Below are 57,671 nucleotides of genomic sequence, written 5' to 3' on the forward strand. Positions count from 1 at the left end.
CATTCGAAGCTACTGTGCGGCAGAGACGTGAGACAGGCCTGTTCTTCTGCTAGCATAGTACCAACCAGTGCTGGACGGCTTTGGATTTTGTGAGTCAAGTAATCCTTGCTGTATTGATCCAAACAACTTTGCAGTTCTTCCCATGAATCTACGTGGGGAATTGGAACGAGGACATTACGCCGGGAGAATCCTACCAGATTCTCCACCAGACCTTTTTCATTACCCTGTCCTGGATTGCAGAACGTGCTGGCAAAGGCATAATGAGCTTTGAGATATTGAAAGGGCAATTGCTCCTGGGTAACGTGTCTGCCCCAGCCTTCCTTTACTGCAGTCTTTACGTTGTCATAGATTAGACGTCGGGGCACGCCGCCGAAAAATTCGAATGCCTTNCGATGGCCCATGAGAAAAGACTCATAACGTTGAGTTGGGAAGGCTGCTACAAAAATGGCCGCACTATGACAGAGGCGCATGCAAAAGAGTTGGACTACGGTACGTTGGCCTTTTATATACGCGATAGCCGTTCCCCAATCTACCTGGGCTGCTTCGCCTGGATCAAATTCAAGGGGGATATGTACCTTTGTTGTCTGCTTTAGCTGANGGACGAATTGACGAATGGTGGAGTATCCACCGGTAAAACCATGTTCTTTGCATAAACGATCATAAATTCGTTTGGCGGTGTGTCGCTGCTTGGGCAGATTATTTTGCCGGTCTTCTTCAAGATAGCCATTAATGATATCTTTGACCGGCCCGATTACTGGAAAACCACGCTGAGGGGTTTTGACGGTCAATGGCATGACCTCTCCTTCAACGTACTTTTTTACAGTATTTCTAGAAATACCAAGCCTTCTGGCAATTTCTCTTTGCGAAAGCCCTTCAACTGCGTAGGCATGTCTGATAAACTGGTATTGATCCACCTCGATCACCTCTAAAACCTCCTGTCGCTTTTGTCTCAGCAACTCTAGCATACAGGATTTTAATGGGGTCGGGGTGGCTCATTTTGACATTGTCATTTTGAGCCACTTTGGCTCACTTCTAGAATATCATTCACATATGCATTAGGCTATACCGGCAAGGGCCTTAAGCTGGGAGTTTGTGACCAGTATGTGCAATTTTATCATCCGGAATTTAGCAGCAAAACGGGATCCGGGTATATTGGTGTGCTACCAAGTGATTATGATTGGGCAAAAAATAATCATGCAACTCATGTAGCCGGTATTATGGCTGCTGCCAAAGACAATACCGGGATGCATGGCGTGGCGTTTGACGCGAATCTGCTTTCCGGCAATGTATTTGTTGATAATAATATTGGTGATGTATATAGCGGATTTAATCAAGATAATAGTGTGAAAATTATCAACAACAGCTGGGGGCGAGATGTTTACATTGATACCACGTCGTTAGGAAAAGAGGATATCCGGTATTTGATGAATAGCGATAATGATGAGTATTCAGTCCTGCGGAAAAGCATTTTGGATTATGACAAAGTATTAGTGTTTGCTGCCGGCAATGCCGGCCATGCATCACCGGATGTAGACGCGCTCTTTCCTTACCTATACCCGGAAGCGGCTGGCAATTTTATTAATGTAATAGCTCTGAACAGTGATGCTTTTAAGGGCACGATGACAGATACTAATGCTGTCGCGTTGTTTAGCGATCTGTCCAAATATGTGGAGGAAAATAGTATTTCAGCCCCGGGGTTGTTTATTAATTCAGCTAATTCAGTTACAGGCGGCTATGTATCCAAGTCCGGCACATCGATGGCTACACCTTATGTTTCGGCATCAGCCGGGCTGGTTCAGGAAGCTTTTCCCTATATGACAGGCAGCCAGATTGTGGATACAGTGCTATCGACAGCTAACAATACATTTACTTTGCCCAAGTATACTTTGACTGTGCAAGAAGATGGCGATGAACAAAAGATTAATATCTACTATTTTGGCAATATATCGTCTATAGATGAAGTCAAAGCTGATTTACGGAATTATTACAATAATAACAGCTTTATTTTGCAACAGTATGGCTATGCAACCGCTGATGAGTTTGCTAATCAAGCTGGGGTTGCTTACCAGAATACCCCGCAGGAACTTGTTTTTGGCCAGGGTCTGCTGGATGTGGGGAAAGCGGTAAAAGGGCCGGGATTGCTCAATGCCCGGCGAATGGATTTTAGCAATTATAGTCCGGCCAATGAATTTGGGAAGGCTCAGGCGCTATATTCTATTGATACGCAAGGCTATAATAGTGTGTGGAGCAACGACATTGCTGAAAAAAGGGCCGGCTTGCTGTCTTCCACCAGTAATTATGCCGATTTACAGGCAATTTACAATTATTATTTGGGAACTGATTTGGGTTTGGGTCTTTCAGGTGGCCGGGAATATATTGATACCTATAATGCCAAGGCTATTGCCAATGGACTGCTTGATTTGCCTGTTGGACTGTACAAGAAAGGTAATGGCATTTTGGCGCTTACCGGCCAAAATACTTATAGCGGCAGCAGTATTGCTGCCGGCGGCGTATTGCAGATTGACGGTTCAGTGGCCGAAGATGCCTATAGCATTCTTGACGGCACACTTGCCGGTTCCGGTTCTATCGCCGGCAATTTGTCCAATCGTGCCGGCCTGCAGGCCGGCAGTTATGGAACGCCGGGTACTCTTAGTGTCGGCGGCAATTTAATTAGCAGCGGCGAGCTTGTTGTCGTAGTACAAAATAATGTCGCCGGCAAAATTGCCGTAGCCGGAGAGGCAGATATTAACGGCACTAGTTTGACTACTGCAGCGGGCAATACTTACCGGCCGGATACCAGTTATACTGTGTTGACTGCGTCCAATATCACCGGTAATTTCGCTTCCGGCACAGCTGCTGTTTCCGGTTTACTGAGTGCTCACGGTTCGCAAAATGGCACCAGCGCTTTTTTAGAAGTGAACCGTCAAAATAATATTGCTTCTCCCAACTTGCGGCAGCAGACAGCGTATTTGCACATGAACGCAATGTATGATGCGCTGGCCGGGGATGCCCAACGTCAAATGGACACACTGTATAATTTGAATACTTCGTCTGCTGCGCTGGCTTTAAATGAAATTTACGGCGGCGCTCAAGTCAATCAGTCATTGCTGATTCAACACAGCGGTCTGGTAAGCAATGCTTTAACGGCTCGCTTCAGTCATCTTAACCATAACTATCAGGAGGAAAGCAGCGTATCTGCCAGTAATCTGTCAGGAAACGATTTGGCGGCTAAGGGTGTGATTCCGCTGCATTTGGATACAGACAATGGCTGGTGGATGAAGTTCACTCGTAGCGGAGGTTCGAGAGATGCTTATGCCGGTGAACCCGAAATGAAATCCAAGGGGCTGGGCATTGTTGTAGGCCGGGATTGGCAAAGCACGCCTAACTGGCGGGCAGGTTGGATTTTTGGTTATGAAAACAGCGATAATGCCTCGGCAAGTGCTCACAGCGATGCTAATGATTACCGGCTGGGTTTTTATGGCGGCTATAGCCAGGGCGCTTTCGATAGTCAAGTCTATCTTGCCTGCGGCCGTCAAACCAATGCGTCCACACGCTATTTACGAGAATTAGGTTTAACGGCGGACAGCCATTATGGCAGCCATACTATCAGCCTGGGCTTGAAAGAAAAGTACAATTTGTATGAAGGGCGAAAAACTTCCGTTACACTTAGTCCCTACGTGGGTGTGGATATTACCCGGTATACGCAAGACAGTTTCCGCGAACAGGGAGCCGGCATTTACAATCAGGTGGCTGATCATGCACACAATACTTACAGTACCGGCGAAATAGGACTGGAATGGGAGCACTCCCTGAAACAAGGCCATTATGGATTTAATGTGGGTTATAAAAAGGTTTTGGGTGGTTATGATCCGCAAATGACGGTCGCCTACGGTGGCAATTTGGATGATAAGTTCACAATTGACGGTGGCCGGCAGGATCGGGACTATTTGGTCTGGGAACTAAACGCTGAGGGAATGGTGAATCCTACCTGGAGCATCAGCGGCCGGGTAGGCGGAGAAAAAGGCAGCAACAGCCATTATTGGAATGCGTCACTTATGCTCAAGCATGATTGGTAGTTGAGCGACAAAAACGGCGGAGAATGTTTTGAAACTCCTGGTAGATCCTATATTGGATTTACCAGGAGTTTCTGTCTGAGAGTTTTCTGATGATGTTTGAAAGCCGGTAAAGTCCATTTTTAATGTCAGGTAGTGCAGCAAAAGAATACGATAGGCGAAGATGGTTGTTCGAGAGGGCGTCATATATGTTCCCGGGATTAATTAAGAGGCCTGTATCCAATGCAGCCTTAAATAATTTCTGGAGAGAAACTGGATGAATCAGTTTAAGCCAAATATAAAAGCCCCCTTTTGGAATATTCCAGGTGGCAATATCCGAAAAGTTCATCTCCAAAGCTTCGATAGCAATGTCACGGCGAATTTTCAATTGTTTTCTTACTTCTTGAAGATGATTTTGGTGTAATCCACTAGCAAGCCATTCCGCAGCAGCCCATTGTGACAGAGAGCTGGAACCGTAATCATTTTGCATTTTCATGTCTGCTAATCGTTCAATAACCGGCTCGGGACCAACAATCCAGCCGATTCTCATCCCAGGGCTCAGTGATTTGGATAAGCTGCCTATATATATTACGCGCCCGTCTTTATCGAGAGCCTTTAGCGGAGCAGGCGGTGGTGCATCGATCCAGAGTTCACGATAAACATCATCCTCAATAATTGGCAATAGTTCTTTTTGACACAGAGCGAGCAAATCTTTGCGACGCTGTTCGGTCATTAGGGTTCCGGTAGGATTGTGAAAGCAAGGGATGGTGTATAACAAGGATGTATTCTGGTGTTTCTTTTGATAGTCGATGGAAGTAACCTGAATTCCCTCGTCATCCATGGGTATACCAGAGAATTGCATACTCATGGATTGAAATAATTTGAGCGACAGAAGGTAAGAAGGCTTTTCAAGTAAAATAGTAGCATCTTTAGGTAGCAGCCCAAAACATATAAGTTGGAGAGCTTGCAAAGCACCGGATACGATCAGAATGGATGCTGGGGATGCATCAATACCAAAGTCTTTTAGATAATGACTTAGCTGCTGACGTAAATAGAGTAAACCTCTTGACTCCTCATAGCCGAACGATTGTATTTTGTCAGGTAATTTACTTAAAATAGATTTTATCATAACGGAAGGAATCAGTTCGGGGGAAAGTTCACCTGTACCTAGTCTAACATTTTTTGGATTGAATTCTGATCGATTAATTTCCTGAATGGTAGGGAAATTAGGTAGGTAGATGCCTGATTCAACATAGGAATTCCAATTCACTTGTTGTGGGGAAGTTAATATCGACCAAGTATTATTTGCTACCCATATACCGCTCCCAATTTTACTTTCCAGCAGCCCATCAGCAATTAATTCATCGATCGCAGTTGCGACTGTACTCCTGTTTACTTGAAAAATGCGTGCAAGTTCGCGTTGTGGAGGCAGTTTGTAATTTACGGGCCAGTCTCCAATACGAATTTTATTCTTTATATATTCAATAATTTGTACGTATAAAGGCATACGGTCTTTATTATTGGGTGTCCAATCTATTGGTAACATTAGGTAATTCTCCAAAGCATTTTTTTCTATTATAACAAATTGGTTGGGATGACATCAATCCAATTGGCTGGAGACATTTGAAGAAAATCTTTCTATAATGTAAAAAAACATTATAGGGAGATAATAGGATGCAATCGTTATTACATGGAGTATTTCTAGCCATAGGATTGATATTACCTTTGGGGGTGCAAAATTTATTTATTTTTAATCAAGGGGCAACTCAGCCAAGCTTCCTGAGAGCTTTACCTGCCGTTATTGCAGCCTCAGTTTGTGACACTCTTTTGATCCTGCTGGCTGTAAATGGAGTTTCTTTGTTTTTAGTAAAGTTTGAGGTGCTTAAAGAAGTCTTAGTGGGGATGGGGGTAATATTTTTACTATATATGGGTTGGCTTACCTGGAATAATATAATAGCACATAACGATGTGGAGGCTACAAAGAGCTTTTCAATTAAGCAGCAGATAGTCTTTGCGGCTACGGTCTCATTATTTAACCCTCATGCTATACTAGATACCATTGGTGTAATTGGCACTAGCTCGGCTAACTATGAAGGAATGGAAAAATTATTATTTACGATAGCCTGTATTCTTGTATCGTGGCTATGGTTTTTTTCTTTAGCTGCTACAGCGCGGTTTGTAAGCGGAAGGGCGCAATTCACAAATGGAATTAGGTGGATAAATAAGCTCTCAGCAGTTTTTATTTGGGGATCAGCTTGTTATATGGTATATAGTGCAATATAGCGACGGGTAGTTTTAGTCAGACACAGTTGCAGCAAAGGGACGTTTTTTTTTGCTTCTTATTCCGAAACTAAGTTTAAATAAACAGACAAAGGAACTCCGTACAAATCCAATTGGGTTTGGCGGAGTTCCTTATTATTTATCACCGAAATAGGCTGAAATGGATTAGAAACAATGATTCTGATCCATATTTTATTGAACATTGATGTACTTGTAATAGTTTGCTATAATAAAATGTTATTTTGCATTATACTAAATAAAGAATGCAGGAGTGGACTGATTAAATGCGGTTAATACATAAAGTTACATTGCTGTTTAGTATTTTGGTTGTTGTAAATAGTTTAATTCAATTTATGGTCTTTGATAAAATTTTTCTTTCTGATACTGATGCCTTATTATTAGAGACTAATGAGCAAGCAGCAAATAATGTTAGTATACAATTGCTGGAAAATTTCAAAAAAATTGAAATGTCACTAAAAGTAATTGCAGTAAATGAAAAAATTAGAGAGAATCAGGATACTTTTGATAAAATTAATATGATTTTGCCTGAAGTAGATGTATTAACAATTCTTAATCAACAGGGAGATATTTTACTTGTTTCTGGCAATCAATTTGAGCTTGTGGTTTCAAATTTATCGCAAAGAGAGTATTTTCGGCAAGCGATTCAGGGAAAAACTTATATTAGCGATGTTTTTACGAGTGCTAGGGGCTTTAAAGTTGTGACCATTGCAGTCCCAATCATCAAAGATAATAAAATTGATGGCGTGCTTGTTGGAGCCGTTAAGCTGCATGGTAATTCATTAGCATCCATGTTCGACAATAAACTATTTGGAAGAAACGGTTATATTTCTATTCTAGATCGGCAAGGTGATATTGTTTACCATCCTAATAAAGAACGAATTGGTCAGAAAGCGATAATTTTTGATCAATTACATGGTCAAACAGGATCGAAAATTATGACAGATTTTTCAGAAAAAGAACATTTTGTTGGTTATTCTAGAGTTTCAGAATTAGACTGGATTGTTACGATTAATACGCCTACTGCTGATGTAATAAAAAATAGGAATATTATGATTTTCGAAATTTTGTTATTGTCAATTATCAGTATTCTTGTAATTATTCTAGTTGGTACATATACAGTAAGGCGTTATACTAAACCACTTGCTCAGTTAATTTTGGCATTTAATACTTTGAAAGATGGTAACTATAAAAAGATTGACTCCGGTAATTATGAAAAAGAGTTTCAGGAAATAGTTCATGTTTATAATAATATGATTGAGAAATTGGAGGAAGTTCATAATGACCTTGAGGAATGCGCTGAAATTGACTCTCTAACGAGCGCTTATAATCGCAGAGCTTTTGACAATTACATGCGTATTTTGAAGCAAGAAATAAGTAATGGTACTCTAGATAAGTTAGGAGTTTTTCTATTAGATATCGATAATTTCAAAAGCTTAAACGATACTTCGGGGCATTTAACTGGCGATCATATTCTGAAAAAAATTACCGAAATAATGAGGTCGGTTGCAGGAGCGCAATCTGTTTTTCGATTTGGTGGAGATGAATTTGCGGTTGTGCTTCGAGATATTTCAGACGAAACATTATTATCTATTGCAGAAGCAATTCGATTAGAAAGTGAAAAGTCTTTGGATGATTGTACTGTAAGTATAGGTGTGGCTAATTATCCCCAGGATACTAACTCTATAGATAAATTAATCGAATTTGCTGATAAGGCTCTTTATATTAGTAAAAATAGTAAAAATAAAGTTACTTCTTATACAAAACTGTGAAAGTAAGGGAGCGAGCAGATACCTACTTAACTCTTTTTTTCAATGCACTCGGGACGAAAGTGTTGATACCTGTCATTTTTTTAGAGGATGTCAAAGACGGGGTTAATGAAATCAACACAATAGATTGATGTCAACAACCCCGTCCCCTGATATCAGGGGACATTTTGGACGCTTACTTTTTATCGACGAGTTATTTTCTTTGCAGATATTCATCAAGGCTGTATTTTCCCGGTCCGACAAAAAGTGCTGCCAGAAAACTAAATCCATCCTCCAAGGATTGAGATGCCTTCATTAAACCTTTTCCGTCAACCATCTGACTGGTAAAGGCGACACCTAAATTGACAACAAGTAAGAGGGCAGCCAGGCGATAAAACAAGCCTAATACAATGAGTAACCCGCCAAAAAATTCAGTAAAACCACTCATAAATCCCCAAAATGCTGGTGCAAAATCTATTCCGAAAGTCCCCATTGTTTTTCCCAGTGCAGTCCATTTCTCTATCCCGCCAAAAATCTTGGGAAATCCATGCCACATAAACATGCCGCCAATTCCCAGACGAAAAAGCAATAGTCCGATATCCTGATAAGGTTTTATCAGCTGATTAAAAACAACATACAAACTTTTCATATACTTCAACCCCTTTGATAAATATGGTAAAACTATCCTTTGAGATAAATATATACCAATTGATAATTAAAGTCAATAAAAAACAATATTCTAATAATAAAAAATAGAATAATAGGTAGCAAGTAAAATAAAGATACAATCAGGGTTGAACATCTTTTATTACAGACATTAGACTCTTTACGTCAGAAGCAAAGGGATATATAGTAATTATCTCTGGGTTATTGCTTAGCCGTTGAATGTATCAATTGCCAGTGTCCTTGTGTTACAGGCATAACTGAAAGCGTGACTGGCGCACAAGCTATTTCTAAAAAGTGGTAGAAAGGGACAGGGGGATAGGTGTACTGTCCCAGAAGCTAGTGAAATAACATCTCGTGGTGAGGATAGTAGCAACATTGACGTAAAAATACAAACATGATATTCTGTTAACATACCCTATAGGGTATCAAGGAGGTAATGAAATGCGCCAATGTATGGATGCCGATAATTTACATAGACGAATTAATAAAATTATAGGACAATTAAGAGCCATTGACAAAAATGTGGATGAGGATATTCCTTGTGAAGACCTGCTTATTCAAATTAATGCAGCGAAAAAAGCACTTCATAAGGTTGGGCAGGTTGTTTTAGAAGGACATCTTCATCACTGCGTTCGTGAAGGCATAGAACATGGCGATGCTGAAACGACGATTTCTAACTTTGCAAAAGCTGTGGAGCATTTTTCGCGCTTGTAACATAAATATGGCTGTATTGATTAAAGGCAACCGTAAATGGTTGCTTTTTTTATTGACAGCATATACCTAGGGGGGTATAATGAATTTCATAATACATATACCCCTATGGGTATAAAGGAGTGGTATTGTGATATCTTATCTGAAAGATGATGATAAGCGTACTTTGCTCTTCCTGGGAATTTCTTTTGTTTCTCTTATTATCAGTTTTTTTAATATTGGAAGATTACCTATTGACGCAGCATGGGTGGTGATCATATTGTGTGGTGTTCCCATTGTCAAAGACGCCACGATTGCACTTATCAAAGAGTTTGATATCAAGGCCGATGTTCTTGTCTCAATCGCTTTGGTGGCATCGGTTATCATTGGTGAAATTTTTGCTGCCGGTGAAGTGGCGTTTATTATGACGATTGGTGCGTATTTGGAAGAGAGGACGGTAGCAAAAGCCCGCGCCGGAATCGAAAAATTGGTCCGCCTAACGCCCACTACAGCTCGCGTCGTGCACGATGGCGAGGAGATGATTATCCCGTCTGAACGAGTAAAAACCGGTGATATTTTAAGAGTACTTGCCGGAGAAACCATTGCTGTTGACGGTATTATTACAAAAGGGCAAACCTCTATTGATCAGTCCGTGATGACAGGCGAATCCCTGCCTGTGGATAAAGGCGAGGGTGATGAAGTACAGAGTGGGACAGTGAATCAGTTCGGAACTTTTGACATGATGGCGCAAAAGGTCGGCGAGGACAGTTCTTTACAGCGGATGATTCGTCTTGTGGAATCGGCTGATGCAAGTAAGGCAAAAATTGTTGGGATAGCTGATCAATGGGCTACATGGATTGTTATCGTTGCTCTTGTTTCTGCCGCTATCACCTGGTTTGTAACCGGTGAGATTATTCGTGCTGTTACAGTGCTTGTTGTGTTTTGCCCTTGTGCTCTGGTATTGGCGACACCTACTGCTATTATGGCCGGGATCGGCAATGCGACTAAATATGGTATTTTAGTGAGTCAGGGCGATGCGTTGGAACGACTGGCAAAAGTCAAACGTATTGCTTTTGATAAAACAGGAACGCTGACATATGGCAAGCCGTCTGTTGTGAAAATAGTAAGTTGCAGTTCCGATATCAGTGATGCAGAATTCTGTGAGATTATAGCTAGTGCAGAGATGCGTTCGGCGCATCCGCTTGGAAAGGCCATTGTCGCACATTACAAACAAACGTATTGCCAATTGCCTGTTGAGCCAGAAAGTTTTCTGCTTATACCCGGGCGAGGTGTTTCTGCGAATGTAAAAGGAAGGCGCATATTTGCGGGAAACGGGGCGTTGCTGGTTGATCACTCAGTAAATTTACCGACACAATTTATTAAAGAGGTTGAACTGTCTAAGTCAGAGGGATGTACCATCATATATGTTATCGGTGAGGGACAAGTGATCGGTTTTGTTGCGTTAGCCGACACTATTAGGTCTGATGCCGCTAATATGGTCAAGGCTATTCAAAGTACGGGAGCAAATACATTGTTGTTAACAGGCGACATTACGCAGGCGGCAAAACACATTGCTGATATTGCAGGTATTCAGGATGTAAAGGCCAACTGCCTTCCCGAAGATAAACTAAGTACAATTCAGCAGTATCAGGAACAAGGCGAGTCGGTTTGTATGGTAGGCGATGGAATCAATGATGCACCAGCTCTTAAAGCTGCGCAAGTCGGCATTGCTATGGGCGGTGTGGGCAGTGATATTGCCGTTGAGGCTGCCGATATTGTTCTAGTTGGTGATGATATTAAGGAAATTCCTCACTTACTTCTTCTCTCAAAGAGAGTGATGCGGACGATCAATATAAACCTAGCGGCCTCTATGATTTTAAATTTTGCTGCTATCGGCTTGGCAATTACAGGAATCCTTAATCCTGTATTAGGCGCTTTGGTACATAATGTAGGTTCTGTAGCAGTTATTATAAATTCATCAATTCTATTGAAATGGAGGCAAAAATGATGAAAGAATGGATAATATTTTCTGTATTTTCTATTGTGGGCTTAGGAATGCTTATAACAGGGATTTCAAATATGATCAAAGAAAAACATGACGCAGAGTCGGTGAAAATTTATCGGGGATTTTCGATTGTTGGTGGCATTGTCTTGATTAGCTCTATTTTATATAAAGTTTTTGGGTAGATTTTTAACCTGCGGCAAAGGGCATGCATCTTGATCTTCTACATATGTCTTCATAATCTGCTTTGCTTCGTTGTGGTCCTGTATGAGCTTGTAGTTGGGAACTTCGCCAATGAGCTCAGACAGGATCTCTTTATTTCTTCCTTAATAGTACTTAATTGGTGCGGCACATGCCTAAGCAAGGCAAATATCTACAATTATATTTTACCATAACAGAGGGCTTTGCTGTTTATTTGTTGACTTTTTCAGTGGTTTCGGACGTTTCTTTTGAATTGAATTTACAGTGTGCTCAAATAGATTTCCAGTGGAGCGTGAATTTTGCGCTCCACAAACACACACTCGCTATGTGGATGGATAAGACAGTTAATTCTCTAGATGAGGATAATCAATATAGCAGGAAAGATGTCGAAAATAGAGAATATCATCAAAGGTTTACAATTTTTCCAAAAGAAAGGGGATGCCGCCTGGAGTTGGCGGAGTACCAGACGGAGGAGGCTCACATATCGGATATATGTGAGCCGATGGCAACGGAGCCTTACGAGAAAAGGCTCGTGGAGTATTAAGGGAGGAAAATATCTTGGAGAGGATAAATCACTTTTATCAAGGCATACAACAGGATCTTAAGCTCTTTCTGTTTTTCTGGATTATTTTTACCGTATTTAGGCTTAGTTTTATTATGATCATGTTTTCGACGGACAATATCTTGAACAATCTGAGTGGCATATGGGTTTCACTTTATTATGGTGCCAGACTCAGTTTAAAAAGTAGCGGAGTCATAGCGCTTACTACCTTTATCTTTTGCACAATGACCAGTCTGGTAATCATGTCCGATACATATCTGCCCAGAATACGCGCTGCAATTGGCTATATTTATGTTTTTATTATTACGCTATTATTTCTTGTGAGAATACCCTACTATCGTGAGTTTACTTCAGGCTTTAATCAATTTATCTTTAATACTTTTAGGGATGACACCAGGGCTTTATTTTATTCTTCGCTTCATTATTTGCTGCTTGGTGTAATTTTAATAATACCTATTTGTTTTTTGCTTTACAAAGTCCTCAAAAGATGGTTGGACACTAAAGTTTTCGACTTTCCTACATTTTCAAAGCCATATTATATGGTAGGATTTCTAATATTTATACTGCTATTTTCGTATACTTTTTGGCGATTTGTTCGTTTTGGCGGTGCATTAACTGAGAATTCAGTCAGATGGACAAATGCAGCGAAAACAAATCAGCTATTGTTAAATGAAGCTATATTAGATGATTTTCAAGCATTATATAGAGCTTATGATACCCACGAGGTTTTGGCGAACGCCAAAAACTTGGACCTTAGTCCCGGCAAAGTGGCCGAATTTGGCAGAATGCTTTCAGGCAGCGTAACAAAATCCAATCATTTAGATGATTATCTTAGAAAGAGCGCGCAGGGGGCGAAATTGCCTAAGCCCAAGCACATCTTTCTCATTGTGGCGGAAAGTTATTCGCAATGGCCGCTTATGCCTACCTACGAAAATTTAGATATAGCCTCAGGCTTGAAATCCATCGCGAACAAAGACGATGCTGAATATTTAACGTCATTTTTATCGAACGGAAATTTCACCATTGGGGCAGTAAGCGGAATTGTTACAGGCTTGTCAGAGGTCAAAGTATATCCGAACTACCAGGAGAAATCGCTTACGGAGTCATATTCCACAGCGCTGGCGCCTCAAATGCAAAAATTAGGATACCGAACAAATTTTTTGTATGGCGGGTACGGTTCATGGCAGAATGTTGAAAAATTTTCATTAGCACAGGGGTTTGAAAAATTCGTCTCTTGCGGAGACCTTATATCCCCGGATGGAAATACGTGGGGAATTGATGATGGCGTATTTCTAAGGTATGTACTATCTAAAATGAGTGACGATCAGCCTACCTTTAATATGATTTTGACAGTTTCCAATCATCCACCGTATACAGTCGATCTGGACAAGGCCGGTTTTTTCAATACCACGACGTATCATAATTTTCCTGATGCCATTAAGCAAAATGCAGAAATGGTAAAAATGTTGGGGCACTTTTGGTATTGTGATAAGGTGATAACTGAATTTGTTGAAACGGTTAAAGCAAAGTATCCCGATAGTCTATTTATTATTACAGGAGACCATGTTGGCGGTAATTTGCGATATTTGTCAAATCCCACGTTGTTTGAAAGATATGCCATCCCTTTGATTATTTACGGCAAAGGCGTGAATAAAGGAATACTTCCGGCCAATGCATCAGGCGCTCAGATCAATATTGGACCTACGTTGATTGAGTTGATTGCTCCTAAGGGATTTATTTATTATTCACTGGGAGAAAGTTTAACGAAAGGGAAGGCATTGGGCGTGAATCTAGATACCTGGATGTATGGTAGCTATTTAGGTATGTACAATGATAGTCATTATGAAAGAGCGCCGTTAGCAGCAGATGATGACGTAAAGCCTGATTTAGAGGAAATAAAGAATACGACGAATGCAATCCGTGGTATATCCTGGTGGAGTGTCATGAAGGGAAATAAGCTTGATTAGACAGTTTGGTTAAACTGGATAGATAATAACAGCGATATCTCTTGATTACGCAGGAGATATCGCTGTTATTTATTTTCCTCAATTGGCATGAAAAACTTAATTACGTCAGCATCTAACCCATCTGCAATAGTAAATAAAACATCTAAAGAGAAAGCTTTTGTTGAAGTTGGAGCCTCAATCTTACTTAAATAACTCTTGCTGACCACAAATGGCTTTTCATGTGGAACCTTTCTCTTTACATTTGTTTGACCCAGTAACGCCTCGAAAAAAGCCCACTGCCAGCAATAGAATTGGAAGAAAAAATCCAACGGTTAGAACATAAGAAATCCAAGTCGTATTATCCCAGTTTCTTTCATATACAATATTGGGATAAATAACAAATGAAAGGGTGATACAAATCATACTTAAAGGCAGTACAATGGGGTGATAATCTTTCAGCTCAAAAATTTGGGCGAGCGCCAAACTACTTGCAAAGTAATAAAAACATACTTTGAAGAAAAGGGTAATTACCCAGGTTATAGCCAACACCGCTTCGATCCGTTCTATATAATTCCCCAGCTTTATTTGTTTTGCCAACGTATAGCTGGAAAATGTATGTAATGCTGTAAAATCAGATCCCATTACCATAATGCAAACAGTTACCAAAATAAAAATAATCAAGGATCCAATCAACGTTCCGGTTAACCAGGCTTTTTTTGCTTCCTGGGGTTTCTAACATGACTGAGATAGACTTTGCTCGGAGTTTCCATGGTTAGTTTTCGAAAAGCTTCAAAAACGGTTGCTCCCTCGCTATCGTATGTTGCTACGGTTGCGCGGGTGGTTCTGGTTTGTGATTAAATAATAGTCGATAATGAGGAAACTCCTGCTAATTGATTTGCAGGAGTTTTTTGTTAAATGAGGAATTTTTTAGAAATATTATTAATTCTTAAAGAAGCCTGATTTGGAGGAGCCAAAAGTGAAAGCAATTTTTAGTGAAATATCAGGTTCAGATAAATGGAGAACAATTGAGCCCATTAACAAGGGGTGGTCTGATGATAAAAAATATCATATTGTAACTAATAGAGGAATGCAATTGCAATTGCGTATTTCCGATATCTCCAAATATGAAGCTAGAAAAAAAGATTATGAGACGTTGAAACGTCTTGACAAAATGGATGTGTTAATATCAAGACCAATTGATTTTGGTATTTGCAATCAAGGAAAGCATGTCTACTTTTTGTTATCTTGGCTTAGTGGGGAAGACTTAAAAGATGTTCTTTGTACTTTAAATATTGACGAACAGTATAAACTTGGAGTAAAGGCAGGAGAAGCATTGAGAAAGCTGCATTCAATTCCTGCACCGGAAAATTACATTTTATGGACAGATCACTTTAATCGTAAAATTGATCGTAATATCAATACATATTATGCCTGTGGTATTGAAATCCATGGTGCTGACAATATTATAGATTATATTGAAAAAAATAGATATCTTCTGGATAATCGTCCGCAAACATTTCAGCATGGTGATTTTCATATTGGGAATATGATAATTACTCATAATGGCGAAATAGGTATTATAGATTTTGATAGGCTGGACTATGGTGATCCATGGGAAGAGTTTAACCGTATTGTTTGGTGTGCAAATGTAAGTAGTGTATTTGCAGCAGGACGGATTAATGGATATTTTGAGAATGATGTACCGGAAGTATTTTTTCGATTAATGGCACTTTATATTGCATCGAATCTTTTATCATCTGTACCGTGGGCTATTCCATATGGACAAGAGCAGGTTGATATCATGCGTAACCAGGCATGTTATGTATTGAAATGGTATGATCAATTTCAAACGGTTGTTCCTAAATGGTATTTGCCATATAGGAATTGTATTTGCCAATAATTCTGGTTATGAAAAGACTAAGGAAGAGGCAAGGGGACGCAAAATCTGCTTTGCAACAACACTTGATTTTATGCTTCTGGAGGGGGACCGGGGGCTGGCACAACAAAAGCAAAGTGTACGTCCCGGTGCTTTTTCTATTTTGGGGGTATACTAATATTGTAAAAATGGGCTTTGCCAACAGTAGTTCTAAGGAGAATAGATATGACCGAATTCTGGGAGTCAAGTTTTATTGAAAAACAAACAATGTGGGGATTTGAACCTTCAGAATCCGCAATTCTGACAAAGGACTTTTTCCTTAAAAAGAAAATTAAAGACATATTGATACCGGGGTTTGGATATGGTAGAAATGCAAAGGTTTTTATTGACCACGGAATTAATGTAACAGGAATAGAAATTTCAGAAACAGCAATTAATTTGGCAAGACGAAATGGGAGTAATACCAAAATCTATCATGGTTCAGTAACCGATATGCCTTTTGATAACAAACTTTATGGTGGTATATTTTGCTATGCACTAATTCACTTATTGAATGATTTTGAGAGAGCGAAATTTATTAAAGATTGCTATAGCCAGTTAAACCCAAACGGATATATGATCTTTACAAGTGTTTCAAAAGAAGCTCCCATGTTTGGACAGGGCAAGCAACTAGGTAAAGACTATTTCGAGATAATGAAAGGCGTAAAAATGTTCTTTTATGATTCTGATTCAGTAAAACAAGAATTTGGGAATTATGGTTTAGTAGAAATATCAGAAATTAATGAGGTAAATGCTAATAAACCTTCAATAAAATTTATAATTATAACATGTAAAAAAGAACTATAAATATAACGTTAACTCCATTCGGAGGATTTCAACAGGATGCTCTATCCTACTTAGGGCTGCAGGATACCTCCCAAAGGCTCTGGCATGTAATGGAGTAATTTTAGTGGCATGTACTGGAAGTGATGATAAAGCCTTGAAAGTGTTGGATTTGAAGGAGTTTTCTTTTTTTTGACTTGTAAACAGTTTTTTTAATGACAGTGGTGCCATGTTAATCAAAGTAATATTATAGATGGCAAATTGAAGGTACACATAAATGGGTAGGAAGGTTTGACATTTCAAAATTGAAGAAGTATAATCTTGAATAAAACATTTTAATATAGTTTCTTTAAAAGCTGTGAACAGGAAGAGTATTACGGGAATAGAGCCTGTACAGAGAGCGGGGAGTGCTGAGAACCTGCAGGGAGTTGCCGGAAGAAAATCACCTGAGAGCTGATGACTGAATGTTTAGTAGGTTAATCCGTATTCCTGCGTTAAAGGATAAGGTATACAGTACCTGAGAATATTAAGGTGGTATAACGAAGAAATGCTTCGTCCTGACTAATGGACGAAGTTTTTTTGTTCTTATAGTATTTTCTGGTGTACAAGACTTTGAAGCGTTCATGAAAAGGAAGGGGCAGCACATGTATAAGAAGGTAAGTCCAAAGAATAATTTTGTGGAAATGGAAAAATCAATACTGGCCTTGTGGGAAGAGAAAGAGGTCATTGCCAAAAGTTTTAATATGAACGAGGGCAAGGAGTATTTTACGTTTTATGATGGACCGCCGACTGCGAACGGCACTCCGCACATCGGTCACGTTGTTACCCGGGTTATAAAAGATCTCATTCCACGGTATAAAGTCATGAAGGGATATAGAGTTTTGAGAAAAGCAGGCTGGGATACACATGGCCTGCCGGTTGAGCTTGAAGTTGAGAAAAAGTTGGGTATTTCCGGCAAGCCGGAAATTGAAAAATATGGCGTTGAAGATTTTGTGAAGAAATGTAAAGAAAGCGTGTTTACCTATGCTACGCAGTGGAAGGAAATGTCGGAGCGGGTGGCATTTTGGATTGACATGGAAAATCCGTATGTTACCTACCATAATGAATATATTGAATCGGTTTGGTGGTCGTTAAAGCAGCTTTGGAATAAAGAGTTATTATATAAAGGACACAAAATTGTTCCGTATTGCCCGCGTTGCGGTACCGCTCTGTCTTCTCATGAAGTGGCCCAGGGATATAAGGATGTTAAAGATAATTCGGCCTATGTCAAATTTAGACTCAAAGGGGAAAATACCGCTATTCTCGTTTGGACGACTACCCCGTGGACGCTGCCCAGCAATGTGGCATTGGCTGTTAACCGGACCTATGATTATGTTGAGGTCACTAATAAAGAGGAGCATTTAATCCTGGCGAAAGAGCTGTTAAATTGTCTGGAGGGCGAATACGAGCTGGTACGCGAGTTCAAAGGGGAAGCACTGTTGGGTAAGGAATATGAGCCTATGTTCTGTTTTGCTCAACCGGAGAAAAAAGCCTATTATGTTGTACATGGTGATTTTGTTACCCTGAGTGATGGTACCGGAATTGTGCATATTGCTCCGGCTTATGGGGAAGATGATAACCGGGTTGGACAAAAACATGGTTTGCCACTCGTAAATCTGGTGGATGCGCAAGGTAATTTTGTGGAAGAAGTGACTCCCTGGCAGGGGATGTTTGTCAAGAAAGCTGATGAAAAAATATTGGCATTCTTAAAAGAAAACGGTATTCTGTTTAAAGCGGAAAAATATCTGCACTCCTATCCATTCTGTTGGCGCTGCGATACCCCGCTTTTATATTATCCCCGCGTATCCTGGTTTGTCAGGATGTCATCGCTGCGGGATAAGCTCTTAGAAAATAACGACAAGATTAACTGGTATCCGGATAACATCAAAAAAGGACGCTTCGGCAATTTCCTGGAAAACGTAATAGACTGGGGGCTCAGTCGTGAGCGATACTGGGGCACACCTTTGCCGATTTGGGAATGCGAATGCGGACACAGGGAATGCATCGGCAGTATAGCAGAGCTTAAGGAAAAAGGTCTGAATGTACCTGATGATATCGACCTGCATAAGCCGTATATTGACAAACTGCAGATGAATTGCTCGCATTGCGGTAAAAAGATGCAGAGAGTCAGCGAAGTTATTGACTGTTGGTACGATTCCGGGTCAATGCCATTTGCCCAACATCACTATCCGTTTGAGAACCAAAAACTGTTTGAACAAAACTTCCCGGCACAGTTTATCTCCGAGGCTGTTGACCAAACGCGCGGCTGGTTCTATACCCTGCTGGCTATTTCCACTGCAGTTTTTGGTAAGAGTTCATTTGAAAATTGTGTTGTACTGGGGCATGTTCTCGATAAACACGGCCTAAAAATGTCTAAACATAAAGGTAATGTCCTGAGTCCATTTACCGTGCTGGACAATCAAGGTGCCGATGCCCTGCGCTGGTACTTCTATACAGCCAGTGCTCCGTGGCTGCCTTCACGTTTTTATGAAGAGGCCGTAATTGAGGCGCAGCGTAAATTTATCAATACGTTGTGGAATGTTTATTCCTTCTATGTGCTATATGCGGAAATCGACCAGTTTGATCCGGCGAAATATCAGGGCAGACAGAGCAGTCACGTTATGGACAGATGGATTATCTCCAAGCTTAACACCCTGATTAACAAAGTCGATGAGTATTTAAATGCTTATAAAATTACCGGTGCTGCGCAGCTGATTGAAGAATTCACTGATGAACTTTCCAACTGGTATGTGCGGCGTAATAGAGTGAGATATTGGTCCATGGAAATGACTGAGGACAAAATTGATGCGTATTTCACTTTGCACACAGTACTGAAAAAGCTGGTGATTGTAGCGGCTCCGTTTGTGCCGTTCATCACTGAGGAAATTTATCAAAATCTAGTATTCGGTATCAACCCACAGGCTCCGGAAAGCGTACATTTATGCCTGTGGCCGGAATGTGATGAAACGCTGGTTGATGCCAAACTGGAAAAAGAAATGGAGCTGGCTTACAGGATTTGTGGACTGGGCCGCAGTGTGAGAAACCTCGCCAATATCAAAAACAGACAGCCGCTCCCTAAGATGCTTGTCAGCACAAATGAATTGCCGGACTACTATATTGACATTATTAAAGAAGAACTCAATATCAAAGAAGTAGTGCTAAATGCCAATATGTCCGATTATGTAAGTTATACGGTCAAACCCAATTTGCCGGTGCTGGGGAAGACTTACGGCAAATTGCTGGCAGGTATCAAAAAAGCAATTGCCGAAGCCAATCAGATGGAACTGGCGCTTAAGGTATCTTCCGGACAAAGCATTACAATTAATGTTGATGGAACATCGATTGAACTTAACAGTGATAATCTCTTGGTAATTATGAACGGCCTGGAAGGATTTGCTGTTGCCAGCGAGGGGGAAGTGGGTGTAGTATTGGACACCCATATTTCGGAAGAATTAAAAAGCGAAGGCTACGCGAGAGAAATTATTAGTAAGTTGCAAAACATGAGAAAAGACAGTTCATTTGAAGTTGTTGATAAAATTACAATTTATATGGCTGGTAACGATTTACTCGAAACAATTGTACAGCAATATAAAGAGTATATTATGAGTGAAACACTTGCTGTGGATATTGTATTTAATGCAAAATGTGACTATACTGAGGTAAATATTAACGGCGAAAAATTGCAGTTGGCAGTAGAACGGATGTTATAGAAGCAGATTCGGCCTTGAAATCGTTGGATTTTAAGGCCGAATCTGCTTGAAAGAAGCAAGGGGACGCAAAATTTGCTTCGCAACAACACTTGATTTTATGCTTTTGGAGGGGGATCGGGGTCTGGCACAACAGAAGCAAGGTGTACGTCCCGGTGCTTCTTCCTATCGGTTAATCTCGTCGGTGGTCTCAATATATTCATAAGTAATTTTAAAAATAATATAAATCATATAGGATGTATATTTTAGGAGGAGAATGATCATGGTGAAACGCTATCTTACCAGCAACCAGGGGGCTCCTGTTACCGATGATCAAAATTCGTTAACTGTAGGCGAAAGGGGTCCAATATTACTTGAGGATATAGTTTTCCTAGAAAAGATTTCACATTTCGACAGGGAGAGAATTCCTGAAAGAGTAGTACATGCTAAAGGAGCCGGAGCTTTTGGTTTTTTTATACCCTATCAATCAATGGCTTCATTAACCAAGGCAAAATTCCTGCAAGATCCTGAAAAGAGAACACCTGTTTTTGTTAGGTTTTCGGTAGCAGGCAGCTCTGTTGGTAGCGCAGACACAGTGCGGGATATCAGAGGATTTGCTGTTAAATTTTATACAGAAGAAGGTAATTACGATCTTGTTGGCAATCATATTCCTGTATTTCCTATTAGAGATCCTATTCAGTTTTCGGATCTTTTTCATGCTTTAAAACCGGACCCGGTTACTAATGTTAGGGGAGGCCCGGTAGCAGCCAGTCGTTTCTGGGATTTCATGTCGTTAAGGCCGGAGTCTATGAATTTTCTTACCTATCTGTTTGCGGATAATGGGACTGTCAAAAGCTATAGAACAATCCCAGGGTATGGAGTTAACACATATTCGTGGGTTAATTTGTGCGGGGAAGAGGTATATGTTAAGTATCACTGGGAACCCTGTGCAGGGGTTGAATATATAGACAGCAAGACAGCAGTTCAACTCGCAGGCACAGACCCTGACATAGCGAGCAGGGATTTGTTCGATACCATTGCTGCAAGGCATACTGTTGAATTTGAAATGCGTGTACAAATAATGAACGTTGAAGCTGAATGCGAGCAGCCATTTGATCCCTTGGACCCCACTAAAATTTGGCCGGAGAACTTATTTCCATTAATGCCGGTAGGCAAAATGGTGCTAAATAAAAATCCTGAGAATTTTTTTGTTGAAGTCGAGCAGTCAGCCTTTTCTCCGGCGGCTATTGTACCGGGAATAGATTTTACGAATGATAGAATTCTACAAGGCCGTATCTTTCCTTATGGAGATACCCAAAGATACCGTATAGGTGCCAATTATTTACAGCTTCCAACAAATATGCCTAGAAGTTCGGTTGAAAATATGATGCAGGACGGAGCCATGCAAACCCTGTATAACCAAGGCGTTGTCAATTATTTACCCAATACATTAGGTGGTGGGATGCCTATGGAAGCACCCGAGAGAGGGAAATCCGCTCAGAATTTTGTTTCAGGTAGTGTAGCTCGGCAGGAAATAACAGGCGACAATTATTGTCAAGCCAGGTGTAGATATCGAACTATGTCTGTACAGGAAAGGAAACATTTAGTTTCTAATATCGTAGAAAGTCTAAGTCAAGCTTATGAGCCTATTCAAAGGAGAATGATTGAGCATTTTTTGCGGACAGATAGTGAATTTGGCAGCAGAATAGCACAAGGAATAAATTTGATCATATAAATATGGTGGCGTGGTTTAGGTAATTATAAGATGATGGTTAAAATAGACATTGGTCACATTGCTGACTAATGTCTATTTTAAATTCGACTATCTATCGTGCATGTTAGAAATGGACGGGAGGGACAGGTTTATTGTCCCAAGAATAAAAAGATGCTATATTAAGAAAAAAGCAAAATACGACTTTAGCAATGCATATAGGCGGTGAGGGTATTAGTGTAATTCAGATTTTTTTGTACAGTTAATTCCTATTAACCATACCTCAGTAGGTGCTTCTAGGGACTCAGGATGGTTATAGACATCTTAAATTATGTGTATTGATTTAAAAGTTTGACAAAAATAAGTACTCACGGTGAATAAGTGCTGGAGGTGGAAAATGACTATGTCGACAGAGCTGATTCTAATTGGAGTAATTGTTGTGGCACTTATCTTTACGTTAACCAATGGCCTTCATGATGCTAGTTCAGTTGTCGCAACTTTCATTTCTTGTGGAGCTGCAAATCCAATTCAAGCTACCTGTTTGGCGGCTATATTTGGATTTATTGGTGCAGTGATAGGTGGTAGTGCTGTAGCAAATACTGTTTCTGCAATAGTTACGATGACGACAGATGCTGCATTGCTTAATGTCTTGTTGGCTGGGATGATTGGGGCTGTAATATGGAATGTTGTGACTTGGAAATTGGGGCTTCCTTCAAGTTCAACTCATGCTTTGGTTGGCGGAGTCGTAGGAGCAGTTTTGGTTTCACGTGGTGCGAATTATATTTTATGGGGCTGGAGTGATCTCTGGGGCGCTAATCATCTATTAGTTGGAATAACGAAAATTGTTGCTGCATTAATATTGTCTCCACTTATGGGATTTGTTGTTGCTTTTTTACTGCAAACAGTATCCAATATCCTTTTGCGAAACGCAAATTTTACGATAAATAGATGGATAAAAAACATACAATGGTTAATTGCTGCCTTATTGGCTTATAGTCATGGTGCGAACGATACTCAAAAAATTGTCGGGATACTTTCCCTAGCTTTAGCTGCTGCCAATTATCCTTTCGGTCAGATTGCTCCAGTTTGGATTAGCGCATTAGGTGGTGGGGTCATGTTTGTAGGTACAATGCTTGGTGGCTGGTCGATTATGAAAACCATCGGGAGAGGAATTTACGCAATTCGCCCCATCCATAGTTTGAATTCACAACTGGCTTCAGGAGGTTCCATTATTTTGGCGACAATACTAGGTGCGCCTGTTTCCACTACCCATGTTGTTGTCGGCAGTATAGCAGGAGTTGGTTCAGCAGAGGAATTTCGTATGGTCAATTGGAATATTGGAAAAGAGATTATTATAGCCTGGTGTATTACAATACCAGCAGCTGCCATTGTCGCCGCAATGGTATATTACATATTAGGGTATATATGGTAGGGTATAAAGGAGGGGGTCATTTCATGGCTATTCATAACTTTTGGGAAGGGCTGTTTCCTGTAAAACGCGATTTTTATAAGATGATAAACGATCAAGCGATGGCCACTACCAAAGGAGTGGAAAAACTACACAATTGGCTTAACAGCAGATCAGAAGAAGATTATCAACTGTTATTTAGTCAGGCAGATGAGGCGGACAAGATTCGATTTAATATGGAAAATAATCTAATTGAGGCTTTTTCGACTCCTTTTGATAGGCAGGATATATATTCTCTTTCTGTAGAAATGGCTAGGATATTTGAATATGCAAAATCTACGCTAAAAGAAATGGAAGCATTTGCAGTGAGTACGGATCCAACTATTTTGAACATGGTGCAGCAACTAAACGTAGGGACAGATCAATTTGCTGAGGCAATGGGACTCTTGAAAGAAGATCCCCTTGAATCTCAAATTAAAATGGTAAATATCCGCAAGGCTCAATTGACAATAGAAAAGGAATATCAGGCAGGTATGGTAGAATTATTTAGGAGTACAGATCTAATATATGCCATGAAATATCGGGAAGTTTACCACCATATCAAAGATGCGGCTGTTCACTTGGGATATACTACAGATGTTTTACACAGAATTGTAATACGGATGATTTAGGGGCGTGGATACTGGAAGCCTGGGTCTGCCACAACAGAAGCAAAGTGTACGTCCCTGCGCTTTTTCAGCCAGCGCGGAAGAGTGTCCAATCTCGACGGTCCAAGTGTTCAACTTCGACGGTTTAGGTGTTTTTTCTCAGCGGCATACCCAACAGCGTAATAGTATAACTATATTGGATGAGGACGAATTCCTGTAGAATATATGAATTTTGCAGGAGTTTTGTACTTTTATGGGAATTTAAATTTAAGTAGTATATAAAATTGTGGCTTATTTGTAAGGAGAGGATATTTTGTTTACAGAAATGAGACGAAAGGAAAAGCTCATGTCTGAAGCAGCGACTATTGAAGTCCTGAAGAAAGCAGAATTTGGAACATTAGCTTGTATTTGCGAAACTGGATATCCGTATGCAGTACCGCTAAATTTTGCATATGAAAATGGCGCGATATATTTTCATTCTGCTCATACGGGGCATAAGGTGGATAATATCAAAAATAACGCTAAAGTCAGTTTTTCTGCAGTGAGTTATGTTAATTTATTACCTAACAAGTTTGATACGGAATATGATAGTACTGTAATATTTGGGACAGCGGTCGAAGTTACAAATGAAATGGAAAAACGACAGGCATTAGTGTTTTTAATAAAAAAGTATTCAAATGAGTATTTTGAAAAAGGCATGGCTTATATAAATAAAAGTATGAATACCGCTGCCGTTTACAAAATAGAGATTGAACACGTGACAGGAAAACAGGGACGATAAAAATGAATGGCTATGACAGGGAGGAAAAGTCATAGCCATTCATTTTTGTGGTTGTCTTCTTAATTTAAGGTGATAAAGAATATCCCCTTATCTTTCTTGTTGCTTATGCCTACGGTTCTGTAAAAGGAGGATACAATGAAAGATTTTTTTACTATTGGAGAAATGTCAAAGCTATTTCTTGTCAAAGTAGAAACGCTTAGGTATTATGATGAGATTGGACTATTGAAACCCCAATATATTAATAAGCTGACTAATTACCGTTACTATACAACCCAACAGTTTGAACGGTTAAATTCAATTAAATATTTGCGTGCGTTAGGGGTGCCGATCAGCAAACTTCTTGATTTTTTTAACTATCGTGATACAGATACTCTTGTGACAATGCTAAACGTACAAAAGTCGGAAATTGCCCTTAAAAAAAAGGAACTAGAGAAAATTGAACGAAAAATTTCCCGCCGTCTAGGGCAAATTGAGGATGCGATTAATACTCCGCTGGATGCAATTGCCGAAGTAAAGCTCCCAAAGTGGCGTGTAGCATATTTACGCCGTGAATATGTCCTTGGTGATGATATTGAATATCCGATTGCAGAATTGGTTAAAAATTATGGCATAAATGGAGATGTTTTTTTGGGGAAAATCGGTATTTCTATCTCGGTTTCTGATCTAAAGGCCAATAGATATGACCGGTATTCCAGCATATTCATGATTCTGGAAGACGAAGATCGAATTACTACTTCGGATATTACGTTCCCGGCTAGGGAATACTTACGAATTCGTTTTAAAGGTTCTCATATGAACGCATCACAATATTATAATAAATTATTTGCATATATGAAAAGGCATCACTATGAACTAGTGGATGATTCGATAGAAATCGCACTGATTGATTACGGTATAACTAATGATATAGATAAATATGTGACAGAGATACTATTGCCCTATGTCCGCCTATAATTTTTTTGAGCGGACATTTTTTCTTGACCCTATAGTTACTAGAGCGTTTATGCTATTGTTAAATTGGTTTAACAGAGGTGCAATATGAAAATTTTAATTATAGGAAATGAAGATCGGTACAGAAAGTATATGCCCGATTTAGAGATTATAAGGCAGATTACGATGGTTTTCTGTCCCCGAGGTGCAAGTGATGAAGAATTATTGGAAGCGGCCTGGGATGCAGATGCGATTTCCATTGATCCTGTGGCCAGACTTTCCGGTAATGTTATCCGGCAAATGCCCAAGCTTAAAATTATTCAGTCAGAAGGTGTCGGATTCAATGGCATTGATTGTCAGACTGCAAAAGAAAAAGGAATTTATGTATGCAATTGTAAAGGGGCAAATGCAGGCGCTGTTGCAGAACAGGCAATACTTCTTATGTTGGCTCTCCTGCGAAGCATCATAACCGGTGACAGACTTGAGCGGGAAGGTCGGCAAATGGAGATGAAGGAGCGGCTGATGTATGAAGGTATCGCCGAACTGGGAGACTGCAAAATCGGTCTTATTGGGCTTGGGGATATTGCAAAGGCCGCTGCTAAACGTCTGCTGCCGTTTGAGTGTGAGATTTTTTATTACGATAAGAGTAGAGCGCCGCAAGAACTGGAAGAAGAATATCATGTATCTTATATGGAACTGGATAAAATGATTTCCACTTGTGATATTATTAGTCTCCATTGTCCTGTTACACCGGAAACTGTGGGAATGGTTAATGCCGAATTTCTATCAAAAATGAAAACAACTGCTTATTTGATCAATACCGCAAGAGGAGATATCGTTGACAATCAGGCGTTATATGATGCCGTTGTCATGGGGGAAATTCGTGGAGTTGGCCTGGATACGGTATACCCAGAACCGACAACAAGAGATAATGTACTCCTGAATCTACCGGAGGAATGCAAAGAACGTATTATTTTTTCTCCTCATATAGGCGGAATCACAACCAGCTTTTTTCGCCGGGCACATGTATTGAACTGGGGCAATGTGGAAACTGCGTTGAATGGAAAACGGCCTCAACATATTGTAAATGGACTATAAAATTATGACAAATGATATGTGAGGAGATGATATTTTAAGGATAATGTATAATGGCCTAATCTAATTATTTTTTGTAAAGGGGAGTTTATGAAGCCTTTTTATCTTGTACTTACACAATTGGAAATTTTTACTGTTATCATTCTCATAGGTATTATCGGGATAAAAGCAAAAGCTTTAAACGAGAAGACTTTAAGTGATTTATCCAAGCTGATCATGCGTTTAATTCTTCCTATTATGATTTTTCATAAATCAATAAATGGTGCGACTCGTACCGATATGCTGTTTTGTTTTACAGAGGTTGTCTTATCTACAATTTTCATGTTTGGAGTACTTTTTTTTACTGGTTTCGTTCTTAAACGAATGTTTTCTTTAAGCGGAAATTACGGACATGTTTTTCATGCTTCAACAATGTTTGGGAATGTGGGCTTTATCGGAATTCCCTTGATTCTAGGTATTCTGCCGGAGCGTGGAATGCTTTATATGGCTCTTTTTACCATCATTGATCAGATATTGCTTTGGAGCATAGGTTTTCATCTGACTTTACCGAAGGAGAAAATGGAGCATAGTTCTTTAATGGCAAATCTCAGGAACATATTAAATCCTGCAATGCTTGGGATTTTTTTAGCAATTCTTTTCATTTTATTGGAATGGAAATTGCCTGTTACGTTAAATAAGGCTCTGGGAAGTGTCGGCGATATGACAACGCCGCTATCGCTAATTTACATTGGTGGGACATTTTGTTTTTGCAATGTAAGAAGATTTGTAACTAAAGTAGAATACTACGCGATTGTTGTTATAAAAATGATAGCTATTCCGCTGTTCGTATTTTCAATATTACGGTTTTTCCAGGTCCAGCCGGAAATTATTACATTCATTACTATGCTTGCTGGAATGCCAAGTATGACAGCAATTGCAATGTTTGCGCGAACAAATGAGTCTGATGAAGACTGTGCGGTCGGTGCTATCATGATTACGACAATTTTTTGCTTATTTACATTGCCTCTAATTGCTTATCTTACAAGCTGTTGATTCACTGGATTCGTAAATAGAAGAAGCGAGGGAACGCAAAATCTGTTTCGCAACAACACTTGATTTTATACTTCTGGAGGGGGACCAGGGGCTGGCAGAACAGAAGCAAAGTGTACGTCCCGGTGCTTCTGTTGACAAAACGGGAACGACAGACGTCTGACGTCCCCTGGTGGCCCAAAAAATAAAAGATGCTATACTAGTTTTGAGGTGATACAATGCCAAGACAAGCTAGGAAAAAAGTGAGACAGGAATATATCATCTAATGTTTAGGGGCATTAATAAGCAAAAAAAAGTATTGACCTTTATGGATAATAGGTGTATATTTTAATTACTAAATAATAACAAACATTAATTAGTAAAATAAAAATAATAATATATTTGGGGATTGAGAGTTATGAAAACTTTATATAAAGAATTTAGTAATTGCTACAAAGTTTGTTGTGAATTCTATGATTGCTGCGAATGTGAAGAAGAGTGTTGTGAGTGTTACAAATAGCTACCTTTGTAGGTAGCGGAAGGGGTGGGTCCAGTGGATAAAGAAGATAATAAAAGCAAAGCTGATGAAGTTCTGGTTTGTGAAGAATCACGTTGCGACAGTGAAGACACCAGTTGCCAAGAACACTGTGAATTAGTCGAGAAGACTGAGAAGATTGCTCCTTGAAAATAGAATTTAACTGTAAGCTACCTTTGAAATAGAGGGTAGCTTTTTTGCTTTCAATTAGGGCTAATATTGGCCTGTTGGTTTATCTGATGTTTATACCTCTGCATTGAGCTATTCTATGAATGGCGCTTGATCTGTTATCCTAAATATAAATAGATAAAAATTTTATTAAAAACAATAAAAATCAAGCAGGAACAATTATTAATTTATTGAATTGTTATTATTTAGGTAATCAAATATTTTTAAAATACAAAAGGGGGATTAATATATGGTTAAGAAAATCGGAATTCTCATAGGAAGTCTTCGCAACGAATCATTTAGCAAGAAGATCGCTAATGCATTGAAGACATTGGCTCCTGCTTCTTTTGAGATGGAAGAAGTCGAGATCGGCAATCTTTCAATTTACAACCAAGATTTCGATGATGAAGGCAACCCGCCTTCATCATGGACAGAGTTTCGTGAGCGAGTGGAGAAATTTGACGCAATTCTTTTCATAACGCCAGAGTACAATCGCTCAGTTCCTGCGGTGCTTAAGAATGCCCTTGATGTAGGCTCACGACCATATGGAAAAAATGTATGGGATGGCAAACCTGGTGCAGTGGTGAGTGTGTCACCAGGTGGATTAAGTGGTTTTGGCGCAAATCATCACTTAAGGCAATCCCTGGTCTTCTTAAATGTTCCAACTATGCAGCAACCCGAGGCCTATATCGGAAATGCTGCGACACTTTTTGATGTCAATGGCGCTCTTATTAATGAAAGTAGTCGCGAGTTTTTGCAAAAGTTTATGGATGCGTTTGCAGTTTGGGTTGAGACTAATGTACCTAAGAAGTTCTGAGTAAAGATGGATAAAATAATTAAAGAATGGTGATTACTTATCCATTATTCAGATAAGCTACTCAAAAGGGACTTTTCGAAAATAAATAGCTATCGTCCTTAATGGATGATAGCTATTTATGTGGTTTATTGGCATTAATCCTGATGAAGAACTGCCCGATGCAAGTCTGCTCGCCAAATTCAGAACCCAACGTCTTAAGATACATTAGATTTAATTCGAATTTTTCGGAATGGACAGAACTTAATAAGTTGTGAAAGAAGGGGTACGTTGCAGTTGATTTTTATTGGTATTTTGGCATCGCTATTTTTTGCTTCTACTTTTATTCTAAATCGTGCAATGGATTTATCTGGTGGAAGCTGGATTTGGAGTGCAGCGTTACGATATTTATTTACTGTGCCATTCTTATTATTAATTGTTATGGCTAGACGTAATATGCAAGGACTCTTATATGAAATGAAAACTAAACCACGAGAATGGTTATTCTGGAGTAGTGTTGGGTTTGGTTTATTTTATGCACCATTATGTTTTGCTGCTGCTTATGGCCCTGCCTGGCTAGTTGCAGGTTCATGGCAAATTACAATTGTTGCAGGTTCATTATTAGTTCCATTCTTATCCCAAGAGGTAAAAAAATTTAATGACATACAAGGGAAAAGACAGAAACTTCCTGTGCGGGAATTAATTATCTCTGCATTCATTCTGCTCGGAGTAACTTTGATACAAGCTCGAGAAACAGAAAATATAGATTCCTCAAAACTCTTAATTGGAATCTTGCCAGTAATTATTGCAGCATTTGCATATCCACTTGGGAATCGCAAAATGATGTTAATTTGCGAGGAAAGATTAGATGTGTACCAGCGTGTGTTGGGAATGACCCTCGCAAGCATACCATTTTGGTTAGTTTTATCTTTTTATGGAATAGCGACAATTGGGTTGCCAAGCTCAGGGCAAGCTATTCAGTCATTTATAGTTGCAATTTTGTCTGGAATCATTGCAACTATGTTATTTTTTTATGCTACTGATAAAGCAAAAGGTAATCCTAAGCAGCTTGCAGTTGTTGAAGCTACTCAAGCAGGAGAGGTAGCATTTACTGTTATAGGTGAAGTGTTATTTTTAGGAGGAACCTTACCAATTGGTTGGCCGTTAATGGGAATAATAATTATCATCCTTGGAATGATTTTACATAGTATAAATATGGATGAAAAAGCAATCTAATTAGTGATTTTAGTGATAACAAAGTGTGGTCAATTTTTAACTAATATCTAACGATGAAGCAAGGGGACGCAAAATCTGTTTCGCAACAACACTTGATTTTATGCTTTTGGAGGGGGACCGGGGTCTGGCACAACAGAAGCAAAGTGTACGTCCCGGTGCTTCTTCCATGAATTAACAGGCTTGGTAACGCTTATACTGGTTTTGTACCGATATCCTGAGAAAAGCGAAGCATATAGCCATCGATATCCAGAACTATGAACTGAAGACATCCAAGCATGACTTCGTTTGCTTGATACCACTCTTCTTTGAGGGGTAGATAAATTCTGGCGTTTGCTTTTTTTACGGACTCATAAAGATCTACTATAGAGGTCGTATTGATTTGCAAATTAATCCCACGACCATAGGGATATTCGAGCGGCCCTGACACCCAATTATCGGATCTATTTTGATCTAGCATAATTTGGACGCCTTCTCTTTCAAGCATGGCGAACCCTTCTTCTCGATCATATCTAATCTCAAACCCTAAGATTTCTGTGTAAAAATTGAGACTTTTGTTGAAATCAGCGCACAACAATTCAGGTATTAACAAGTTAGATACAAAATTTTCAGCCATATCATTTCTCCTAACACGCGACTTCCTAAATAGTCCATCGAGTGCTAAATTTTTTTTGTGTTATGCCATTGTGGTCCCTGTAACTATAATACCACCATTAAGCACAGAAACAAAGGCAGAAACAAAGGGACGGTTCGAAACGAAGGGACGGTTCTAGTGTTTCCTAACTTTTATGATATGATAAGAGGAAAAGCGTTAAAGTAGGTGAGTAAAATGCCGCGAACTGCCCGGAAGAAAAGTAATAGCGGAATATATCATATAATGCTGAGGATAAACAGACAAATTATATTTGAGGATGATGAAGATAGCGTTAAGTTTATTGATACTTTAAAGCAGAAGACGAATTCCAATTCAATAAGGATGCAGGCATGTATGTATGCAAGGCTGGTCACATGGCAATACGGAAAGCGTGGCAAGGAAGGACAGGCGTTGGGAAAAACCAAACTGATACATACTATTTCGATATTGAGCTTTGCAAGCGATGCCCCTTCAAAGGAGGGTGCTACAAAGAGGGAGCGAAAAGCAAAACCTATTCGGTAAGTATTAAATCTAGCGAACACACTGAACAAATGGTGTTCCAGGAAAGCGAGTACTTCAAAGAAAAGGCAAAAGAGCGCTACAAGATTGAAGCAAAGAATAGTGAACTTAAACACAGACACGGGTATGACGTAGCGTCGTCTTCGGGTCTTGTTGGCACGGAGTTACAGGGGGCGATGGCGATCTTTACTGTGAATATAAAGAGAAATTGAAACTGATAAAGTAAAGGACAAGTGATACAGGTTTCCTAAATGGTAAAAAACGACCCTTGTTCCCAATTCTGGAATAAGGGTCGTCTTTTGTTTCGTACTTTTTGAGCTTTGCTCCGTAAAAACCACAAGTTCTTCAGTGGCCTCCTAGTGCGTTAGGGGAATCTTTTTTTTTCTGGACCTACTACCAAAAGTATGTAAGGTTTGGGTTTAGTTAATGCATAATCATGTTTTTTTATGGTAAAATCAAATAAAGACCATTATGGAAGAATTGAACAGGACAGCTCTAAAAGGAGGTTTGTGCATGTCGGTGAAAGGCACAATGCGGTTAAAAAAGGGAATTGTAATTTGTTTGATTGCTCTTTTGTTTGTAATGTCTTTGATGGCGCAGTACAAAGTGGCAGAAGCGGCAAGTTTAGGGCAGCGGCTATTATATGCAGGTATTGCGGTTACATTTGTTAATACATATTTTAATCATTTAAATGATCGTGGACAAAAAGATATACTTGCCAATACAAAGAAGCAAACCGGAGTGTATAATGATGAGCAGGCTAATACGCGAATTTACACTATCACCAAACGTCTAAAAAGTTCCGGGTTGATTAAGGAGAATTATGCCATTTATGCCAATCCTAAAAAGGAGTTTAATGCATTTTGCACATTGGGACATGTGATTAGTGTAAATAAAGGTGCTTTGGACAGTTTGGACGACGATGAGCTGGCTGTCGTAATTGCTCATGAAATGCGGCATGGAGAAGCAAAACATCCGGTGCAGGGGGTTACCAAAGCGGTAGGCATAGGCTTAGCAGTTGATATCTATTTGTCAAGCAATAAGAATAATGCCAGCTATATTTTATCCGGGATTGCTGGAAATTACATTAATAATGAAATGTTTACGATGGATCAGGAATGGGAAGCCGATAATTATGGCTTTGAGTATGTTACTGCCGCAGGATATAATCCAGGAGGTCCTGCTGCCTCTATGGTGAAGATGCGGTTTTTGTTAGGTGACTTATGGCGTGAGGGGCTGGCACGAACAGTGAATCCTAACAATCATCCTAAGACCACTGCTCGAATCAATAACTTCGCTAAAAAAATGACGAATTACAGTGAAGGACATATTACAGTCAAAAACGATAAAACGGTGCAGATTGATGGCCAGGAGATTATGACTCCTGTAAAAACAGATAATTATTTTGGTGAAGAGAGAGCGTATTTGATGGCAGGATGTCTTGCCCAGGTCTATCATAATCACGAGTTGGCTGCTGCCTATATCGGCGATAACGGGGCGGTTTACATCGGCGAACGGCAGATTATCACCACTGCGGATAATGATATAAGCGCTGCGGAAATCGTTAATAAAATAAACAGCATAATAAAATTAAACTAGAAGTTTTACTGACTTCTGAATTAACTGCTCAGATCAGACCTGAAAACTTTAGATCGAGAAATGTAGCTGAGAAACTTGGTATGTCCGTCATTAAGCAGGTTGACCGTTTGTATAGAGGTAAACAGATGCCCCATTTTTCTACGGATGCTCAAAATAGTGTAGAAATTAAATTAATGAACTTACGCAAAATTTTATTCGATACTCGTAGAGAGGTGGCTTATATATGGCGGATAAACAATATAATGGTAAACAACTTACGATTTCCGAAGGCGATGGAGAATCGGCATTATATATTATGAAACGACTAGTAGAATATAATATGCAGAAAGTTCCATTAGATGGGAAGTTAACGTTAGAACCATTAAATATTATTCTGAAAGATACAGATGGAAATATTGTTGGTGGAATAAATGCCAATACTATTAGCTACTGGGAAAGATGTCGCGTTGATATATTTTGGATTGACGAGCAATATCGTGGGACGGATATGGAAGCAGACTTCTATAAAGCGGGTTTTTCTGATTTTTTGAGAATTTAATCAAAATTTATTTTTACTATGGACAAGCTACCCGCAAAGGCTCCTACTGCTAATATCCAGAAAGTAAGATGATACGCTATAGATGGTGCTACAATATCCAGTACACGTCCAATTAATAAGGACTGAAACATGGAAGCAATCAGCCACAAAAAGATCAGCATAGCCATTGCCGTACCAAAGACTTTTGTATCGACTAGATCGGCTACCATTAAATTAACCGGCCCCATGTAAGCAAACGTAGCAATGCCTAGCACAATCATATATCCCCATAATATTGTTTGTGATTGTATCCATGGCAAAATAATCAGTAGAATTGCCAATAAGGCTAGATTTGCCGCAAGAAATGTATATCTTTTTTGACGGTTTCCTCTGGTAATAATTCCTACGACTGGCATACTGAAGCTTCCGCAGATACCAAATACCATCATCATAATACTGGCTTTATCAATTGATAAGTTTACCTCATGAATTAGATAGGTTGTCAGCCAAGTATTAAGCCCCCAGGAAGTATAAAGACTTCCTGCATAAACAGTGATACCCAGCCGGAATTTTTTGCTTTTTAATAAGGATATAATATCTGAAAAATTAACCATCTTCTTATTCGGGGCAGTATTGGCGAGTGTTAGTTTTGTATCATCAACGGGGGTGGATTTGATAAATAAGCTTGTTGCTACTGCAATGCCTATACATAAAAGACCGATAATATAAAATACGCTGCGCCACTCTAAATGATGAATCGCATAAGGAATCAGAATATTTGTTGCGATGACTGCCACAGTTACACCGGTGTTTAATAAACCAACAACAAAATCATGTTCTTGCATTGGAAACCAATCAATGATTATTTTTATACATAAAGGCCAAATTAATACACCGGTTGCGCCTATAAGAAACTGACTTATAATAATAGTTTGATATGTGCCGCCTATACAAGCAATTAGAGAACTTATACCTAGTGCGAAAAGACTGATGCATAATAGTGGCCTTGTCTCAAAGCGGTCAGCTAGCATACCGCCGGGAATTTGAAACAGCACTCTTCCGAGCGCTGCAGTAGCAACAATGCTGCTGCTTTGATTCATAGAAAAATTGAAAATTGTTGTGCTGAGTGGTATAAAGGGGTTCCAGGAAAGATAAGTGATGTACTGGCTGCAAAAAGCCAGATAGGTAAAAATAAATATTATCCAACGGTAAGAGCTATTGGTGGTAATAATTCCAACATTCATATAGACAAAATACACTCCCAACTCATGCTTTGATTTCTATTACAACTGAAACAATTCATATATTATAAAAAAACATATGCAATGTACATTACATATGTTGCTGCTTATATTATAATTATTGCTAAATATTATATGGGTTTATGGAGTATATCATGAATATTCTTAATAAGACTTTCAGTCTAAATAATGGCCAATTTATTTTTCAGCATAATTTTACACCCAGACCGGTGAAGAGCGAATTTAACTTGCATATTCACAAATGTTACGAGTTATATTATTTTATTTCCGGTAATGTTCCTTTTTATATTGAGGGACAACAGTATGCTGTTCAAAGCGGTGATTTTTTAATTATAAACAGTAAGGAATTGCACCGGGCGTGTATTGCAGAGGAGCAACCATATGAAAGAATTGTCATGTTTTGCAAACCAGAGTATGTTAATTTTTTGAATACTGCAAGTTATAATTTGTTTGATTGCTTTGAACGGCGTAAATTAGGGTATTTCAATATAACTGAAAGATCGAAAGTGTTGAAGTATCAAATTGATAAGCAAATCATCGCGATAGAGGAACAATTTAAAACTGGCGCAATTGACAGTGAAATTATGATTTTTAGCATTTTTGTACAACTATTGGTCAAATTGAATCAAATTTATTTACATGAGAATGCTCTACAGGTTTATTCACAAGGCAGAGATACTTCAAAAACTCAAGCAATATTAAACTATATTAACGATAACTTATCTACTAAAATTACCTTGGATTTATTGCAACAGGAATTCTACATCAGTAAATATTACTTATGTCGTATTTTTAAGCAATCCACAGGTTTTGGTGTTTATGAGTACATTACTTACAAACGTTTACTTCGAGCTAAAGAATTATTATGTGAAGGAATTTCCGCTTCAGAAGTTGCGCATCACGTAGGGTTTGAAAATTATTCGAATTTTTACCGATTGTTTAAGAAAGTTTATGGATTTTCACCGAAAAAAATTAAAGACGAACAACATGAAGACTGGAGAATATAGAAAATGGTTATATGAAAAAAGGATGGAAGCGAAGGGACGGTTCTAGTGTTTCCTAGCTTTTGATGGAAGCGAAGGGACGGTTCTAGTGTTTCCTAGCTTTTTATGATATGATAAGAGGAAAAGCGTTAAAGTAGGTGAGTAAAATGCCGCGAATTGCCCGGAAGAAAAGTAATAGCGGAATATATCATATAATGCTACGAGGAATAAACAGACAAATTATATTTGAGGATGATGAAGATAGAGTTAAGTTTATTGATACTTTAAAACATTATAAGCAGAAATGTGGATTTAACATTTTTGCCTATTGCCTTATGGATAATCATGTTCACCTTATTATAAAAGTGAATAACGAGTCGTTGGAAAGCATAATGAAACGAATAGGAGTAAGCTATGTTTATTGGTATAATTGGAAATACAAACGGTCTGGTCATTTATTTCAAGATAGATACAAAAGTGAAGTAATTGAAGATGATAGTTATTTATTGTCAGTAGTACGATACATACACCAAAACCCTATCAGAGCAAATATCATGCCTATTATAGGCGAGTATCCATGGAGTAGTTATGGCGAATATATAGGGCATCCTCGCATAGTGGATGCAACTTTTGTTCTTGAGATATTTTCGCAAGACATTGAAAAGGCAAAAGAAATATTTGTGGATTTCATGGATGAGCAAGGAGCAAATTTTTTTGAAATAAAGAACAAACCCAGATTAACGGATGAAGAGGCAAAACAAATTGTGAAGCAAGTGTTGGGCAATATAGAGACTAGAGACTTGCAAACTATGGAAAAAACAAAAAGAGATGGATATTTAAGACAGCTTAAAGCAAGTGAAGGAGTATCAATCAGACAAATAGCGCGAATAAGTGGACTTACATTTAACATTGTGGTTAAAGCTTAGGAAACAGTAGAACCGTCCCCTTGTATCTTAGAAGAGCAGACCACGCACTGTATCAAGGGAAAAGAACGGGGAGAAATAGGGTGGTTTCCGCTTAAATTTCTATAGTCAAATTATATGTTATTGTGTAACCGGCTCATATTTTTTCGTGAGAAGCAGGGGGACGCAAAATCTGCTGCGCAACAACACTTGATTTTATGCTTTCTGGAGGGGGATCGAGGTCTGGCACAACGTAACCGCCCTGCTGAGTGATGGTAATCTTTTTTGCGCGATATGCCTTGTCAAATTAACGAGACGATACCACCGTCCCCTGTCTATTATGCTTTACACAGAATTATAGTACGGGTGATTTAGGGGTATGGCAACATAGCCGTCAAGCTAAACCATAGATACTTGCGCATCATGAGGTGCGCTTCTAATCGACTGCGCTTCCGCGAGAAGCGAAATGAGCGTCCCCCACGCTTCTAGATGACAGTGTCTTTTATCGTGGTCGTAGTAAAAGTTTATTGAATAGGATTCCTATTTCAATCAAACTGCCTAAATTTGAAAACATCCTAAAGCCGCAATTGTCAAGTACGAAAGTTGAGTATAAGGAGATACAATATAATGTATAAGAATCGTCTAAAAGAAAAGATGCAAAGGTGCGAGCCTGTATCAGGATGTATGATCCAAGGATTTTTCCCAGCATTTGTTGAGATATGCGGTCTTGCCGGATTTGATTTTATCTTTATTGATGCGGAGCATGGATCGCTCTCAGCAAGCCAGTGCGAGGAACTTGTTAGGGCAGCAGAGGTTCGTAAAACAGTTCCATTAGTTAGGGTGCCTAATTCTGAGCCAGATACCATTCTGCGCTTTATGGATATTGGGGCTATGGGTATCATACTACCGGGGATTTCTACTAAGGTAGAAGCTGAGCAGGCGGTTCGCGCAGTAAAATATTATCCACAGGGAATCCGGGGACTTAATGCGGTAAGGGCATCTGATTATGGAATGACAAAACCGCTATCAGAGTATGTGGTTGATGCAAATCAAGAAACAGTTGTTCTTGCGATTGTTGAAAATATTGCCGCCGTAGAGAATATGGCTTCTATCCTTTCTGTTGAGGGCATTGATGGAGCTATTCTTGGTACTTCGGATCTTTCTCAATCACTTGGGGTCCCTGGTCAAGGGCAGCATCCGAAAGTACAAGAGGCATATCATAAGTTTATAAAAGAAGGTTTAAAAACAGGCAAATCTATAGGTACTGTGGTAAGAGCAGGAGATACGGTGCACGGATATCTTGAGGCTGGTTTGTCAATATTGATAACGAGTGCATATTCTCTTTTTGGAAATGAAGCCAAACGTTTTGTAGGTCAATTTAAATAGGGCAGAGGACACAATGGGACGGTTATCGCTATTTTCATCATCCTCAAATATAATTTATCTGTTTATTCCTCGTAGCATTATATGACCATGGAGTAGTTATTGCGAATATATAGGGCATCCTCGCATAGTGGATACTACTTTTGTTCTTGAGATATTTTCACAAGACATTGAAAATGCAAAAGAAATATTTGTGGATTTTATGGAGTGAACTTACATTTAACATTGTGGTTAAAGCCTAGGAAGCAGCAGAACCGTCCCCTTGTATCCCCCAGTTAAGCTTTATGACATTGGTCTGACGTCCCCTGGTGGTCACCAACAAGTCATTCACCGGCAAGAATATCCGTCAGCTATTGATACTTATTTTTTACCAATGATTGAAACGCCAATTGCAATGAAAATATGGCTATTGATAGTGAGGATTATTGTTTGATGCTATTACCAGAGGAATATTAAGGATAACCTTTGTCAATGGTTTGACATGAGAGGTTATTTTAAAGAAAGCGACAAAAAATTATTAATTGAATGAATGAGTATGCAAGCTCCTAATGAATTGGATTTTTTTAAAACGTAGCCTACTATTAATCCGAAGAAGAAAATGCCGACAATATCGAGATTTAAAAAAGTAAACTTTCCGTGATGAATCCACCCTGGGAAATGTATGAACAAGAATAGCAAAGCAGTAATAAAGTTTGCTTTCCAGAATGATAATAATGTGCCTAATTTTTGTAGAATAAAGCCTCTAAATAATATTTCTTCGGTAAAGCCAACCAGTATGATTCCATTAACCCAATTATTTATATTTAAAATTGGATGAAAGCCCAGGGGCTTTATAAGAAGATATTGTTGAACTAATCCCATAAGTAAATAGAAACAGCTTACGATTAGTACGTATTTTAAAGCAATTTTTATATTGCCTGTTAATCTTAAAAAAATTAGAGGATTAATATTATCGTGATGTTTTAAATATAGTAAAACGGGCAACGTCCAAATTGTTAATTTTGCTGGGCCTAAACTTAAAATTTTAAATAACAATGGATAATGTTGTCCCAAGAAATCTTGACCAACAAGGACATATAAAGACCAAACTGTGAAAAATGCAATAATATAAATTGCGATGTTGAAAGTTTCTTTTTTGGGTTTAAATCCTGCAAGCTGTAATGAAGTTTGCATGTCTCAATCCTCCTTTTGTATAACAATCTTATAATACCATAAAAAGTAAAATAAGAAACTTTGTCAGTAATTTGACGGAAGTTATTTTTTTTGTATGAATATGCAAATCAGCCGTTTACGCAGTGTGAGCAAGAGGATACGATTAAGAAAGAAGCAAGGGGACGCAAAATCTGCTTCGCACAACACTCGATTTTATACTTCTGGAGGGGGATCAGGGTCTGGCACAACAGAAGCAAAGTGTACGTCCCTGCGCTTCTTCTGGAAAAAACAAAAAGAGATGAATATTTAAGACAGCTTAAGCAAGTAAAGGAGTATCAATCAGACAAATAGCGCGAATAAGTGGACGTACATTTAACATTGTGGTTAAGGCCTAAGAAACAGTAGAACCGTCCCCTTGTATCTTTAAATTATTTCGCACTTATGGTGGGATAAACCTGCTGATTTCGACTTTTCAGTGGTTTCTGTACGTCCCGGTGCTTCTTTTAATATTAAGAATCGAAAGTTAAGCTTCTGAGATCAGAGGCTTGACTCTTTTTTTATTTTTCAGGACTGAATTCTATCGGACATTAACGAACGAGAGCTATCTTGCCAGCGCCACAGCTTATTTTAAAATGTCTATTAACGGTATAGTCTTCTGAAGAGGCGAGGTGATCATGGATATAGACATAGGGGAAGTATCGGTATATGTTTTTGTTTACAGCGGTTGACCTTCTAGCCGAAATACCACCGTTAAACAATGTAACACCTGACATAGCATTATCATATTATGTTAATAGGTTACCTGAATTTTATATGGAGGTGATTGGCTAATGTATTATGACGATGATGACGATGATGACGATTCAATGCTTAGTTGCTTCTCGATGAGTAGTTGTCAGTCTTGTTATTCGATGAGTAGTTGTCAGTCTTGTTATTCGATGAATAGTTGTCAGTCTTGTTATTCGATGAGTAGTTGTCAGTCTTGTTATTCGATGAAGAGTTGCCAGGCTTGTTACTCGATGAAGAGCTGTCAGTCCTGCGATTCCTGCAAGTCCTGTCAGTCCTGCAAGTCCTGTCAGTCCTGCAAGTCCTGTCAGTCCTGCAAGTCCTGTCATTCTTGTCAGTCCTGCGATTCCTGCAAGTCCTGCAAGTCCTGTCAGTCCTGCAAGTCCTGTCATTCTTGTCAGTCCTGCGATTCCTGCAAGTCCTGTCAGTCCTGCAAGTCCTGCCATTCTTGTCAGTCCTGCGATTCCTGTCATTCTTGTCAGTCCTGCAAATCCTGCGGTTCCTGCAAGTCCTGCCACTCTTGTCAGTCCTGCAAGTCCTGCCATTCTTGCCACTGCTGCCGTTCTATGAATTGGGGGAAGTGATGTCAATCCGATAAAATGTTGCGCCGACAAGGTGTAATGTCGGTCCTCTAAAGGAAAAGCACAAGCCAAAGCATACAGCTTTGGCTTGTGTATTTACATCAGCTTCTTGAGATCGGTTTGATCTATTCCGCTGGCAGCGTACCGCTCCTTGAGGATTTTATAGACCCGCTCCATTGGCGGATAGAGACACTGACTGGAAAATTGGCAGTTCTCGCAATTCCAGCAGTTTAATTGTCCTTGGTAATTAATGATTTTCGCTGGCGAGTTGAATTCAGCCACAACCCCCTGGATTACCTCCATCGGATAGAACACGCCTAGTGTGCTCAAGGCGTCCTTTTCCGCAAGCCCTTTAATCTTGGTCGCCAGAAAATCCCGTACGCACTTATAATAAGTTATTACTTGGCGTTGCGGATTAGCGTGTTGGGTATAACCCCAAAATTTTGTGAAGCTCTCATAGGCTTTATTGGTATCGCCTTTCCAGTAGTTAAGGGCAGTGACAAATAAGTCGGCATTGCTGTAATACCACGGAAACGCTTTACCGCGTACCGGCAGATTGATTAAATCCATGACCGAAGCTTCAGGCGAATAGTTCATGTTTTGCAAAAAGCCGATGATCGTGGCGGCACCGGCGTCGTCGAGGCAGTCGATGTTCCTGACAAGTCTTTTGAAGGTATTGAAAGCAGCATAATTGGTAATAGGCTTTAGGTCATCAAATTCCTCGATTTCACTCAAGCCGGGAACGATTATATGAAAACTCGGAAAGCCCAGGAACGAAACATCACGTACATATATCTCGCAACCTAGTTGAGCCATCAGGGTGACCATATAAGCCAGCATTTCTTTGTTTGTGGCTATCGCGGTTTCTTCGAATTCCTTGAACTGATAACTGAAGTTATGACTGAAAAATTCCGTAGGATAAAGCCCCGAGCCGGTCACCAGTATACCCATGTAGTTTTCTGGATCGTCCGTCGGGCTGCAGAAGCAAAACTCCTTAACCCCCATCATCCATTTTATATCCTGTCCCTGAAGAAGTTCGGTCAATGTCCGCTCTGCGGCAATTTCAAATTTAGGATGAGCGCCAAATTTCACAAAATAACTCTGATCATTCTTATTTACCAGGATAACCCCGACAACCGGCAATTTTTGTCCCAGCGAGCAGTCTTTGAGGATAACTTCAAAGTTGCCGCTTTTTTCAAGCTCGGCAATCATCGCCTCAATCTCGGGAAATTTCATGATATAACTCCGCGGGATAGTAGGCGGTACTATTCTCTCCCTAAGGATTTTCTTGTTGGCGTAGCGCTCCATGATTTCAGATATTCCCTGCACCAAAGCCTCTTCAGGCGAATTGCCGGCGCACATGCCGTTCGACATATACATCATCGAGGCCATTTTTATCGGGATATGGGAAATACGCTGACTGTTAAGATTGCAATAAGGTAGAGCAATAAAATCGGCGGATACTTTCTCATAAGACATTGTCTGCCAATTTGCCAAAAGTTCCCGTTTATCCAGTGAAGGGTTGACTCTGGATAATTGGGTTTTGATCCAATCTTCTTCACTGGCGAGGAACTCATCGATACTCATCGGTTTCTCGTCAGGGGCGTAATAAAAGCCTAGGTAGTCCATGCTCTGGGGCTTTAAATCCAAACTTAATCTGTAGTAGCAGAGATTTTGCAGGCGTTCCATCATCTCGCCGTAGGCGCTGGCCAGGGCGAATTCGACCGAAGTACCTTTTCCATTGGTCAGCAGATCGGTATTGTCGATCATCACGCTCACCGAGTAAAAACCATTTACCGAATTTTTCCATGAGGTTTCTACCGTTAGAAGGCCCATCTCACCAAGAATATCTCTTATTCTGTTAATAGTTTTGATGGGCATTTCATCTTTGTATTTCATATCAGTTGAGTCCATGCATTACACCTCGCACCCATAACATTTTACGCTGAAGGAAAATTAACATGTTGAATTTCCAGTTCTTTTTTAATATATGACCATGAATCATGGTTTGTGATTGTGAGGAACCATGGCTTTAGCACCAACAAAAAGATGTTACTGTCATGCTCGAACACATGAATACTAAAATTGGATTGTCAGCACTTAGTCGGACTGTTTTTATAAAGGCTGTTGCCGAATTTGAACGGGTGTTAAGTAATTGAGCGAACCATGAGAATCCGGATATTATTAAACCAGTCAATATACCGGGCTAGTTCATGGCGCAAATGCGTTAAGCTATCAAGATTTTTTCCAGAAGCAAGGGGACGCAAAATCTGCTTCGCAACAATACTTGATTTTATGCTTCTGGAGGGGGCCCGGGGTCTGGCACAACAGAAGCAAAGTGTACGTCCCGGTGCTTCTTTTAAAGAAACATTATAGATGGCTTGATATTGTATTGAATTATAGCTGATTTATCTGATGTATTTTTCTGAACTTATATTGACTGATTATTACAATGAGATATAATATAATTGTCAGGACAACTATGGTGGTGATATAAATAAATTTTAAATTAGATGATTCATTAGGGTTTATTCTAAGTAAAGTTAATACAAAATTAAAAAATGAATTGTTTCAACGATTTAAAGAAAATAATGTGACTCCAGAGCAATGGGCGGTATTAAACTGTTTATGGGAACAAGAAGGTATTACCCCTAAAGAGTTGTCAGATTTGACTTTTAAAGATAAACCGAACACGAATCGCATTCTGGAAAAGTTAATAATAAAAGGTTTAGTTGTTCGAAAATCTCATCCAGAGGATAAGAGAGCTTTTCAAATATTTTTGACTGACAGCGGGTGGGCATTGCGGGAACAATTAATTCCCAAAGCTAAAGAATTATTAGATAAAGCAACAACAGGGATAGAAGAACATAAAGTGACAGAATTAAAAAATATGTTAAATCAAATTTACGATAATATTAAATAGGTGTTTTTTTTTGCAATTGCAGTTGTCATGACAACTACAATTGCAAACTATTATGATGATTATTATGTATGGATTTAATACGTTGTTTTGTTTTATTTAAAAATGTAGCTAATTAAAAGGGGGGATGTTCATAGGATTGTACTGCACAAAATAGTTCAAATAACGTGATATATTTGGAGTCATGTTAAATTAGAAAACAAAGTGGGGGAAAAATATGGAAAGCCGTTTAGTTGAAGAATTGAGCTTGCGTTATGAACCGGTAGCTGTTTTGCTTAGCAATGAAAAACCGGAAGGGGCACTTCAGGGTAAAGAAGGGCAGTGGAGTTGTACAATTCCGCTATTTATTGCGGCGGCAAAAGGGAAAACATCAGTTTTTGAACGTAAAACTACAGGATGTCCAGGGGGTAAAGTAGGACTAGGATTTGGTCAATATCCAAATTATCCAGATGGGATTGAATATTTTTTGTCAGTTGGTAAAAACGGTCTATTTGAAGGAGAAGGATATAAAAAAGATCCTGAGCTAGGAACAGAGTTTGTTGAGTGCTTGCCAATAACTGATATTTCCTACCAGTACGTCATTTTTAAACCTTTGTCACAGATTGATCCTACTAAGGAACTACCTGAGTTAATTGTGTTTTATGTTAATAATGATCAGTTATCAGCACTTACAGTACTCGCAAACTATTATAGACCTGGAAATGAAAATGTAATGATACCTTTTAGCTCAGGGTGTCAGTCTGTTTTTCTTGTTCCATATGCCGAAGCACAAAAGGAAAATCCAAGAGCGGTCGTGGGTTTGACTGATATTACAGTGCGCCCCATGGTCGAAGCTGATATGCTATCATTTTCTGTTCCATACAAAATGTTTCTGGATCTGGAAGAAAGTGTAGATAGAAGTTTCTTAAAGAAACACTTATGGCACAGAGTAGCGGCGAGAATTGAAAAAAGCAAATAATTTGCTATTTACCCCGTACGGAGAAGCGTATTGGTGGGCAGCGAAATGTATAGATATTAACATCAAGTCCATATATCATATTAACTATACCATTTTTATTGAGTGCAGGGGCTCTGGGTGATTCTGACTTACGCTTTAAAATAGACCTTGGTCAAATTATTGACTAATGTTATTTTAATACTCTTTAAATATCGTGGCATGTTATGGAGTAAAATTGCGAGGCTACAAAGCCAGGAATCATATGGATTCTCGGCAATCTAAAATGGCATGTTATGGAACAATCTAATGGCATGTACTAGAACATGAAAATGCCTATGCCGCCAGTAAATTCAAGGTGTTCCATTTTTCATATGACAGTGGTGCCATGTTCATTAAAGTAATAAGTTTCTATAAATTATATTTAATGAAGATAGAAAGAACCAAAGCTCCAAGCTTTGGTTCTTTTGTATATACCACTACTGAGGAATAAATGGAGACAATGTCGCTCATTTTGTTTTTTTATTTAGAAAGGCGTATAATTAGATATATGAAGGTAGTGTCAAGAAAGTTTCGCAAAAAGGTTTGCAGTCCTAGGTAGTAAAATCAGTCATCACTAAAATCCGACTCAGGGTCGGTATTTTCTAGATGTTTCATATTCATATACTTTTTACTGCCCCACTGGGTTCCAGCAACGTGGCGAAGGCGGGCGCAGACCAGCATCAGAGCGGACTGCCCATCCGGGAAAGCACCCACGACCCTGGTTCGCCGCCTGATCTCCCGGTTGAGTCTCTCAATCACATTGTTAGTCCGGATTCTTGTCCAGTGCTCGCCGGGAAAGTCGGCATAAGCAAGCGTTTCCTCGATGCTTTCCTCGATTTTGGCCGCCGCTTCTTTGAGTTTCATGTCGCGCAAGCTTTTTGCTACCTGTGCCGCCTTTTCCCGGGCAGCGGACTTGCTTTCCTGCGCATGAATCGCTTTGAGCATTTTCGCAACCGTTTTGACCTTGGAGCGGGGAACAACTGAAAAGACATTGCGGTAAAAGTGAACAGTGCAGCGCTGGTATTTGGCCTGGGGGAAGACCTCATTTGCCGCTGCCAGCATCCCTTGGCATTTATCACCAATGATCAGTTGGACGCCTGTTAAACCGCGGCTTTTCAGCCATTTGAAGAATTCCAGCCAACTGACTTTGTCTTCTTTCATGCCTTCGGCCGCTCCCAGCACTTCACGGTAGCCGTCTTCGTTGACGGCAATCGCCACCAATACGCTCACATTCTCATATTCACCGCCCCAGTTGCGGCGTAAGTAAATGCCGTCGACGTAAACATAGGGATACTTACCACTTTGCAGCGGCCGACTGCGCCACTCTTCAATGTGGACATAGGCCTTCTTATTCAACTCACTGATGGTGGACGGCGATACCTTGCTGCCCCACAGAGCCTCGGTGATGTCTTCCACTCGCCGGACGGATACGCCAGCTAGATACATTTCGATGAGCGCTTCTTCTACGGAACTTTCCCGCCGGCGATAGCGTTCGATAATGGCGGTTTCAAAAGGAATGCCCTTGAGCTTGGGAACTTTCAGCGTGACATCGCCGGAGGTAGTAGTCAACCGCCTGTCGTAGTGACCGGAGCGGTAACCTTGACGGGTTTCAGTACGCTCATATCGGGCCGCCTGGGTTAGGTCTTTGGCTTCCTGATCCAGCAAGTTATTGAGCGTTTCCTCCACGCTGCTACGCACCAGTTCCTTCAGTTCTACCTTGATGATTTCTTCATTCAACTGTATAATTTCTTTGGACATGTTTGCTCTTCCCCTTTCGGTAAATGGTGTGTGGTGACTTCATTTTACCGGGGAACTGCAAACTTGTCCTCTTTTTTAGCCGTATTTCAATTTGCGAAACTTATTGTACCTTATCTATATGAAATAGTGGGGTGATGATTTTGCTCAGTACCACCTGGCTTTACTTAATGGTCGTTATGATTGTCGGTAGCATTGTCAAAGGATTCGTATTTGGCCAAATTATTTGGGTGTCAATTGACCTTGCGGTGCTTGGTGTATGCTATCTGATTCTTCGCCGCAGATATTGGGTTGATATGCGGCAGTCCATGATATTTTTAAGCGTCATCACAGTCATCAGCATACTAGCTGATATTGGTCTTATCAGCGGGATGTTTGCTAATGTATTGTCGTTGGCTTTTATCGGTTGGCTTATTTATAGAGGCAGCGGCGGGGAAGGAAAGTTTCATAATAACAAGCCTAAACTTCGCCATAAATGGCATAAATAAGAAATATGTTTTGTCATCTATGCTATTGCTATTAATGCAGTACAGTGGCCTTTAATTAATCTCTTTATTGTTATATTATTTGACCCAAATAAATGCTATTAAGCAAGCGGAATAAGCGACATATCGTCCCTGCTTTTGGTTAATATATGTATATTGAATATACTAGTTTAGGTGCATTTAGGGGTTCTGGATGACTCTGATCACAATGGAAATAAGACATTGGTCAAATTATTGGCGGAGGTCTATTTTTATTTCGTGACATGTTATGGAATAATATTTCGATGTTACAAAGCTAGGTGAATTATGGATTTGACCGATACGTTAATAGCATGTACCGGAACATGAAAATGCCCGTGAATCCAGGAAATACAAGGAGTTCTATTTTTGTTCCATTTTTACGTGCATCCTCGCATAGTGGATACAACTTTTGTTTTTGAGATATTTTCGCAAGACATTGAAAAGGCAAAAGAAATATTTGTGGATTTCATGAATGAGCAAGGAGCAAATTTTTTTGAAATAAAGAACAAACCCAGATTAACGGATGAAGAGGCAAAACAAATTGTGAAGCAAGTGTTGGGCAATATAGAGACTAGAGACTTGCAAACTATGGAAAAAACAAAAAGAGATGGATATTTAAGACAGCTTAAAGCAAGTGAAGGAGTATCAATCAGACAAATAGCGCGAATAAGTGGACTTACATTTAACATTGTGATTAAAGCCTAGGAAACAGTATAACCGCCCCCTTGCTTGTATCCTCCCCTTGTATCCTCAATAGAGCAAACTCCGTCAAGGCTGCCTCCAGTCGCCGGAGTGCTTCAGTTGTATCCATGCCTGCTTTACTAAGCCGGGCAAACTCATCGGATACCTCGCGAATTTTATCGTATAACTCCCCTTCTCTTTTTTTGTATTCTGCTGATGTTCCGCGCATTAACATGGCAGTTCCGCCAGCGTAATGACTAAGTTTTTTTTGGCTTTTGCCTTATATAAGGCCCGGTCAGCTGTTAGTAATAGATCTTGTAGCGTTTGGCCAGGTTCCAGCAGAATGACGCCGGCGCTTATGGCCAGACCATAGGAAGAACTAAAACGTGCCTCAATCTTATGACGAATTCGCTCCATAACCGCATAAGCCTCCAGTAAAGAAGTTCCGGAAAAGATAATGGCAAATTCATCGCCACCCCAACGTGCAACGATGTTTGTGGGCTGAACATTATTTTTAAAAATAGCCGCCAAATCAGACAATAACAAATCCCCGGCGGCATGCCCATACTTATCATTAATTGTTTTAAAGTCGTCTATATCGATCATAGCCACACACAACGGTGCCTTTTTCCGGAGCGCGCGGGCCTCTTCTTCAGCCAGCCGTAAGCAGAAGTACCTTCTATTCCATAAGCCTGTTACAGAATCGGTGTGAGAACTCAAATCCAGCCTGTGGATCAGCCTGCCGGTTGTAAATCCGACTATGCTTAACATCAGAGCGATTCCTGCCCATAGCAGGCTCTTAATCTGTAAAATTATATCCAAGTAATAGCCTGTCAGACCAACTAATATTCCCAATATGGCAAGTATTAATGGAGCATAATTGTAGAAGCCCCGCACACTCATCACCTCTTATGCAGGTGGAATCATAGGTGATTTCACCGTAAATTATTAGCACCTTACAGAGCCGAGCGGAAAACTCCGATACGGAAGACAACCTTTTCGATATTGCGGCAGATCTAAAGAGCGAAGTAGCAGCACTTTTCAATCCTATTGATGTAAAAATTAGAGGAATTTATTTAAAATACGGATAGGCGTAGATATACTGCTCATAAATTATCTCAAAACGTATCCGTCCAATTCAAAATAAATTCCCTATTTCCGCGTTTTTTCAGAATAACTCCCCAAGCCTTCAGCCACGAGTTGTCAGTAAGCATTATCTACTATCAAAAAATATTTCATCAACGGTTTTATTGTAATAATCAGCAATCCGTTTCATTAGTTCCGGCCTGGGAATTCTTTCACCCCGTTCAATAAGTCCTAATGCTTGTGGAGTAATCCGTAGGTCCTTAGCTACAGCTTTACGCGACTTTTGACCGCGAAGGCTTATCAAGAATTCATTTCTCATAAGTGCACCTCTTTGGGCACAAATTGTTTCTATACTTAATATTTTAATGGCATAATTTGTATCTGTCAATTAAATTTGAAACATTTCGTGCCTGTTGTTGTCTGGAAACAAATTGTTTCTTATAATATTAGCAAGGTGGTGAATTGATGGATAAACCTACTTTTGCTATATATCTTGCTAAACTAAGAAACGAGAAGGGACTTACACAACAGCAAGTAGCTGATATCACTGGCCTTTCAAGGGCACGGCTAAATAACTACGAACAAGGAGTTCGAGAGCCAGATTTAAGTACTGTAGCTACTCTTGCTGAATTTTATAATGTAAGCATAGACAAACTGCTGGGAAAATCTAATCATTCTGCCGGCTCTGAAAAAGGGAGATTTCTGCCAGTGGTTGGGGCAGTTAAAATTACTGCTGATAAATTGCTTGTCTATGAACAGAGTCTTGGTGAAGAATGGGCCGACAGTGAAGATATAAACAATGAGAATAAATTTTATTGGTTTCAGATTAAAGACGATTGCATGATTAATGAAGGTATACGGCGAGATGATTTAGCTCTTGTTTGTGAGCAGCTAGATGTTGAAAATGGGGACTTGGCTTTTGTTGCACTGGGTGATGGACAAACTACTTTAAGGCGTGTTTATAAAAAAGATGAGAATATTGTTCTGCAATCTGCTAATCCTAAATATCCACCTGTGATTCTTTCTGATAAAGAACAAAACGAAATATATATCATTGGCAAAGTGAAGGCTACTAAAAGGAAATATGATTAAAAGACTTAAGTTCCTCCGATCATGTTATCGTGCTGGGATAAACCTGCCGTAACATGATCGGCGTTTTATTCCGGAGACAGGAGCAATTTTTAACCTGCATTTAGTCAAATTCATTCCGGCGTTGAAGAAGCAAGAGGACGCAAAATCTGCTTCGCAACAACACTTGATTTTATACTTCTGGAGGGGGAACAGGGCTGGCACAACAGAAGCAAAGTGTACGTCCCGGTGCTTCTTCCAATATCAATCATTTAATAAATTATGTCACGTACGAAACTTGCAAGAAATGATGACAAAAGTTGCAAAAATTATGTACAAAACTTGCATTATTAAATTTGAGTGTATCAATATTGAATTTATAACGAACCTTAGACAAAGCATTGACGGAGGTTTTATACAAATGAATTAACTGAGGCAATAAAGAGAAACTCCTGCTAAATTTGTATCAATTTGGCAGGAATTTGGCGTTTGTATGACAAATTAAGTAACATAAGAAACAATGGTGGTGTATAGGAAACAGAGCGAACCGTCCCGCTGTATCCTTGTGAATTCTATCCCGACTAGGGCAAGTCCGGTTCCGTGAGCGAGGCTGGAACGTGAGTTCCGCCTCTACTCGATACTGTATCCCAAGACCTTGAGAATTAATTGAAGTTGGAGGGCGAGATATGAAAAAAGAAACAAAAGGTGAAACGGGAACTAAAAAAGCATCTCATAGTACTAATGATAGTGGTAAGAAAAATTCATCATCATCATCTTCTTCAGTAAGGAAGAAAATAGATGCTCAACTTGAATATAGTAAAATTATCCAAAAGGATTCAGGTAGAAATGGGTGTTACAGAGTTTCACCTCCAAGGGATAGACCTACAGCATCAGAAGATGATACAAAAGGTAAAGTAAATGAGTAAAGGCTGTTTTTATATACGATCACTCCGAGAAGAAAAAGATATAGACTTTGCAGTATATACAGATGTTGACGAAAAAGAAATTCCCGTTGAACAAAAACAGTTACGTTTAGATATAGAACAAACATTAATTGTTCTTAGGGGAATATTTAAAGAGGATGAAATTTCCTTTAATAAATATTATGAACAATTATTATCTTTAGCAGAAGCAGGTTTAAAAGTTGAGAATGTTACTCCAATAATTGCTTGTGAAGGGCTAATGACACTAAAAAAGGAAATAGTTTTTCAAGAAGCTGGAAAAATCAAAAATAAATATATAAAATCATTAGGCAGGTCAGTCTTATGCTTTATAGGCTTTTATCTTACCTGGATATCTTTTTTTTATGGTTATGTTCCAATAGAAACCTGTTTGATGTGGGTAAACTTTTTTATAATGCTAATTGGAACAACAGTTGGGGTTTGGCTTTCATTTGGAATTAGAAAAGTTGACCTTAAATTTGATGAATTACATATAATTGAAGAAGATAGATTTGAACCAACTATTAGAATATTATTTGTCAGTTTATTAGCTGTTATTGTTGGATTACTTTTTTCAACAGAAGCAGTAGTCATTAAGCTTGGGGCTTTATCAACTAATATGTTAAACTATGATTCAAAAGTGGCTCTACTTCTTGGTTTACTTTTAGGTCTAGGGGAAAAAATGTTGGCGGTTAAAGTAGCTGAACATGCAACTAAGATTTTAAAAATTTAAGATATTTTAAGGCTGTTTTTTAAGCTGCTAGGTCAAGCTTTTGGACATGCTTGGGTGAGAAGGAGTAGCAAAGAAAAATAATATGTGTCTTAGCGCTAACTCTATGGAAGGTGAAATTGAAAGTTAGAAGGCATGCAATTAAGTTCATAGTGACGATGGGAGATGTCTCGTTTTGGCAACTGCCCCCCAAGTGAGAGAGTACTAGAAGTATGTGGCAAAATGTTGACAATGTTAGGAACGTGCCTAGATGTCTATGTCGTAATTTTCGAATTTTTTTAGGAAAAGAGGTGAATGTGTTTGGCAAAAAAGATTAAAGATAACTACTCTTTTAAAGAAATGGATTTCAAATTTAAGGGTTATAAAATTTTATCATCAATGTATAAAATGGCATCAAAAATAGGTTTGAAGAATGATAAGATGGATGAAAGTTTTAATAAACTAGTTGAGCTCAATCGACAGTATAATCAAATAAAAGAAACACCAGATGAATTTAATTCTTTCTTTTCGGAACAAGGTTGGATTGCATATGAAACGATGAACTTCGATATAATGTTAAAATCAGTTGAACTTGCAAAAAGTGGGAGCAAGGATGAAGCAGAGCAGATTCTCGTTGATTATTACAGTGAGGATACTCTTCGTTTTTCAATCATGCGACTAAAGGGAATAGAACAGTTTCGTCCAAGAATTAATCTTACTTATAATGCACTTGATGATTATTTAGCTCAACGATATTACGCATGCATTCCTATTATTCTCATGATGATTGATGGATTTGTAAATGATTTTGAACAGAAAGGTTTTTTTGCGTCAGAAGTTAACTTATCTATATGGGATTCTATTGCAGCACATGATAGTGGATTAAATCAATTAGCATGCATTTTCGGGAAATCTAGGAAAAAAACCACAAGTGAGGAAATAAGACTGCCATATCGGAATGGAATACTTCATGGCAGAGACTTAGGGTATGGTAATAAGATGGTGGCTGCGAAGAGTTGGGCTGCTTTATTTGCCATTGGAGATTGGGCAAGAGCATTAAAGGACGGGAAAAAGGGAATTGAGAAAGTATTCAAACCTCCTACGCTTAAAGAAAATGTAATATCACTAACTGAATCGCTAAAACAGTATAGCCAGATTCAGGAAGAAAAAAAGACGATTACAGATTGGCGTCCAAGAAAAATGATAGTTGGTCTGGATGTTCCGGAGATGGGGGAAGACAAAGAATATGAATTAGGTAGTCCAGAGAGAACTTTAGTTGAATTTTTAACGTATCTAAAAAAAAGTAATTATGGAAAAATGGCACAGTGTACAACTAAGCTTTGTCCTTCAACTGATTCTGTAGGGAAGGTCGCTAAAGAAGTCAGAGAGATCTTTCAGAAGAAACAAATGACCAATTTCAAAATAATCAATATAAGAGATGAGGCACCAGCCATAAGCGAAATTGATACCGCTTTAACTTTTGAATTGAATAGCAATGAAGTTATTCATAATCATACTTTTAGGCTTATTTATCAAGATGATGAGTGTAACTCATATGTTAGAGGGCATGATAAAGGCATGTGGAAGATTCTTTGGAATTTTTATCCTATTGAGTTTGTTAATTAGAATATTTATTTACGGGAAGAATATGAAGAGTCTATTGTGTAAATCAAGACTACTAATAAACCAGTTCACGAAAAGAGTCTGTTATTATTGCATTATGTACTCGACTAATAATTTTATTTAGAAATATATGGTATCAAATGATTTTAACCGGCATTAATTATGCTGGTTTTCTATTTTTATACATTTTGTCTTGACTTACCACAACATACCAATTATAATAAAATCTAATCCTAACAAATAACAATTATCTATTGCGCAATAATGTATGCAAAACCATCACGAAGCAAATCCTAAATGGTAGCTATAAAAAACGAGGTGATGCTAATGTCTACCAAGCACGTTAACCACCTAGCGAATGAAAAGAGTCCATATTTACTACAACACGCCCACAATCCCATAGATTGGTATCCGTGGGGCGAAGAAGCGTTTGTGAAGGCTAGAGAAGAGGACAAGCCGATCTTTTTTAGTTGTGGCTATAGTACGTGCCATTGGTGCCATGTTATGGAACGCGAATCTTTTGAGGATTTGGAAGTTGCTGCGCTGCTGAACAATTATTTTGTTGCAGTCAAGGTTGACCGGGAAGAGCGGCCAGATGTCGATCACATTTATATGGCGGTGTGTCAGGCGGTGACTGGGCAGGGCGGCTGGCCGCTGACGATTGTGATGACGCCTGAGAAGAAGCCGTTTTTTGCGGGGACTTATCTGCCGAAGCATGCTATGTGGGGCAGACCGGGGCTGCTTGAAGTGTTGTCAATGCTGAAGGAACAGTGGGATCAGAACCGGGATAAAATTGAGGAGATTGGCGAAAAGCTATCCCAATCGCTACGGCCGCAGACGGTTAAACCGGAGAAGGGACAGTTGTCGCAGGCTACGCTGGAGAAGGCTTTTTCTCAGCTTTTACATGATTTTGATCCTGCTTATGGCGGGTTTGGGGCGGCGCCAAAGTTTCCAACACCGCATAATTTATTGTTTTTATTACGCTACTGGCGGCGGTCAGAGGATAAAAAAGCCATTGCTATGGTTGTAAAGACGTTGGATGCCATGAGTCGGGGCGGGATCTATGATCATCTTGGTTTTGGGTTTGCCCGGTATTCAACCGATAATAAATGGCTGGCACCACATTTTGAAAAGATGCTTTATGATAATGCACTGTTGTGTTATGCTTATGTGGAAGCATACCAGTGTACTGCTGATCCGGATTTTGCCCGTGTTGCCGAAGAGATCATTACCTATGTCCTGCGGGATATGACTAACGCCGGAGGCGGGTTTTATTCGGCAGAGGATGCAGATTCAGAAGGCGTTGAAGGCAAGTTCTACGTTTGGTCCCGCCAGGAGATTCTGGCGATATTGGGCCCGGAACTGGGCGAGTTATTTGCTGATGCTTACGATGTCACCCCGAATGGCAATTTTGAAGGGGAAAGCATTATAAATTTGATTGACCATGATTTATATGATTATGCTGCCAAGAATAATCTTGATATTAATGAGCTTGAGTCTCAAATGGCTGAGGCTAGGGAAAAATTATATCAGGTACGTGAGCAACGGCAACATCCGTTTAAAGATGACAAGATTTTAACTGCCTGGAATGGGCTAATGGTTGCGGCATTGGCTAAGGCTGCCAGAGTACTGCAACGCGAGGATTACACGCAGGCTGCAGAGCGGGCTGTGGAGTTTATCTTTGAGAAGCTGACTGCTGCGGATGGGAAACGACTGTTGGCACGGTACCGGGATGGTGATGCGGCTTATAAAGGTTATGTTGATGACTATGCTTTTCTGCTATGGGGTCTGCTGGAGGTTTATGAAACAACCTTTAATCCGAAGTATTTGCGGCAGGCGATTCATATCAGCTTGGACCTTAAGGAATTGTTTTGGGACAGTGGGGATGGCGGCTTTTATTTTACCGGAAATGATAGTGAAGAACTTTTGCTGCGGCCCAAGGAAATCTATGATGGTGCTATGCCTTCAGGTAATTCTGTGGCCGCGTTGGCTTTGCTCAAACTAGCACGATTAACGGATAACAATGAGTATAATGCGATGGTAGAAGCGATATTTACTTGTTTTAGCTCTGAAGTTACGCATTATCCCCGGGCCTATACTTTCTTTTTGCTGGCGCTTGACTATTACCTGTCAGCTCCCAGCCATATTGTTATTGCTGGGGACAAAGAAGACACTGAGGTTCAGGCTATGCTGGCGTTGGCTAGACAGCGGTTTATGCCGGAAACGACTGTTATTTATAATAATCCGGAATATCAAACCGATAATTCGGAATTAATCCCGGTAGCTGCCGGGCAAGTAGCTGTTGGTGGCCGAGCCACTGGCTATATTTGTGAAAATTTTGCTTGTCAACGTCCGGTTCAGACTTTGGAAGAATTTAAGCAATATCTGGAAAAATAATGCGTTTCAGCATAGCTGAAACATCGTTTGTTCAGGTGGGGAGTCTACTCCAGATGAACAAACGCTGCCTGTAGAGGCGGGAGTCTTGACTCGCGTACTAAGATTAAGATAAAAATGAGTAATAAATATTAGTTAGATAACGCTAAAATTTGTTATTCGAAAGTTAAAAAGGGAAAGGGGCAAATACAAATGATTAGTGTAAAATTACAAAAAGCAGTTAATGACCAAATTCAAGCGGAAATGTATTCAGCAAATCTTTATTTGGCTATGTCTGGCTACTGTATGTCTAAAGGTCTGAAGGGGTTTGCTAATTGGCTGCGGGTACAGTACCAGGAGGAAACTATGCATGCGCTGAAGTTTGTTGATTATATACTCGCGCGTGGTGGTGAGCTTGAACTTAAGGAAATTGATGCTGCGCCGACTGACTTTGGCAAGCCGGTTGATGTTTTTTCAAAAGTATTAGCTCACGAAGAGCATGTTACAGATCTCATTAATAAGCTTCACGAAGTAGCTGTTGAGGAAAAAGATGTTGCTGCTCAAATCTTCATACAATGGTTTGTGACTGAACAGGTGGAGGAAGAGTCTACTACTAGTGGAATTCTTGAACAACTTAAAATGGTTGGTGATAAAAGCTCGGGGTTATTCTATTTGGATAAAGAATTAGCTACCAGAACGTATCAGCCGCCTGCAGCTAATGCGTAATTAAAAGAGGTATTTTGTCCAGATTGTTTACCATAATTTTGGAAATCCTGTCATAAATGGCAGGATTTTTTTTATGTTTAGAGAATTTCCTTAATTACGCCAAAAAAAATGCGATATATATTATAGTGGTACTTTGCCTACAGGTTATAGGGAGGGCTTTCATTGGAAAAATCAACAGTTATTGGTGTAGTAATGGGTATTGTGGCCGTTAGTGTCGGTATGGTGCTTAAGGGCGCTAGTCTGACGGCTCTGATAAACCCCGCAGCATTTTTAATTATTATTGTTGGTACAGCGGCTGCGTTACTTAATGCATTCCCGATGGATCAAATCAAGAACTTTCCGGTATTATGCAAAAAATTGGTTAAAAAGGATGAGCATATTTCTAAATCTGATTTACTAACCTTGTTTGTCGAATTGTCTCAAGTTGCCAGGCGGGAAGGTATTCTTGCCTTAGAGAGCAGGTTGGAAGAAATTCATGATCCATTTTTGAAAAATGGTATGAGTATGGTTATTGACGGTATGGATGTTGATTTTGTTAGGGATGTACTTGATGCGGATATTGAGGCCATGGAAGAACGCCACCGCTCAGGGGCGCTCATTTTTGCCCAGGCTGGTATGTATGCGCCTACGCTCGGTGTTTTGGGTGCGGTAATTGGCCTGATTGCGGCTCTCGGCAACCTAAACGATATAGAAGCGTTAGGGCATGCGATTGCTGCCGCGTTCGTTGCAACTTTGCTTGGTATATTTACCGGGTATGTGCTTTGGCATCCATTTGCTAATAAACTTAAGTTAGTATCCAAAGATGAAGTGGAATTAAAGCGAATGATGGTTGAAGGCATACTATCGCTACAAGCCGGTGATTCACCAATGGCTATTGAGTCCAAGCTGCTGGTATTTATTCCGCAGAAGGTTCGGGACTTATTAAAGCCTAAACCGGAGGGTAAATAATGAGTAGAAAGAAAAAAAAAGAGTATCATGAGGAACATGCGGATGAGACTTGGCTGGTTCCTTACTCTGATATTTTGACATTGCTCTTGGCATTGTTTATTGTACTGTTTGCTTCCGCTCAGGTTGATTCGAAAAAATTTGATC

Annotated in this window: 52 protein-coding genes, 3 pseudogenes and 1 other annotated feature (1 of these 56 cut by a window edge); of the genes and pseudogenes, 42 read left to right on the forward strand and 13 right to left on the reverse strand. The window is 39.5% G+C overall.

The genetic code is table 11. The annotated features are described in order from the left end of the window. Positions 1-914, reverse strand: a 914-nt coding sequence (gene istA, locus SALPA_RS18230) for an IS21 family transposase (RefSeq protein WP_222428044.1), incomplete at its 3' end; no start/stop codon positions are given. A 123-nt stretch (positions 915-1,037) separates the two neighbouring features. Between istA and SALPA_RS18235 the strand changes: the two genes are divergently transcribed. Beyond that, the gene (locus SALPA_RS18235) at positions 1,038-4,076 is read left to right on the forward strand and encodes a S8 family serine peptidase (protein WP_255451433.1); all 3,039 of its coding nucleotides are present in this window, start codon (positions 1,038-1,040) and stop codon (positions 4,074-4,076) included. 58 nt (positions 4,077-4,134) lie between these two features. On the opposite strand, the gene SALPA_RS18240 is transcribed toward SALPA_RS18235, so the two are convergent. Then, a complete protein-coding gene (locus tag SALPA_RS18240; RefSeq protein WP_145097218.1) occupies positions 4,135-5,598 on the reverse strand; it encodes a PLP-dependent aminotransferase family protein in 1,464 nt (487 codons plus the stop codon). Between the two features lie 128 nt (positions 5,599-5,726). On the opposite strand from SALPA_RS18240, the gene SALPA_RS18245 reads away from it, so the two are divergent. Both SALPA_RS18245 and SALPA_RS18250 read left to right on the forward strand, forming a co-directional pair. Beyond that, positions 5,727-6,335 carry a LysE/ArgO family amino acid transporter gene (locus tag SALPA_RS18245; protein WP_145097221.1) on the forward strand — a complete coding sequence of 203 codons (609 nt, stop codon included), beginning with the start codon at positions 5,727-5,729 and terminating at the stop codon, positions 6,333-6,335. Between the two features lie 320 nt (positions 6,336-6,655). Further along, positions 6,656-8,122, forward strand: a complete 1,467-nt coding sequence (locus SALPA_RS18250; protein ID WP_255451256.1) for a sensor domain-containing diguanylate cyclase — start codon at positions 6,656-6,658, stop codon at positions 8,120-8,122. Between the two features lie 190 nt (positions 8,123-8,312). Here the strand turns inward: SALPA_RS18250 and SALPA_RS18255 are convergent, their stop codons facing one another. Next, positions 8,313-8,747: a DoxX family protein gene (locus SALPA_RS18255; RefSeq protein ID WP_145097227.1), complete on the reverse strand. Its 435-nt coding sequence runs from the start codon at positions 8,745-8,747 to the stop codon at positions 8,313-8,315. Positions 8,748-9,205: 458 nt separating this feature from the next. Between SALPA_RS18255 and SALPA_RS18260 the strand changes: the two genes are divergently transcribed. The 5 genes from SALPA_RS18260 to SALPA_RS18280 all read left to right on the forward strand — a co-directional run bounded on the left by SALPA_RS18260 (position 9,206) and on the right by SALPA_RS18280 (position 14,186). Beyond that, positions 9,206-9,478, forward strand: coding sequence for a metal-sensing transcriptional repressor (locus SALPA_RS18260; RefSeq protein ID WP_145097230.1), 273 nt, complete (start codon positions 9,206-9,208; stop codon positions 9,476-9,478). 127 nt (positions 9,479-9,605) lie between these two features. Further along, positions 9,606-11,462 carry a cation-translocating P-type ATPase gene (locus tag SALPA_RS18265; RefSeq protein WP_145097233.1) on the forward strand — a complete coding sequence of 619 codons (1,857 nt, stop codon included), beginning with the start codon at positions 9,606-9,608 and terminating at the stop codon, positions 11,460-11,462. Then, positions 11,459-11,641 carry a hypothetical protein gene (locus SALPA_RS18270; protein ID WP_222428045.1) on the forward strand — a complete coding sequence of 61 codons (183 nt, stop codon included), beginning with the start codon at positions 11,459-11,461 and terminating at the stop codon, positions 11,639-11,641. Before SALPA_RS18265 ends, SALPA_RS18270 begins: the two co-directional genes overlap by 4 nt. A 167-nt stretch (positions 11,642-11,808) precedes the next feature. Then, on the forward strand, positions 11,809-12,201 hold the full coding sequence (locus SALPA_RS18275; protein ID WP_145097236.1) for a hypothetical protein: 393 nt from the start codon (positions 11,809-11,811) through the stop codon (positions 12,199-12,201). Positions 12,202-12,758: 557 nt separating this feature from the next. After that, positions 12,759-14,186, forward strand: coding sequence for an LTA synthase family protein (locus SALPA_RS18280; RefSeq protein ID WP_222428046.1), 1,428 nt, complete (start codon positions 12,759-12,761; stop codon positions 14,184-14,186). A 216-nt stretch (positions 14,187-14,402) separates the two neighbouring features. On the opposite strand, the pseudogene SALPA_RS18290 reads toward SALPA_RS18280, so the two are convergent. Next, positions 14,403-14,882: pseudogene (locus SALPA_RS18290) on the reverse strand (GerAB/ArcD/ProY family transporter); the annotation flags it as partial. Positions 14,883-15,141: 259 nt separating this feature from the next. Between SALPA_RS18290 and SALPA_RS18295 the strand changes: the two are divergent. The 14 genes from SALPA_RS18295 (at position 15,142) to SALPA_RS18355 (ending at position 30,900) form a co-directional block, all read left to right on the forward strand. Next, on the forward strand, positions 15,142-16,065 hold the full coding sequence (locus tag SALPA_RS18295) for an aminoglycoside phosphotransferase family protein (protein ID WP_145097245.1): 924 nt from the start codon (positions 15,142-15,144) through the stop codon (positions 16,063-16,065). 171 nt (positions 16,066-16,236) lie between these two features. After that, positions 16,237-16,887, forward strand: a complete 651-nt coding sequence (locus SALPA_RS18300; RefSeq protein ID WP_222428047.1) for a bifunctional 2-polyprenyl-6-hydroxyphenol methylase/3-demethylubiquinol 3-O-methyltransferase UbiG — start codon at positions 16,237-16,239, stop codon at positions 16,885-16,887. Between the two features lie 325 nt (positions 16,888-17,212). Further along, positions 17,213-17,426: a binding site (T-box leader), on the forward strand. 81 nt (positions 17,427-17,507) lie between these two features. Beyond that, the gene (ileS, locus tag SALPA_RS18305; RefSeq protein ID WP_145097251.1) at positions 17,508-20,612 is read left to right on the forward strand and encodes an isoleucine--tRNA ligase; all 3,105 of its coding nucleotides are present in this window, start codon (positions 17,508-17,510) and stop codon (positions 20,610-20,612) included. Positions 20,613-20,871: 259 nt separating this feature from the next. Beyond that, positions 20,872-22,323, forward strand: coding sequence for a catalase (locus SALPA_RS18310; protein ID WP_145097254.1), 1,452 nt, complete (start codon positions 20,872-20,874; stop codon positions 22,321-22,323). Positions 22,324-22,696: 373 nt separating this feature from the next. After that, positions 22,697-23,731: an inorganic phosphate transporter gene (locus SALPA_RS18315; protein WP_145097257.1), complete on the forward strand. Its 1,035-nt coding sequence runs from the start codon at positions 22,697-22,699 to the stop codon at positions 23,729-23,731. Positions 23,732-23,754: 23 nt separating this feature from the next. Then, positions 23,755-24,378 (forward strand): DUF47 domain-containing protein, encoded by a 624-nt coding sequence (locus SALPA_RS18320; RefSeq protein WP_145097260.1) that lies wholly within the window; start codon positions 23,755-23,757, stop codon positions 24,376-24,378. Positions 24,379-24,667: 289 nt separating this feature from the next. Beyond that, the gene (locus SALPA_RS18325) at positions 24,668-25,135 is read left to right on the forward strand and encodes a pyridoxamine 5'-phosphate oxidase family protein (protein WP_145097263.1); all 468 of its coding nucleotides are present in this window, start codon (positions 24,668-24,670) and stop codon (positions 25,133-25,135) included. 135 nt (positions 25,136-25,270) lie between these two features. Further along, positions 25,271-26,089 carry a MerR family transcriptional regulator gene (locus SALPA_RS18330; RefSeq protein WP_145097266.1) on the forward strand — a complete coding sequence of 273 codons (819 nt, stop codon included), beginning with the start codon at positions 25,271-25,273 and terminating at the stop codon, positions 26,087-26,089. Between the two features lie 84 nt (positions 26,090-26,173). Continuing rightward, a complete protein-coding gene (locus SALPA_RS18335; RefSeq protein ID WP_145097268.1) occupies positions 26,174-27,163 on the forward strand; it encodes a 2-hydroxyacid dehydrogenase in 990 nt (329 codons plus the stop codon). A gap of 87 nt (positions 27,164-27,250) precedes the next feature. Beyond that, the gene (locus SALPA_RS18340) at positions 27,251-28,192 is read left to right on the forward strand and encodes an AEC family transporter (protein WP_145097271.1); all 942 of its coding nucleotides are present in this window, start codon (positions 27,251-27,253) and stop codon (positions 28,190-28,192) included. 529 nt (positions 28,193-28,721) lie between these two features. Next, positions 28,722-28,853, forward strand: coding sequence for a hypothetical protein (locus SALPA_RS31590; protein WP_255451257.1), 132 nt, complete (start codon positions 28,722-28,724; stop codon positions 28,851-28,853). Between the two features lie 268 nt (positions 28,854-29,121). Beyond that, positions 29,122-29,688 (forward strand): NADPH-dependent FMN reductase, encoded by a 567-nt coding sequence (locus SALPA_RS18345; RefSeq protein WP_145097274.1) that lies wholly within the window; start codon positions 29,122-29,124, stop codon positions 29,686-29,688. A 118-nt stretch (positions 29,689-29,806) separates the two neighbouring features. Then, positions 29,807-29,896, forward strand: a complete 90-nt coding sequence (locus tag SALPA_RS18350) for a transposase (RefSeq protein WP_094605916.1) — start codon at positions 29,807-29,809, stop codon at positions 29,894-29,896. Positions 29,897-29,955: 59 nt separating this feature from the next. Then, positions 29,956-30,900, forward strand: coding sequence for a multidrug resistance efflux transporter family protein (locus tag SALPA_RS18355; protein WP_145097277.1), 945 nt, complete (start codon positions 29,956-29,958; stop codon positions 30,898-30,900). 190 nt (positions 30,901-31,090) lie between these two features. Here SALPA_RS18355 and SALPA_RS18360 read toward each other — a convergent pair whose 3' ends face one another. After that, positions 31,091-31,513 carry a VOC family protein gene (locus SALPA_RS18360; RefSeq protein ID WP_145097280.1) on the reverse strand — a complete coding sequence of 141 codons (423 nt, stop codon included), beginning with the start codon at positions 31,511-31,513 and terminating at the stop codon, positions 31,091-31,093. Between the two features lie 213 nt (positions 31,514-31,726). Between SALPA_RS18360 and SALPA_RS33290 the strand changes: the two are divergent. The 4 genes and pseudogenes from SALPA_RS33290 to SALPA_RS18380 all read left to right on the forward strand — a co-directional run. Further along, positions 31,727-31,843: pseudogene (locus SALPA_RS33290) on the forward strand (transposase); the annotation flags it as partial. Next, positions 31,843-32,262 (forward strand): annotated as a pseudogene (locus SALPA_RS18370) (transposase); the annotation flags it as partial. The pseudogenes SALPA_RS33290 and SALPA_RS18370, both read left to right, overlap by 1 nt. Positions 32,263-32,563: 301 nt before the next feature. Continuing rightward, positions 32,564-33,649, forward strand: a complete 1,086-nt coding sequence (locus SALPA_RS18375; RefSeq protein ID WP_186451126.1) for a M48 family metallopeptidase — start codon at positions 32,564-32,566, stop codon at positions 33,647-33,649. A 223-nt stretch (positions 33,650-33,872) separates the two neighbouring features. Further along, positions 33,873-34,187 (forward strand): hypothetical protein, encoded by a 315-nt coding sequence (locus SALPA_RS18380; RefSeq protein ID WP_145097286.1) that lies wholly within the window; start codon positions 33,873-33,875, stop codon positions 34,185-34,187. Here the strand turns inward: SALPA_RS18380 and SALPA_RS18385 are convergent. Further along, a complete protein-coding gene (locus SALPA_RS18385; RefSeq protein ID WP_255451434.1) occupies positions 34,184-35,347 on the reverse strand; it encodes an MFS transporter in 1,164 nt (387 codons plus the stop codon). The genes SALPA_RS18380 and SALPA_RS18385 overlap by 4 nt on opposite strands. On the opposite strand from SALPA_RS18385, the gene SALPA_RS31595 reads away from it, so the two are divergent. From SALPA_RS31595 to SALPA_RS18400, 4 genes are all read left to right on the forward strand, one after another. Next, positions 35,258-35,443: a hypothetical protein gene (locus SALPA_RS31595; RefSeq protein WP_255451462.1), complete on the forward strand. Its 186-nt coding sequence runs from the start codon at positions 35,258-35,260 to the stop codon at positions 35,441-35,443. The genes SALPA_RS18385 and SALPA_RS31595 overlap by 90 nt on opposite strands. Before the next feature lie 119 nt (positions 35,444-35,562). Next, the gene (locus SALPA_RS18390) at positions 35,563-36,435 is read left to right on the forward strand and encodes an AraC family transcriptional regulator (RefSeq protein WP_186451127.1); all 873 of its coding nucleotides are present in this window, start codon (positions 35,563-35,565) and stop codon (positions 36,433-36,435) included. A 191-nt stretch (positions 36,436-36,626) separates the two neighbouring features. Further along, positions 36,627-37,337, forward strand: a complete 711-nt coding sequence (locus SALPA_RS18395; RefSeq protein ID WP_255451435.1) for a transposase — start codon at positions 36,627-36,629, stop codon at positions 37,335-37,337. 603 nt (positions 37,338-37,940) lie between these two features. Beyond that, a complete protein-coding gene (locus SALPA_RS18400) occupies positions 37,941-38,699 on the forward strand; it encodes an HpcH/HpaI aldolase/citrate lyase family protein (protein WP_145097296.1) in 759 nt (252 codons plus the stop codon). 486 nt (positions 38,700-39,185) lie between these two features. On the opposite strand, the gene SALPA_RS18405 is transcribed toward SALPA_RS18400, so the two are convergent. The 3 genes from SALPA_RS18405 to SALPA_RS18415 form a co-directional block, all read right to left on the reverse strand. Beyond that, positions 39,186-39,869: a CPBP family intramembrane glutamic endopeptidase gene (locus SALPA_RS18405; RefSeq protein WP_145097297.1), complete on the reverse strand. Its 684-nt coding sequence runs from the start codon at positions 39,867-39,869 to the stop codon at positions 39,186-39,188. An 842-nt stretch (positions 39,870-40,711) separates the two neighbouring features. Continuing rightward, positions 40,712-41,179, reverse strand: a complete 468-nt coding sequence (locus tag SALPA_RS18410) for a collagen-like protein (protein WP_145097298.1) — start codon at positions 41,177-41,179, stop codon at positions 40,712-40,714. Between the two features lie 132 nt (positions 41,180-41,311). Next, a complete protein-coding gene (locus SALPA_RS18415; RefSeq protein WP_145097299.1) occupies positions 41,312-43,129 on the reverse strand; it encodes a YcaO-like family protein in 1,818 nt (605 codons plus the stop codon). A 652-nt stretch (positions 43,130-43,781) separates the two neighbouring features. Here SALPA_RS18415 and SALPA_RS18420 point away from each other — a divergent pair. Together SALPA_RS18420 and SALPA_RS18425 are read left to right on the forward strand one after the other, a co-directional pair. Then, on the forward strand, positions 43,782-44,138 hold the full coding sequence (locus tag SALPA_RS18420) for a MarR family winged helix-turn-helix transcriptional regulator (RefSeq protein WP_255451258.1): 357 nt from the start codon (positions 43,782-43,784) through the stop codon (positions 44,136-44,138). Positions 44,139-44,352: 214 nt separating this feature from the next. After that, the gene (locus SALPA_RS18425; RefSeq protein ID WP_145097305.1) at positions 44,353-45,093 is read left to right on the forward strand and encodes a DUF169 domain-containing protein; all 741 of its coding nucleotides are present in this window, start codon (positions 44,353-44,355) and stop codon (positions 45,091-45,093) included. Positions 45,094-45,675: 582 nt separating this feature from the next. Here the strand turns inward: SALPA_RS18425 and SALPA_RS18430 are convergent. Then, positions 45,676-46,869 carry an IS256 family transposase gene (locus SALPA_RS18430; RefSeq protein ID WP_145088854.1) on the reverse strand — a complete coding sequence of 398 codons (1,194 nt, stop codon included), beginning with the start codon at positions 46,867-46,869 and terminating at the stop codon, positions 45,676-45,678. A 140-nt stretch (positions 46,870-47,009) separates the two neighbouring features. On the opposite strand from SALPA_RS18430, the gene SALPA_RS18435 reads away from it, so the two are divergent. Continuing rightward, positions 47,010-47,354: a hypothetical protein gene (locus SALPA_RS18435; RefSeq protein ID WP_186451128.1), complete on the forward strand. Its 345-nt coding sequence runs from the start codon at positions 47,010-47,012 to the stop codon at positions 47,352-47,354. 414 nt (positions 47,355-47,768) lie between these two features. After that, the gene (locus SALPA_RS18440; protein WP_222428048.1) at positions 47,769-48,077 is read left to right on the forward strand and encodes a hypothetical protein; all 309 of its coding nucleotides are present in this window, start codon (positions 47,769-47,771) and stop codon (positions 48,075-48,077) included. Here the strand turns inward: SALPA_RS18440 and SALPA_RS18445 are convergent. The 3 genes from SALPA_RS18445 to SALPA_RS18455 form a co-directional block, all read right to left on the reverse strand. Then, positions 48,067-48,288: a hypothetical protein gene (locus SALPA_RS18445; protein WP_145097310.1), complete on the reverse strand. Its 222-nt coding sequence runs from the start codon at positions 48,286-48,288 to the stop codon at positions 48,067-48,069. The two genes, SALPA_RS18440 and SALPA_RS18445, sit on opposite strands and share 11 nt — an antisense overlap. Then, positions 48,282-48,950 carry a GGDEF domain-containing protein gene (locus SALPA_RS18450; RefSeq protein ID WP_186451129.1) on the reverse strand — a complete coding sequence of 223 codons (669 nt, stop codon included), beginning with the start codon at positions 48,948-48,950 and terminating at the stop codon, positions 48,282-48,284. Before SALPA_RS18450 ends, SALPA_RS18445 begins: the two co-directional genes overlap by 7 nt. 316 nt (positions 48,951-49,266) lie before the next feature. Next, positions 49,267-49,458: a helix-turn-helix transcriptional regulator gene (locus tag SALPA_RS18455; protein WP_145097315.1), complete on the reverse strand. Its 192-nt coding sequence runs from the start codon at positions 49,456-49,458 to the stop codon at positions 49,267-49,269. Between the two features lie 146 nt (positions 49,459-49,604). Between SALPA_RS18455 and SALPA_RS18460 the strand changes: the two genes are divergently transcribed. The 8 genes from SALPA_RS18460 to SALPA_RS18495 all read left to right on the forward strand — a co-directional run. Beyond that, the gene (locus SALPA_RS18460; RefSeq protein WP_145097318.1) at positions 49,605-50,231 is read left to right on the forward strand and encodes a LexA family transcriptional regulator; all 627 of its coding nucleotides are present in this window, start codon (positions 49,605-49,607) and stop codon (positions 50,229-50,231) included. Between the two features lie 662 nt (positions 50,232-50,893). Next, the gene (locus SALPA_RS18465) at positions 50,894-51,133 is read left to right on the forward strand and encodes a hypothetical protein (RefSeq protein WP_145097321.1); all 240 of its coding nucleotides are present in this window, start codon (positions 50,894-50,896) and stop codon (positions 51,131-51,133) included. Next, the gene (locus tag SALPA_RS18470; protein ID WP_145097323.1) at positions 51,126-51,881 is read left to right on the forward strand and encodes a hypothetical protein; all 756 of its coding nucleotides are present in this window, start codon (positions 51,126-51,128) and stop codon (positions 51,879-51,881) included. The genes SALPA_RS18465 and SALPA_RS18470 overlap by 8 nt, the downstream gene beginning before the upstream one ends. Positions 51,882-52,178: 297 nt before the next feature. Beyond that, positions 52,179-53,483 (forward strand): hypothetical protein, encoded by a 1,305-nt coding sequence (locus tag SALPA_RS18475; protein ID WP_145097326.1) that lies wholly within the window; start codon positions 52,179-52,181, stop codon positions 53,481-53,483. Between the two features lie 324 nt (positions 53,484-53,807). Then, entirely contained in the window at positions 53,808-55,877 is a 2,070-nt protein-coding gene (locus SALPA_RS18480; RefSeq protein ID WP_145097329.1) for a thioredoxin domain-containing protein, read from the forward strand. A 189-nt stretch (positions 55,878-56,066) separates the two neighbouring features. Further along, a complete protein-coding gene (locus SALPA_RS18485) occupies positions 56,067-56,579 on the forward strand; it encodes a ferritin (RefSeq protein WP_145097332.1) in 513 nt (170 codons plus the stop codon). Positions 56,580-56,741: 162 nt separating this feature from the next. Continuing rightward, entirely contained in the window at positions 56,742-57,527 is a 786-nt protein-coding gene (gene motA / locus SALPA_RS18490) for a flagellar motor stator protein MotA (RefSeq protein ID WP_145097336.1), read from the forward strand. After that, on the forward strand, positions 57,527-57,671 hold the 5' portion of the coding sequence (locus SALPA_RS18495; RefSeq protein ID WP_145097339.1) for a flagellar motor protein MotB. The gene runs 629 nt beyond the window's last position; only the first 145 of its 774 coding nucleotides appear in the window; its start codon is at positions 57,527-57,529; its stop codon lies beyond the right edge, outside the window. Before motA ends, SALPA_RS18495 begins: the two co-directional genes overlap by 1 nt.

This window comes from Sporomusa sp. KB1, assembly GCF_007830295.1.
In the GTDB taxonomy this organism is placed as follows: Bacteria; Bacillota; Negativicutes; order Sporomusales; family Sporomusaceae; genus Sporomusa.

Excerpts from the sequence above, each read along its gene's own strand:
- SALPA_RS18330 (WP_145097266.1), top strand. The coding sequence starts at position 25,271 with ATGAAAGATTTTTTTACTATTGGAGAAATGTCAAAGCTATTTCTTGTC.
- SALPA_RS18405 (WP_145097297.1), bottom strand. The coding sequence starts at position 39,869 with ATGCAAACTTCATTACAGCTTGCAGGATTTAAACCCAAAAAAGAAACT.
- SALPA_RS18445 (WP_145097310.1), bottom strand. The coding sequence starts at position 48,288 with ATGTTAATGCGCGGAACATCAGCAGAATACAAAAAAAGAGAAGGGGAG.
- SALPA_RS18280 (WP_222428046.1), top strand. The coding sequence starts at position 12,759 with ATGGTAGGATTTCTAATATTTATACTGCTATTTTCGTATACTTTTTGG.
- SALPA_RS18455 (WP_145097315.1), bottom strand. The coding sequence starts at position 49,458 with ATGAGAAATGAATTCTTGATAAGCCTTCGCGGTCAAAAGTCGCGTAAA.
- SALPA_RS18425 (WP_145097305.1), top strand. The coding sequence starts at position 44,353 with ATGGAAAGCCGTTTAGTTGAAGAATTGAGCTTGCGTTATGAACCGGTA.
- SALPA_RS18255 (WP_145097227.1), bottom strand. The coding sequence starts at position 8,747 with ATGAAAAGTTTGTATGTTGTTTTTAATCAGCTGATAAAACCTTATCAG.
- SALPA_RS18375 (WP_186451126.1), top strand. The coding sequence starts at position 32,564 with ATGTCGGTGAAAGGCACAATGCGGTTAAAAAAGGGAATTGTAATTTGT.
- SALPA_RS18460 (WP_145097318.1), top strand. The coding sequence starts at position 49,605 with ATGGATAAACCTACTTTTGCTATATATCTTGCTAAACTAAGAAACGAG.
- SALPA_RS18415 (WP_145097299.1), bottom strand. The coding sequence starts at position 43,129 with ATGGACTCAACTGATATGAAATACAAAGATGAAATGCCCATCAAAACT.
- SALPA_RS18360 (WP_145097280.1), bottom strand. The coding sequence starts at position 31,513 with ATGGCTGAAAATTTTGTATCTAACTTGTTAATACCTGAATTGTTGTGC.
- SALPA_RS18245 (WP_145097221.1), top strand. The coding sequence starts at position 5,727 with ATGCAATCGTTATTACATGGAGTATTTCTAGCCATAGGATTGATATTA.
- SALPA_RS18380 (WP_145097286.1), top strand. The coding sequence starts at position 33,873 with ATGGCGGATAAACAATATAATGGTAAACAACTTACGATTTCCGAAGGC.
- SALPA_RS18430 (WP_145088854.1), bottom strand. The coding sequence starts at position 46,869 with ATGTCCAAAGAAATTATACAGTTGAATGAAGAAATCATCAAGGTAGAA.
- SALPA_RS18395 (WP_255451435.1), top strand. The coding sequence starts at position 36,627 with ATGCTACGAGGAATAAACAGACAAATTATATTTGAGGATGATGAAGAT.
- SALPA_RS18400 (WP_145097296.1), top strand. The coding sequence starts at position 37,941 with ATGTATAAGAATCGTCTAAAAGAAAAGATGCAAAGGTGCGAGCCTGTA.
- SALPA_RS18465 (WP_145097321.1), top strand. The coding sequence starts at position 50,894 with ATGAAAAAAGAAACAAAAGGTGAAACGGGAACTAAAAAAGCATCTCAT.
- SALPA_RS18345 (WP_145097274.1), top strand. The coding sequence starts at position 29,122 with ATGGTTAAGAAAATCGGAATTCTCATAGGAAGTCTTCGCAACGAATCA.
- SALPA_RS18410 (WP_145097298.1), bottom strand. The coding sequence starts at position 41,179 with ATGGCAGGACTTGCAGGACTGACAAGAGTGGCAGGACTTGCAGGAACC.
- SALPA_RS18335 (WP_145097268.1), top strand. The coding sequence starts at position 26,174 with ATGAAAATTTTAATTATAGGAAATGAAGATCGGTACAGAAAGTATATG.
- SALPA_RS18485 (WP_145097332.1), top strand. The coding sequence starts at position 56,067 with ATGATTAGTGTAAAATTACAAAAAGCAGTTAATGACCAAATTCAAGCG.
- SALPA_RS18350 (WP_094605916.1), top strand. The coding sequence starts at position 29,807 with ATGTGGTTTATTGGCATTAATCCTGATGAAGAACTGCCCGATGCAAGT.
- SALPA_RS18320 (WP_145097260.1), top strand. The coding sequence starts at position 23,755 with ATGGCTATTCATAACTTTTGGGAAGGGCTGTTTCCTGTAAAACGCGAT.
- ileS (WP_145097251.1), top strand. The coding sequence starts at position 17,508 with ATGTATAAGAAGGTAAGTCCAAAGAATAATTTTGTGGAAATGGAAAAA.
- SALPA_RS18470 (WP_145097323.1), top strand. The coding sequence starts at position 51,126 with ATGAGTAAAGGCTGTTTTTATATACGATCACTCCGAGAAGAAAAAGAT.
- SALPA_RS18340 (WP_145097271.1), top strand. The coding sequence starts at position 27,251 with ATGAAGCCTTTTTATCTTGTACTTACACAATTGGAAATTTTTACTGTT.
- SALPA_RS18310 (WP_145097254.1), top strand. The coding sequence starts at position 20,872 with ATGGTGAAACGCTATCTTACCAGCAACCAGGGGGCTCCTGTTACCGAT.
- SALPA_RS18270 (WP_222428045.1), top strand. The coding sequence starts at position 11,459 with ATGATGAAAGAATGGATAATATTTTCTGTATTTTCTATTGTGGGCTTA.
- SALPA_RS18275 (WP_145097236.1), top strand. The coding sequence starts at position 11,809 with ATGCCTAAGCAAGGCAAATATCTACAATTATATTTTACCATAACAGAG.
- SALPA_RS18480 (WP_145097329.1), top strand. The coding sequence starts at position 53,808 with ATGTCTACCAAGCACGTTAACCACCTAGCGAATGAAAAGAGTCCATAT.
- SALPA_RS18390 (WP_186451127.1), top strand. The coding sequence starts at position 35,563 with ATGAATATTCTTAATAAGACTTTCAGTCTAAATAATGGCCAATTTATT.
- SALPA_RS18315 (WP_145097257.1), top strand. The coding sequence starts at position 22,697 with ATGACTATGTCGACAGAGCTGATTCTAATTGGAGTAATTGTTGTGGCA.
- SALPA_RS18260 (WP_145097230.1), top strand. The coding sequence starts at position 9,206 with ATGCGCCAATGTATGGATGCCGATAATTTACATAGACGAATTAATAAA.
- SALPA_RS18240 (WP_145097218.1), bottom strand. The coding sequence starts at position 5,598 with ATGTTACCAATAGATTGGACACCCAATAATAAAGACCGTATGCCTTTA.